The organism is Acinetobacter sp. UBA1297 (genome assembly GCF_002307755.1).
In the GTDB taxonomy this organism is placed as follows: domain Bacteria; phylum Pseudomonadota; class Gammaproteobacteria; order Pseudomonadales; family Moraxellaceae; genus Acinetobacter; species Acinetobacter radioresistens.
The window spans coordinates 400-58,070 of sequence record NZ_DBUF01000021.1 but is presented as its reverse complement, the minus strand read 5'-3'; the positions used below and the strand labels follow the sequence as shown (position 1 = coordinate 58,070).

54 protein-coding genes, 6 tRNA genes, 1 other RNA gene, 1 pseudogene and 1 riboswitch (1 of these 63 running past the window's edge) are annotated in these 57,671 nt (G+C 42.2%); of the genes and pseudogenes, 27 read left to right on the top strand and 35 right to left on the bottom strand.

Annotation, left to right across the window (positions count from 1 at the left end; all coding sequences use genetic code 11):
• The 5 genes and pseudogenes from B3R63_RS09795 to B3R63_RS09775 form a co-directional block, all read right to left on the bottom strand.
• A protein-coding gene (locus tag B3R63_RS09795) for a helix-turn-helix domain-containing protein (protein WP_286730819.1) crosses the window boundary here: on the bottom strand, positions 1-39 show its 5' portion. 933 nt of this gene lie to the left of the window's left edge; only the first 39 of its 972 coding nucleotides appear in the window; it begins with the start codon at positions 37-39; the stop codon falls past the left edge of the window.
• A gap of 157 nt (positions 40-196) precedes the next feature.
• Positions 197-1,057, bottom strand: coding sequence for a hypothetical protein (locus tag B3R63_RS09790; RefSeq protein WP_286730816.1), 861 nt, complete (start codon positions 1,055-1,057; stop codon positions 197-199).
• Positions 1,058-1,111: 54 nt separating this feature from the next.
• Positions 1,112-2,197, bottom strand: coding sequence for an LLM class flavin-dependent oxidoreductase (locus B3R63_RS09785; RefSeq protein ID WP_286730813.1), 1,086 nt, complete (start codon positions 2,195-2,197; stop codon positions 1,112-1,114).
• A 30-nt stretch (positions 2,198-2,227) separates the two neighbouring features.
• Positions 2,228-2,736, bottom strand: a pseudogene (locus tag B3R63_RS09780) (flavin reductase family protein).
• Between the two features lie 57 nt (positions 2,737-2,793).
• Positions 2,794-4,044, bottom strand: a complete 1,251-nt coding sequence (locus B3R63_RS09775; RefSeq protein ID WP_286730810.1) for a dienelactone hydrolase family protein — start codon at positions 4,042-4,044, stop codon at positions 2,794-2,796.
• 199 nt (positions 4,045-4,243) lie between these two features.
• Here B3R63_RS09775 and cysG point away from each other — a divergent pair, with 199 nt between their 5' ends.
• Together cysG and B3R63_RS09765 are read left to right on the top strand one after the other, a co-directional pair.
• Positions 4,244-5,617: a siroheme synthase CysG gene (cysG, locus tag B3R63_RS09770; RefSeq protein WP_286730807.1), complete on the top strand. Its 1,374-nt coding sequence runs from the start codon at positions 4,244-4,246 to the stop codon at positions 5,615-5,617.
• A 34-nt stretch (positions 5,618-5,651) separates the two neighbouring features.
• On the top strand, positions 5,652-6,128 hold the full coding sequence (locus B3R63_RS09765; RefSeq protein WP_005015835.1) for a tRNA (cytidine(34)-2'-O)-methyltransferase: 477 nt from the start codon (positions 5,652-5,654) through the stop codon (positions 6,126-6,128).
• A gap of 59 nt (positions 6,129-6,187) precedes the next feature.
• On the opposite strand, the gene B3R63_RS09760 is transcribed toward B3R63_RS09765, so the two are convergent.
• From B3R63_RS09760 to rpoD, 6 genes are all read right to left on the bottom strand, one after another.
• Complete coding sequence (locus B3R63_RS09760; RefSeq protein WP_286730804.1) at positions 6,188-7,579, bottom strand: APC family permease; 1,392 nt, start codon at positions 7,577-7,579, stop codon at positions 6,188-6,190.
• 257 nt (positions 7,580-7,836) lie between these two features.
• Positions 7,837-9,021 (bottom strand): iron-containing alcohol dehydrogenase, encoded by a 1,185-nt coding sequence (locus B3R63_RS09755; RefSeq protein ID WP_151838841.1) that lies wholly within the window; start codon positions 9,019-9,021, stop codon positions 7,837-7,839.
• Between the two features lies 1 nt (position 9,022).
• Positions 9,023-9,556 carry a hypothetical protein gene (locus B3R63_RS09750; protein WP_005015830.1) on the bottom strand — a complete coding sequence of 178 codons (534 nt, stop codon included), beginning with the start codon at positions 9,554-9,556 and terminating at the stop codon, positions 9,023-9,025.
• Positions 9,557-9,633: 77 nt separating this feature from the next.
• A complete protein-coding gene (lipB, locus tag B3R63_RS09745; protein ID WP_151838840.1) occupies positions 9,634-10,299 on the bottom strand; it encodes a lipoyl(octanoyl) transferase LipB in 666 nt (221 codons plus the stop codon).
• Between the two features lie 58 nt (positions 10,300-10,357).
• Positions 10,358-10,645, bottom strand: a complete 288-nt coding sequence (locus B3R63_RS09740) for a YbeD family protein (RefSeq protein WP_005015824.1) — start codon at positions 10,643-10,645, stop codon at positions 10,358-10,360.
• A gap of 104 nt (positions 10,646-10,749) precedes the next feature.
• Positions 10,750-12,639 carry an RNA polymerase sigma factor RpoD gene (gene rpoD, locus B3R63_RS09735; RefSeq protein WP_151838839.1) on the bottom strand — a complete coding sequence of 630 codons (1,890 nt, stop codon included), beginning with the start codon at positions 12,637-12,639 and terminating at the stop codon, positions 10,750-10,752.
• 351 nt (positions 12,640-12,990) lie between these two features.
• Between rpoD and B3R63_RS09730 the strand changes: the two genes are divergently transcribed.
• Together B3R63_RS09730 and B3R63_RS09725 are read left to right on the top strand one after the other, a co-directional pair.
• On the top strand, positions 12,991-13,194 hold the full coding sequence (locus B3R63_RS09730; RefSeq protein WP_005015822.1) for a PA3496 family putative envelope integrity protein: 204 nt from the start codon (positions 12,991-12,993) through the stop codon (positions 13,192-13,194).
• A gap of 63 nt (positions 13,195-13,257) precedes the next feature.
• Entirely contained in the window at positions 13,258-13,782 is a 525-nt protein-coding gene (locus tag B3R63_RS09725; protein WP_005015821.1) for a YecA family protein, read from the top strand.
• A 162-nt stretch (positions 13,783-13,944) separates the two neighbouring features.
• Here the strand turns inward: B3R63_RS09725 and B3R63_RS09720 are convergent, their stop codons facing one another.
• The 3 genes from B3R63_RS09720 to B3R63_RS09710 all read right to left on the bottom strand — a co-directional run bounded on the left by B3R63_RS09720 (position 13,945) and on the right by B3R63_RS09710 (position 16,124).
• A complete protein-coding gene (locus B3R63_RS09720) occupies positions 13,945-14,562 on the bottom strand; it encodes a DedA family protein (protein WP_026444505.1) in 618 nt (205 codons plus the stop codon).
• A gap of 94 nt (positions 14,563-14,656) precedes the next feature.
• On the bottom strand, positions 14,657-14,923 hold the full coding sequence (locus B3R63_RS09715; protein WP_005015809.1) for a hypothetical protein: 267 nt from the start codon (positions 14,921-14,923) through the stop codon (positions 14,657-14,659).
• A 268-nt stretch (positions 14,924-15,191) separates the two neighbouring features.
• On the bottom strand, positions 15,192-16,124 hold the full coding sequence (locus B3R63_RS09710) for a rhodanese-related sulfurtransferase (RefSeq protein ID WP_005406902.1): 933 nt from the start codon (positions 16,122-16,124) through the stop codon (positions 15,192-15,194).
• 114 nt (positions 16,125-16,238) lie between these two features.
• Here B3R63_RS09710 and B3R63_RS09705 point away from each other — a divergent pair, with 114 nt between their 5' ends.
• Positions 16,239-16,724, top strand: coding sequence for a DUF1289 domain-containing protein (locus tag B3R63_RS09705; RefSeq protein WP_034670914.1), 486 nt, complete (start codon positions 16,239-16,241; stop codon positions 16,722-16,724).
• A gap of 36 nt (positions 16,725-16,760) precedes the next feature.
• Here B3R63_RS09705 and ribB read toward each other — a convergent pair whose 3' ends face one another.
• From ribB to B3R63_RS09645, 12 genes are all read right to left on the bottom strand, one after another.
• Complete coding sequence (ribB, locus tag B3R63_RS09700; protein ID WP_005024979.1) at positions 16,761-17,420, bottom strand: 3,4-dihydroxy-2-butanone-4-phosphate synthase; 660 nt, start codon at positions 17,418-17,420, stop codon at positions 16,761-16,763.
• A gap of 92 nt (positions 17,421-17,512) precedes the next feature.
• A riboswitch (FMN riboswitch) is annotated at positions 17,513-17,666 on the bottom strand.
• A gap of 198 nt (positions 17,667-17,864) precedes the next feature.
• Positions 17,865-18,245: an aspartate 1-decarboxylase gene (gene panD / locus B3R63_RS09695; RefSeq protein WP_005015800.1), complete on the bottom strand. Its 381-nt coding sequence runs from the start codon at positions 18,243-18,245 to the stop codon at positions 17,865-17,867.
• A gap of 143 nt (positions 18,246-18,388) precedes the next feature.
• The gene (gene pth / locus B3R63_RS09690; RefSeq protein WP_034670916.1) at positions 18,389-18,970 is read right to left on the bottom strand and encodes an aminoacyl-tRNA hydrolase; all 582 of its coding nucleotides are present in this window, start codon (positions 18,968-18,970) and stop codon (positions 18,389-18,391) included.
• A 19-nt stretch (positions 18,971-18,989) separates the two neighbouring features.
• Positions 18,990-19,286 carry a 50S ribosomal protein L25 gene (gene rplY / locus B3R63_RS09685; protein WP_005406951.1) on the bottom strand — a complete coding sequence of 99 codons (297 nt, stop codon included), beginning with the start codon at positions 19,284-19,286 and terminating at the stop codon, positions 18,990-18,992.
• A gap of 99 nt (positions 19,287-19,385) precedes the next feature.
• Positions 19,386-20,339 carry a ribose-phosphate pyrophosphokinase gene (locus B3R63_RS09680; RefSeq protein ID WP_005015785.1) on the bottom strand — a complete coding sequence of 318 codons (954 nt, stop codon included), beginning with the start codon at positions 20,337-20,339 and terminating at the stop codon, positions 19,386-19,388.
• 36 nt (positions 20,340-20,375) lie between these two features.
• Positions 20,376-20,450 (bottom strand) — tRNA-Gln (locus tag B3R63_RS09675).
• A gap of 91 nt (positions 20,451-20,541) precedes the next feature.
• Positions 20,542-20,616: transfer RNA gene (locus tag B3R63_RS09670), tRNA-Gln, on the bottom strand.
• Between the two features lie 20 nt (positions 20,617-20,636).
• A tRNA-Gln gene (locus B3R63_RS09665) sits at positions 20,637-20,711 on the bottom strand.
• Positions 20,712-20,738: 27 nt separating this feature from the next.
• A tRNA-Gln gene (locus tag B3R63_RS09660) sits at positions 20,739-20,813 on the bottom strand.
• 1 nt (position 20,814) lies between these two features.
• Entirely contained in the window at positions 20,815-21,645 is an 831-nt protein-coding gene (gene ispE / locus B3R63_RS09655; protein WP_151838837.1) for a 4-(cytidine 5'-diphospho)-2-C-methyl-D-erythritol kinase, read from the bottom strand.
• Between the two features lie 25 nt (positions 21,646-21,670).
• Positions 21,671-22,246 (bottom strand): lipoprotein insertase outer membrane protein LolB, encoded by a 576-nt coding sequence (gene lolB / locus B3R63_RS09650; protein ID WP_034671183.1) that lies wholly within the window; start codon positions 22,244-22,246, stop codon positions 21,671-21,673.
• Positions 22,247-22,252: 6 nt separating this feature from the next.
• Entirely contained in the window at positions 22,253-23,935 is a 1,683-nt protein-coding gene (locus B3R63_RS09645; protein WP_414630840.1) for a tetratricopeptide repeat protein, read from the bottom strand.
• Between the two features lie 108 nt (positions 23,936-24,043).
• Here B3R63_RS09645 and hemA point away from each other — a divergent pair, with 108 nt between their 5' ends.
• On the top strand, positions 24,044-25,327 hold the full coding sequence (gene hemA / locus B3R63_RS09640) for a glutamyl-tRNA reductase (RefSeq protein WP_286730765.1): 1,284 nt from the start codon (positions 24,044-24,046) through the stop codon (positions 25,325-25,327).
• A 19-nt stretch (positions 25,328-25,346) separates the two neighbouring features.
• On the opposite strand, the gene B3R63_RS09635 is transcribed toward hemA, so the two are convergent.
• Together B3R63_RS09635 and B3R63_RS09630 are read right to left on the bottom strand one after the other, a co-directional pair.
• Positions 25,347-27,230 carry a DNA primase gene (locus tag B3R63_RS09635; protein ID WP_286730762.1) on the bottom strand — a complete coding sequence of 628 codons (1,884 nt, stop codon included), beginning with the start codon at positions 27,228-27,230 and terminating at the stop codon, positions 25,347-25,349.
• Positions 27,231-27,419: 189 nt separating this feature from the next.
• Positions 27,420-28,451: an outer membrane protein assembly factor BamD gene (locus B3R63_RS09630; protein ID WP_286730759.1), complete on the bottom strand. Its 1,032-nt coding sequence runs from the start codon at positions 28,449-28,451 to the stop codon at positions 27,420-27,422.
• Between the two features lie 70 nt (positions 28,452-28,521).
• Here B3R63_RS09630 and rluD point away from each other — a divergent pair, with 70 nt between their 5' ends.
• Positions 28,522-29,574 (top strand): 23S rRNA pseudouridine(1911/1915/1917) synthase RluD, encoded by a 1,053-nt coding sequence (gene rluD, locus B3R63_RS09625; RefSeq protein ID WP_286730758.1) that lies wholly within the window; start codon positions 28,522-28,524, stop codon positions 29,572-29,574.
• Between the two features lie 23 nt (positions 29,575-29,597).
• Positions 29,598-30,344 carry a peptidoglycan editing factor PgeF gene (gene pgeF / locus B3R63_RS09620; protein ID WP_286730756.1) on the top strand — a complete coding sequence of 249 codons (747 nt, stop codon included), beginning with the start codon at positions 29,598-29,600 and terminating at the stop codon, positions 30,342-30,344.
• Between the two features lie 99 nt (positions 30,345-30,443).
• Here pgeF and smpB read toward each other — a convergent pair whose 3' ends face one another.
• Entirely contained in the window at positions 30,444-30,920 is a 477-nt protein-coding gene (gene smpB, locus B3R63_RS09615; RefSeq protein ID WP_005404295.1) for an SsrA-binding protein SmpB, read from the bottom strand.
• A gap of 142 nt (positions 30,921-31,062) precedes the next feature.
• On the opposite strand from smpB, the gene coaD reads away from it, so the two are divergent.
• The 4 genes from coaD (at position 31,063) to B3R63_RS09595 (ending at position 32,341) form a co-directional block, all read left to right on the top strand.
• Positions 31,063-31,554, top strand: coding sequence for a pantetheine-phosphate adenylyltransferase (gene coaD / locus B3R63_RS09610; RefSeq protein WP_005025000.1), 492 nt, complete (start codon positions 31,063-31,065; stop codon positions 31,552-31,554).
• Position 31,555: 1 nt separating this feature from the next.
• Complete coding sequence (locus B3R63_RS09605; RefSeq protein ID WP_005015756.1) at positions 31,556-31,819, top strand: YfhL family 4Fe-4S dicluster ferredoxin; 264 nt, start codon at positions 31,556-31,558, stop codon at positions 31,817-31,819.
• 26 nt (positions 31,820-31,845) lie between these two features.
• Positions 31,846-32,201: RNase P RNA component class A (gene rnpB / locus B3R63_RS09600), an RNA gene on the top strand.
• Positions 32,202-32,264: 63 nt separating this feature from the next.
• A tRNA-Met gene (locus B3R63_RS09595) sits at positions 32,265-32,341 on the top strand.
• A gap of 80 nt (positions 32,342-32,421) precedes the next feature.
• Here the strand turns inward: B3R63_RS09595 and B3R63_RS09590 are convergent.
• Positions 32,422-32,826, bottom strand: a complete 405-nt coding sequence (locus tag B3R63_RS09590) for a hypothetical protein (RefSeq protein ID WP_286730747.1) — start codon at positions 32,824-32,826, stop codon at positions 32,422-32,424.
• A 159-nt stretch (positions 32,827-32,985) separates the two neighbouring features.
• Here B3R63_RS09590 and B3R63_RS09585 point away from each other — a divergent pair.
• A tRNA-Met gene (locus B3R63_RS09585) sits at positions 32,986-33,062 on the top strand.
• Positions 33,063-33,174: 112 nt separating this feature from the next.
• Here B3R63_RS09585 and B3R63_RS09580 read toward each other — a convergent pair.
• Both B3R63_RS09580 and B3R63_RS09575 read right to left on the bottom strand, forming a co-directional pair.
• Positions 33,175-34,212: a hypothetical protein gene (locus B3R63_RS09580; protein WP_286730740.1), complete on the bottom strand. Its 1,038-nt coding sequence runs from the start codon at positions 34,210-34,212 to the stop codon at positions 33,175-33,177.
• On the bottom strand, positions 34,205-35,830 hold the full coding sequence (locus B3R63_RS09575; protein ID WP_005015749.1) for an NAD+ synthase: 1,626 nt from the start codon (positions 35,828-35,830) through the stop codon (positions 34,205-34,207). Before B3R63_RS09575 ends, B3R63_RS09580 begins: the two co-directional genes overlap by 8 nt.
• Before the next feature lie 247 nt (positions 35,831-36,077).
• Here B3R63_RS09575 and B3R63_RS09570 point away from each other — a divergent pair, with 247 nt between their 5' ends.
• Positions 36,078-36,566, top strand: coding sequence for a hypothetical protein (locus B3R63_RS09570; protein ID WP_005015747.1), 489 nt, complete (start codon positions 36,078-36,080; stop codon positions 36,564-36,566).
• 51 nt (positions 36,567-36,617) lie between these two features.
• On the opposite strand, the gene gltA is transcribed toward B3R63_RS09570, so the two are convergent.
• Entirely contained in the window at positions 36,618-37,895 is a 1,278-nt protein-coding gene (gene gltA / locus B3R63_RS09565; RefSeq protein ID WP_005015746.1) for a citrate synthase, read from the bottom strand.
• 1,011 nt (positions 37,896-38,906) lie between these two features.
• On the opposite strand from gltA, the gene sdhC reads away from it, so the two are divergent.
• The 9 genes from sdhC to sucD all read left to right on the top strand — a co-directional run bounded on the left by sdhC (position 38,907) and on the right by sucD (position 50,604).
• Positions 38,907-39,305 carry a succinate dehydrogenase, cytochrome b556 subunit gene (sdhC, locus tag B3R63_RS09560; RefSeq protein ID WP_005404293.1) on the top strand — a complete coding sequence of 133 codons (399 nt, stop codon included), beginning with the start codon at positions 38,907-38,909 and terminating at the stop codon, positions 39,303-39,305.
• On the top strand, positions 39,305-39,670 hold the full coding sequence (gene sdhD / locus B3R63_RS09555) for a succinate dehydrogenase, hydrophobic membrane anchor protein (RefSeq protein WP_005015742.1): 366 nt from the start codon (positions 39,305-39,307) through the stop codon (positions 39,668-39,670). The genes sdhC and sdhD overlap by 1 nt, the downstream gene beginning before the upstream one ends.
• Before the next feature lie 12 nt (positions 39,671-39,682).
• Positions 39,683-41,518 carry a succinate dehydrogenase flavoprotein subunit gene (gene sdhA, locus B3R63_RS09550; protein WP_005015740.1) on the top strand — a complete coding sequence of 612 codons (1,836 nt, stop codon included), beginning with the start codon at positions 39,683-39,685 and terminating at the stop codon, positions 41,516-41,518.
• 14 nt (positions 41,519-41,532) lie between these two features.
• The gene (locus B3R63_RS09545; protein WP_005015737.1) at positions 41,533-42,243 is read left to right on the top strand and encodes a succinate dehydrogenase iron-sulfur subunit; all 711 of its coding nucleotides are present in this window, start codon (positions 41,533-41,535) and stop codon (positions 42,241-42,243) included.
• A gap of 563 nt (positions 42,244-42,806) precedes the next feature.
• A complete protein-coding gene (locus B3R63_RS09540) occupies positions 42,807-45,647 on the top strand; it encodes a 2-oxoglutarate dehydrogenase E1 component (RefSeq protein WP_286730722.1) in 2,841 nt (946 codons plus the stop codon).
• Positions 45,647-46,870, top strand: coding sequence for a 2-oxoglutarate dehydrogenase complex dihydrolipoyllysine-residue succinyltransferase (odhB, locus tag B3R63_RS09535; protein ID WP_286730716.1), 1,224 nt, complete (start codon positions 45,647-45,649; stop codon positions 46,868-46,870). Before B3R63_RS09540 ends, odhB begins: the two co-directional genes overlap by 1 nt.
• Before the next feature lie 61 nt (positions 46,871-46,931).
• The gene (gene lpdA / locus B3R63_RS09530) at positions 46,932-48,365 is read left to right on the top strand and encodes a dihydrolipoyl dehydrogenase (protein ID WP_265761641.1); all 1,434 of its coding nucleotides are present in this window, start codon (positions 46,932-46,934) and stop codon (positions 48,363-48,365) included.
• 169 nt (positions 48,366-48,534) lie between these two features.
• Entirely contained in the window at positions 48,535-49,701 is a 1,167-nt protein-coding gene (gene sucC, locus B3R63_RS09525) for an ADP-forming succinate--CoA ligase subunit beta (protein ID WP_005015729.1), read from the top strand.
• A gap of 12 nt (positions 49,702-49,713) precedes the next feature.
• Positions 49,714-50,604, top strand: coding sequence for a succinate--CoA ligase subunit alpha (gene sucD, locus B3R63_RS09520; RefSeq protein ID WP_286730711.1), 891 nt, complete (start codon positions 49,714-49,716; stop codon positions 50,602-50,604).
• Between the two features lie 512 nt (positions 50,605-51,116).
• Here sucD and trpS read toward each other — a convergent pair.
• Positions 51,117-52,130, bottom strand: coding sequence for a tryptophan--tRNA ligase (trpS, locus tag B3R63_RS09515; protein ID WP_005015726.1), 1,014 nt, complete (start codon positions 52,128-52,130; stop codon positions 51,117-51,119).
• 207 nt (positions 52,131-52,337) lie between these two features.
• On the opposite strand from trpS, the gene B3R63_RS09510 reads away from it, so the two are divergent.
• Positions 52,338-53,270 carry a DUF808 domain-containing protein gene (locus B3R63_RS09510; RefSeq protein WP_286730707.1) on the top strand — a complete coding sequence of 311 codons (933 nt, stop codon included), beginning with the start codon at positions 52,338-52,340 and terminating at the stop codon, positions 53,268-53,270.
• Between the two features lie 45 nt (positions 53,271-53,315).
• Positions 53,316-54,215 carry a KPN_02809 family neutral zinc metallopeptidase gene (locus tag B3R63_RS09505; protein WP_286730705.1) on the top strand — a complete coding sequence of 300 codons (900 nt, stop codon included), beginning with the start codon at positions 53,316-53,318 and terminating at the stop codon, positions 54,213-54,215.
• A gap of 53 nt (positions 54,216-54,268) precedes the next feature.
• Here the strand turns inward: B3R63_RS09505 and B3R63_RS09500 are convergent, their stop codons facing one another.
• The gene (locus B3R63_RS09500) at positions 54,269-54,826 is read right to left on the bottom strand and encodes a hypothetical protein (protein WP_286730701.1); all 558 of its coding nucleotides are present in this window, start codon (positions 54,824-54,826) and stop codon (positions 54,269-54,271) included.
• A gap of 244 nt (positions 54,827-55,070) precedes the next feature.
• On the opposite strand from B3R63_RS09500, the gene B3R63_RS09495 reads away from it, so the two are divergent.
• Both B3R63_RS09495 and B3R63_RS09490 read left to right on the top strand, forming a co-directional pair.
• On the top strand, positions 55,071-56,570 hold the full coding sequence (locus B3R63_RS09495; protein ID WP_286730700.1) for a cation:proton antiporter: 1,500 nt from the start codon (positions 55,071-55,073) through the stop codon (positions 56,568-56,570).
• Between the two features lie 400 nt (positions 56,571-56,970).
• Positions 56,971-57,671, top strand: a 701-nt coding sequence (locus B3R63_RS09490) for a BapA/Bap/LapF family prefix-like domain-containing protein (RefSeq protein WP_286730697.1), incomplete at its 3' end; no start/stop codon positions are given.

Sequence of the window (57,671 nt, the reverse complement as noted above, 5' to 3'; positions counted from 1 at the left end):
CTGAATTCTAGAAATAGACCTATGTTGCTGACTATACATAATTACCTCTATCCTTAGCTTGCTGATATTTTCTATGCAAAAATCAATCCATAATCTTTGCTTTTGTGTTTTATCTCATCTTAAATAAACTTATTTAAATCAAAATAATATAAAAATACTGATCTGGTAATTCATTAGAGTGCAGGTAAGTTATTATTTAAAAGTGATAGGCAAGCCTAAGCATGGGGCTACTTGCTGTCGCTCCCCGTCCTGCTTCCCCTGATTCATTATTACCATACTTGTTTTTCCAGTATTGATAGGCAACTCCAGCTTTCAATTTTGGCTGGTGAACAGATATGTCTTTCAATAAAGAATACATGAGTGACATATCGACAAAAATTTCACTTGCCGTCTTGCCACCGGTTTCATTTTTGCCTTTAGGACTCATCCAAACACCAATTCCCTGATAATTCCAATTACTTTGCATTACTGGAAAATCCCAAAGTACTTGTAAGGCAAGATATGGATCATACGTGTATTTACTGGTTAAAACATTGGCATCATTGCTTTCATAATAGCCCAGTAAACTTAGATTTAAATAACCAGGTACATTTAGGGTGATACTTGGACCGGCAACATACATTTGACGATTAGAACCATAGTCATCATTTTTGGTATTCCAGTCAAAACCAACAGTGAAGCCATAGCTTTTTAACCAGACAGAATCTTCGATTTTGTGTTGTGTAATACTTGGAATATCCAAGGTGTGCCGATAAATAACATAAGCTTCTTGAGCTCCATGACCAGATGCTTTATTGGTATTCGGCTCATTGGATGATTGGTGCATATTTAATTGGAAAAAATTGGTCCCATAGGTATAGCCACTTAAGTGAACCAAACTAAATATGTACTTTTCAATATCAATCGCATTACCTTGTGCATCATTTTTAAAAGGTTCAGAAAAGTCTCTTCCATAACTGGCTGCTAAAGAGGTATTGCTCCAATTAGCCGCCAATGTAGTTGTCGTAAGAAAGCAGCATAAGACACCTGCACTTAACTCATGTAATAAAAATTTCACAATAAAATCCTCCTTAAAAAAATAAACCGACAGTAAATGTGTCGGTTTAGGGGGTTAACGAATATTATATTTTTCCAGTATGGGTAAAACATGGTCACGGAAGTATGGAAACTCGCGGCTATAATCAAGGAAAGAAAGCGTTGTACCCCCGAAGCCTGCTTTATGTAAGTCAATAATGCCTTGAGCAACGTGTTCTGGGGTCCCTACCAGAGGAAAACCGCCATGGCCAACACTCATGGCCTCACGAATCGATTGTTGAACTTCTTTTGGAAAACTTTGAGCATGCGCGAACATTAGACTCATCAAGTTATCGACAGCTACCACGTCGGCATTGTTGAGTTGACGATCCCATTCAGCCTGGGCTTCTTCTTGCGTTGGACGGCAAATCACGCGTGAAAAGGTCATCACATTAACTTTGCGATTCACTTTAAGACCTGCTTGTTTTAATTCTTCAATTTCAGTTTTACTCCGACCCAAATCAGAGGCTGGCGTAAACAGGAAGTCTGCATTGTTTACTGCAAACTCACGACCATTTTTAGAGCCTGCTGCATTAAAAATTGGAGGGTGGACTAGGGGTTTCGGTTTTCCATAAGTTCCTTTAGTTTTGAAAAACTTGCTTTCGAAATCAAATTTTTCTTCACTGGTCCATACTTTTTTAATTAAATCGTACCAGTCTTGTGCATACCCATAGCGTGTTTCATGGTCGTCGGGTAAATATAATCCTAAAGCTTCATATTCAGGTTTGTTCCATCCGGCGACAATATTTAAACCAATACGACCTTGGCTGATTTCAGATAATGTTGCAATCTGTTTGGCAACAACTACAGGATGGTTAGGTACTGTCTGAATTGTTGCAAAGACAGTAATATCTTTTGTCAAGGCTAGTAAAGCAGCTGCCCACGTCATGGTTTCCAAAATAGTACCCTGGAAATCTGTCTGCCCTCCATAGCCAGTAAAGCGTGCAATCGGTAGCATGAAGTCGATCCCCGCCTCATCCAGCATTTTACCAAGTTCTAAATTCTTCTCCCAACTTGCATTCCAACGATCTTCAAGTGTTGAAACGGTCATGCCACCTGAACAGTTTGAAGCAAATGAACCTAATAAAAACCGGTTATTATTAAAAAAGTGATGTTGTTTCATTTTGAAAATCCTTTAAACAAATGAGTCGGGTTACACACCAGCAAAAGTTTGGTGTACATTGGCCTGTTTATACTGTCCGTTATGGAATACCAGTGGATTACCCATTTGATTACGGCACGCTTCAATTTGGCCAACGATGATGTAATGATCACCCGCTTCATGCAGTTCATACTGACGACACACAAAAGTCGTGAGGGACTTGTTTAAAATTAGTATGCCCATGTACTCTTCTACATCATCGAGTCCCTCGAATTTGTCATCCGCAGATTTAGAAAAATGTTTTGATTCTAAATACTGATCTTCATTAAGAATATTGATTGCAAAGTATTCTGCCTGTTTGAAATCTTCAAAATGGGTTGCTGACTTTGCGATATTCCAGAGAATAAGCGGGGGGCCAGTGAAACTGATGTGAAGGAGTTGGCTGTCATTCCTATTTTTTTTTGATTCACATCTAGGGCAGTCACTACCGTAATACCTGTGGCGTATTGACCAAGTAGTTGACGAAGTGACCGTGGTTCAAGTTGTATTACTGGGGTCATTACATTCAGCATAATCATATTCCTTCATAGAGGCTCGAAGAGTCAGAACCTTATTCCTTATTCGCCAACAGGTTTATTTTCACTTGACGGCCAAGTGGGCATCAATTCATTTGAGGGGAGCGTTTCATCCACAAGTTTCTTCGCAGTTTCAATACCTGCAACTGGTAGGCCGGTTGGGTCTAGTACCCCGATCTGTACAAGCAGGCTTGCCTGATCCCAGTAGATATGCTCATGGCAAAGTTTTGGTCCACGGAATTTGATAATTCCGAGCATTGGAATTTCGACATATTTGCCTGTTGGCTTAATTCCTGGAATTAACCAATCGATTTCTTCATCATGGGTAAAGCTCATGATGAATTCATCCACCACTTGCGTAGAGCCGACAGTGCGTGAAATTGGAGTTAATTTCATGTCTTTCGGATTGTTATGTATAAAGTGATACTGATAAAAACGTGCAAGTTGTTTATAACCCACACCACCTGTTAAGGTTGGGATATGATTTACATAAGGTTCAGCAACCATGGTTGCCATCGTATCTGGCACATTTCGCGTATCAAATTCGAAACGGACGTGTTCTTCCCATAGGGCAGCGAGGTCATAGTGTGGACCAATTGCTTTGCGGAGTGCCGTAATACTGCGCTCATGTGCCATTAATGCACTTGGTTTGTCATAGTGCATACTGTTCGGACGAGCAAATGCATGATCTACGCCTAGGTAGACATAGGTTTCGATCTTTGTATTATCTTTTAATGCAGAAAGAATTTTTTCCCGTGTGTTGGTATCACAGAATTGGTCAAGTTCTGCAAAATGCAAAACCAGCTTAGACTTGATATTCTTCGCTTCATCAAGATTCTGTTCAATACCTACGCCGTAGTACGACACTGCACAACCTAATTCCGGAATACGGCAAGCAGCCAGATAAGCGAGTTTTCCGCCTAAGCAATAACCGACTAAACCTATACTTGTTTCCTGATTTACAGTTTCTAAGTGTTTAAGGGTATTGATAGTAGACTGAATATCTTCAATACCTGTGTCTTGATCAAATTTGGTATATAAGTCGAATGCTCTCTGGCAATCGTCATCGGTATAACCGAGTTCAACATTAGGCTGAATGCGCCAGAATAAGTCTGGCACGATTACGGTGTAACCTTCTTCCGCCAGAAAGTCTGCTTTTTGGCGCATCACTTCATTTACACCAAAGATTTCCTGGCACAAAATCAGGCCTGGGCCTTGGCCTGCTTCTGGAACGGAAAGATATGCTTTAAACGGACCTGTTGCTGTTTGGACGTCAATATAAGATCCAGCCATGATAGTAATCTCCTGAATAATTAGATCTATCATCGACATCATCAGGAAATTTGACTATCCAAATTAAGTTCAAGCTTTATCCATTTTTGCACCAGCTGATAAACCAAAGATGGCAAGTTTTTTGCTATTTATTTACTTTTTAACATCCCGGTTCAAAGGGATGATGATAAAATATTGCAGTGATATGAGGGTAAAATTTGTGGATATTTTTCCAATCTCTTTAAAGTTGCAGCAGCAACCTTGTCTGATTGTAGGAGGAGGAAAGATTGCTTACCGCAAAGCGGTCTTGCTCTCTCAGGCAGGTGCCATCATTGATGTACTGGCACCCGATATTGACCCGGCACTGGCAGAGATTGTCATGCAAACAGCCGGACAGCATATTGCACTAAGTTATCCGGCTGATATTAAATTAAAACAGTATCGTCTGGTTATTGCCGCAACCAATGTTGCAGAGGTAAACCGGCAGGTTTTTCTGGACTGTGAGACAGATCATGTTTTAGTGAACAGTGTCGATGACCCTCCACATTGCCGTTTTATGGTGCCAGCAATTATTGACCGTTCACCCTTGGTAATATCGATTGCCAGTAACGGAACATCACCAGTATTATCGCGCCAGATTCGAACCCAGCTCGAAGCGACTATTCCCTATGGAATGGGTAAACTGGCTGAATTCTCTGGAAAATGGCGTAGTCGCGTTAAGGAAGTAATAGTCAATCCTGATGAGCGCCGGATATTTTGGGAAGAGCTGTATGCCAGTCCGCTTAAAGAACAGGTGTTTAATGACAGGTTGACCGATGCAGAGCAGCTAATCGAGCAGGCCCTCTCAACCTGGAAAACGCCAAAAGGTGAGGTCTACCTGGTCGGGGCAGGTCCGGGTGATCCAGAACTACTTACTTTAAAGGCCCTGCGTTTGATGCAACAGGCCGATGTAGTCATTTATGACCGTCTGGTCTCTGGACCTATTCTGGAACTTTGCCGACGTGATGCAGAAAAGGTGTATGTTGGTAAAGCGCGTTCCCACCATGCCGTACCGCAAGAAGGAATTAATGCCTTATTGGTAAAGTATGCACAACAAGGAAAGCGGGTTTGCCGTCTTAAGGGAGGTGACCCGTTTATTTTTGGACGTGGAGGTGAGGAAATTGAAGAGCTGTTTGCAGCAGGTATCGCATTTCAGGTCGTGCCGGGTATTACTGCGGCATCTGGTTGCTCTGCTTACGCCGGTATTCCATTAACTCATCGCGATTATGCTCAAAGTGTACGTTTTTTGACGGGGCATTTAAAGGAAGGTTCACCGGAACTGCCATGGTCAGAGCTGGTGTATGAGAATCAGACACTAGTACTATATATGGGTCTGGTAGGACTTGAGAAAATCTGTGAAAGACTGATAGAACATGGCCAGCGCCTGGATATGCCGGTTGCACTGGTTTCTAAAGGTACTACACCAGAGCAGAAAGTAGTAATCGGCACACTGGCAGATATTGTCTCTAAAGTTTCAGAACATCAGATTCAGGCTCCGACCTTAACGATCATTGGTGAAGTTGTTCGTTTACGTGAACAGTTGCAGTGGCAGTAATACTTAACTGTACCATTTTAAAGAGTAGATATTTGTGATTCATGTTGTGTTATTTGAGCCCGAAATTCCTGCAAATACAGGAAATATTATCCGTTTGTGTGCCAATACTGGCGCTCAACTGCATTTGGTGAAACCGTTAGGTTTTGAACTTGATGATAAAAAGCTTAAACGTGCAGGGCTGGATTATCATGAATGGGCTCGTATGCAGATCTGGGAAAATATTGAAGAATGCCTTGCACACTTGCAGACCAAAGGAATTGGTATAGATGCGGTTTATCCATTAACCACTAAAGGCTTTGAAACGCCGCATACTGCTGATCTTAACCGTCCGGTAGCTTTGCTGATGGGGCCGGAAACTCGTGGTTTGCCTGAGCAGGTACGCCTGATGTTTCCAGAACAGCATTGGATTCGTTTACCAATGGCACCCGAATCACGCAGTTTAAATTTATCAAATGCGACTGCTGTTATTGTATATGAGGCATGGCGTCAGCAGGGGTTTCAACCGCTTTAACCTAAATTAACCTATAAAAAAGAGGCGCTCAATGCGCCTCCTTTTCTTATATTTGTTGATCAGCGATCATCATATTCATTATGCTGTGGAGCAGGGTATTTAAAGCCTTTGGTTTTATAACCTAAGTATAAAATACCAAACATGGCCCACCATAAACCATATTTCAATGCTGTTTCTTCAATCTCTAGCCACATTGCAAAAATGCTGATAAAACCGAGCATTGGAATAACTACAAAGTTAAAAATATCTTTGAGGTTCTTGCTGCGGCCATCACGTAGTGCGTAACGCGAAATTACGGACAGATTGACAAATGTAAATGCTGTCAGCGCACCAAAGCTGATCATTGAGATCACAATATCCAGGTCCATGAACCCAGCAGTTAAGGCAACTGCACCTACAATCATAATATTGTAAGACGGAGTGAAGCTTTTAGGACTAATATGACCAAAGATCTTTTTATTAATTACTCCATCACGTCCCATGACATACATCAGGCGGGATACGCCAGCATGTGCTGAAATTCCTGAAGCCATGACTGTTACAATTGCAAAATAAAGGACAACAGTCTTGAAAGCCACGCCGCCTACAGCTTGCAGAATATCTGGCTGGGTTGCCGCTACATCTTCAAAGTAAGTCTTCGGATCATTCGGGAAATAGATTTGCATGAAGTAGGTGCTGATAATAAAGATCACACCTGCAATTAAAGCTGTCAGGAAAATTGCTTTAGGCAAAGTGCGTTCAGTATCTTTTGTTTCTTCAGCCAGTGAGCTTAAGGAGTCAAAACCGGTAAATGAGAAGCAGAGTAAAGTTGCACCGGTAATTAAAGCACCCAGGCTAGTCATCTCGTTCCAGAACGGTTCCAGACTCCATAACTGGTATTTTGCATTGACCAGATTACCATCAGCATTTACTCCACCGATCAGGAGGTTGTAGACCATCCAGGTGAAATAGGCAATTACGCCCAACTGTATAAACACGATTATACTATTGAAATTCGCTACAAATCTGGCACCACGCAGATTTACACCGGTCATAAAGGCAGTTAAGCCTATTACCCATACCCAGTGATTCACATCCGGAAATAAAGCTTCCAGATAAATGACCGCCAGAATAATATTTACCATCGGTGACAATAAATAGTCTAACCAGGATGACCAGCCCACCATAAAGCCGACATTCGGATGAATGGATTTCTGGGCATAAGTATATGCAGACCCGGAAGACGGATAGCGACGGATCATATGACCATAACTGATCGAGGTAAACAGAATTGCGATCAGGGCAATAATGTAGGAAGTAGGTACATGATAATGACTTTCTTCAGATACCAGACCGAATGTATCAAACAAGGTCATAGGCTGAATATAGGCCAAACCAATAATAATAATGTGCCAGAGGCCTAGCGTTTTTTGCAGTTTGGCTGCCGATTGCGTCCCAGTGAAATTAGTCAACGGCGTTATCCTCATAATCGTTGATCAAGGATCAGCTATATTTAAGGATCGTTTGAGACGAACGATCCCCCCTACGAAATAAAGCAAAGTGCGCGCCAATCTATCTTAAATGATTTATATTGTCAGTAGCTTTGCAGGATTTTTTAGCATTTTTTTGGCTAGTTAAAATATTACCCAGATAGGTCGTCTTCTGTTTTAAAAGAAAAACGTCCAAAATTGGTCTAAATTTTGGACGCAAAGGTTATATAAACCAGCCTTTACCAAGCCTTTTGTAAAATCGCACGCAGGTCATCTAGAGTGGCTTCTTTCGGATTAAAGATAATCGAGCCATCATTTAAGGCTTTTTCTGCCACCTCATCGAGCTGTTCTTCAGTGACTTTACCAGTTTCACGTAGGGTTCTCGGGAGTTTAGTCAGGCTATATAGATGGTCACGCATGGTCAGGATAGTTGCAATAGCTTTGTCTGCACGCAGCTCTGCTGGTGTCTGGGCATAGGTATCTGCACCTGCAAGCGGTAACAGCAGCTCACCGATTTTATTGCCATTAATGCTTTTGTTATATTCCAGTACATAAGGCAGAAACAGATTCATACATAAACCATGTGGTAAATGAGCTACCGCGCCCAGTGCATGCCCAAGCGAGTGAACCAGACCGACCATAGAGTTAGAAAATGCAATACCAGCCATGGTAGAGGCTTGTGCCAATTCCAGACGGCCTTGTGCATTATTGGGCTGATCCAGAACTTTAAACAGGTTTTCACTGATTTTTTTGATACCGGCGACAGCATAAGCATCACTTAGAGGATTGGAGGCGAGACAGGTGTATGCCTCGACACAGTGTGTAAGTGCGTCCATACCGGTCATGGCCGTCAGATGGGGTGGCAAGCTGGAAGTCATGCGCGGGTCAAGAATAGCTGCATGTGGCATCAGATAATAGGAAGCAAAAGCCAGTTTTACATTCTTTTCTGTGTCAGATACAACGGCTACCATGGTTACTTCAGAACCTGTACCTGAAGTAGTAGGAATTACAAAAAATGGTTTTAAAGCTTTCGGCAGATTATGTGCACCGGAATATTTCAGCAGGTCATCGCCACCTTCAGAGACTAAAATATTGGTAGCTTTGGAGGTGTCGATCACTGAACCGCCACCAACAGCAATGATGGCATCGCAGTTATTGTCACGGTATGCCTGTGCCGCATTACGCACAGTCTGCAGACTTGAATCCGGTGGCACATCATCAAAAATATATCCAATCACAGCGTCAGTTGACTCAAAAGCTGCTTCAACCGGCTGTAATAAATTATTAGCCCGTACGCCTTTATCAGTGATGATCATCGGCCGCTTGGCGCCTAAAGTAGCCAGTTCAAAAGGAATATGTTCTAACGCGGCATTTCCTGCAATTACTTTAACTGGACAGAAAAATTCATAATAAGGTTTAGCCATGTTAAGTACTCCGTTTGAAATAGGACTGGGCAACTTTTAAATAAATATTGGTAGCGCCACTAAGTTTTTCTTTTAAGCCAAGTTTGGCCGGATATTGTTTTACTGCAAACTCTGCAACCAGTTTTGGCAAGATCAGAGATTCCATTTTGTTGAGGCAACGTACCAGACGAATTGCATAACTTACATCGCCATCGGCAACCATACGGTCATTTGCAAACGATTGTGCAGTACTTTCCTGAAAGGAAAAAACTAAGAATGCATGACTCAGGTGTTTAAACATGATGGTCAGGTCGGGTTTGCCATTAAAATCATTTAACAGTTTAAGTTGCCGTTCTGCTGTCACTTGTGCCACAAAGGCCGGACCATGCGGATATACTGTCATCGACAACACAAATCCTTCTGGAAATTTTGCAACTTCCTGCTGAATTTCATGGTCAACCTGACTGGCCATGACCAGTCCGCGTCCAATGATATCCATCATCAGCCTGACATAAGCCTGCTGCAAAGCGGGTTTTACAGAGTTTATAGAAATCACTCGCTTATCCCTTTATTCAAAAATATTATTATTTAGAGTAAATACTCTAATGTATTTTATAACATTCGCAAAGTCATTTATTCATTATTGACTTGCAGTTCACTAAAGTAGTGGGTGTTGTCTAGATATTCAATGAAGTCCTGGCACAGTTTTTCAAAGCTAGGGTAGTCATCCAGCAGATCATTTAACCGTACCATTTCCAGACCGGCATAACCACAAGGGTTAATACAATGAAAGCCGTCCAGTTGACAGTCAATATTTAATGCCAGTCCATGATAGCTACGGCCACGACGAATCTTGAATCCTAAAGAACCGATTTTACGGTCAGCAACGTAAACACCCGGCGCATCTGGCTTGGCATATGCTTCAATTCCATACTTTTTAAGCAGATCGACCATGAACTGTTCGGCAAAACTGACCAGCGTACGCACGTTCCATTTCAATCGATTCAAATCAAACATGAAATAAGCTACCAGCTGACCTGGGCCATGCCAAGTTACCTGACCGCCACGATCACTCTGCACTACTGGCATATCTGGACGCTGGAGGATATGTTCAGGTTTCCCAGCCTGTCCCTGAGTAAGAACATTATTATGCTGCAATAACCATAATTCATCGGGCATATCTTTATCCCGCTGCTCGGTGAAGCGCTTCATGGCTTCAAAAGTTGGGGTATAGTCCTGTAATCCTTTAAAACAGCGTACAGTTAATGCGGGCTTAGATTCAGTTACTTGTTCCGCCATAGTAAAATGACCCTATCAGAAAGTAAAAAACCAGATATTGTTCATATCTGGTTTTGAATTAAAGCGCGGTTTTAATATAAGGGCAAGCGGCCAGGTCTGCATAAAGTGCATGAACCTGCTCCAGTTCATCAAAACGTAACTGGGCAGTAAGAGAGTGGTATTTTCCTGTACGTGATGGCTGTATCTTTAAGGTTGCTTCATCAAAATCAGGGAAATGTTTAAGCAGAATTTCAATTACTGCTATGCGCAGTTCATCGCCAGCATTGCCGATGAGCTTGATAGGATAATCCATCGGGAAAACCCAAAGTTCTTCACGCAGCTCACGCGATGGGGTACGGTCAAGCATAAGACACCTCAAAATGATAGAAAACGCCTGCTGAAGCAGGCGTCTTGAGCAGTTAGTTAAAATATGAGGGCAGCGGGTTATATTTCAAACCGGTCCCAGCCCGGTTAGTCATTTTCCAAGAATGAACGTAAGTGCTCAGAGCGGGATGGATGACGCAATTTACGTAAAGCTTTGGCTTCAATCTGACGGATACGTTCGCGGGTAACGTCGAACTGTTTACCCACTTCTTCTAATGTATGGTCAGTTGGCATGTCGATACCAAAGCGCATTTTCAGAACTTTAGCTTCACGTTCAGTTAAGTTTTCTAAAACTTCACGTGTTGCTTCTTTTAACCCTTCTGAAGTTGCAGCATCTACCGGAGAGGTAATGTTCTGGTCTTCAATGAAATCTCCCAGATGCGAGTCTTCATCATCACCAATTGGTGTTTCCATTGAAATAGGTTCTTTGGCAATTTTAAGTACCTTACGTACCTTCACCTCATCCATTTCCAGACGTTCACCCAGCTCTTCCGGTGTTGGCTCGCGGCCCATTTCCTGAAGCAACTGACGTGATACACGGTTGATCTTGTTAATTGTTTCAATCATGTGCACTGGAATGCGGATGGTACGTGCCTGGTCGGCAATTGAGCGGGTGATTGCCTGACGAATCCACCAGGTAGCATAAGTTGAGAACTTATAGCCACGACGGTATTCGAACTTGTCTACGGCTTTCATCAGGCCAATATTACCTTCCTGAATCAAATCCAGGAATTGCAGTCCACGGTTGGTATATTTTTTGGCAATCGAGATTACCAGACGCAAGTTGGCCTCAACCATCTCTTTTTTAGCACGACGAGCTTTAGCTTCACCAATTGCCATACGTTTAGAGATATCTTTAATATCAATAACGTTCAGACCAAGTTCTTTCTCAATATCAGCAATCTTCTGCTGGAATGCCAAAACATCAGGACGAACTTTTTCTAGATGACCTTTAATATCTGGAGATGCTTTTGCCATTTGTTCATCAAGCCAGCCTGGGTTTGACTCCTGTCCTGGAAAGGAGGTGCGGAACTGGGTACGGTCCATACGGCCACGACGAACTGCGTAGCGCATAATTTCACGTTCGGAAGTACGGATTTGCTCATGCGTACCACGAATCATTTCAGAAATAATATCAAAGAGGCGCGGAGTAAACTTAAACATCATAAATACAGATGCCAGAGCCTCAAGTGCAGCCTTTGCTTCTGCACTATCACGACCATGCTTTTCAATTACTGACTTAGTTTGTTGCCAGACTGTCTCAAGCTCGGTGAAACGAACTTTGGCAATTTCAGGATCTGGGCCCGAATCTGCTTCTGAATCATCATCTGATTCAGATTCTTCCTCTTCTTCTTCATCGTCATCAAGTTTAACTTCCTTGGTCGATTTCGAAGCAGTTTCATCTTCATCTTCTTCCAGTACAGCATCTTCTATCACTTCAGGAATTTCTTCATCAGATTCCGGATCAAGATAGCCTGAAAGAATATCGGCCAGACGACGTTCGCCTTCTTGATAATCTTTATATTCTTTTAATACAACTTCAACTGCATTTGGCCAGTAAGCAATAGAGTGAAGAACGTCGCGAATACCTTCTTCAATACGTTTAGCAATACTGATCTCGCCTTCACGGGTTAAAAGCTCGACAGTACCCATTTCGCGCATATACATACGTACAGGGTCTGTAGTACGGCCTGGCTCATTTTCAACTGAAGCAAGAACAGCTGCAGCTTCTTCTTCGGCTACCTCATCGGCAGCTTCGGCGTTATCCTCAAACATCGCATCATCAGATTCAGGAGCACGTTCGTGTACAGGAATACCCACATCCTGAAGCATCTGGATAATGTCTTCAATCTGTTCACTTTCAGTGATTGAGTCTGGGAGATGATCGTTAACCTCAGCGTAAGTTAGGTAACCTTGTTCTTTGCCTCGGCTAATCAGAGCCGCTACTTGAGAAGTAGGGGAATGCATATCGCTCATCTTTGCTTACTCTTCGTTGAATCTGTGGCAGTGAAAAACCGTGCATGATAGCACAAATCGCATCAAAATTTTCTGATTTGATCAGTCAAGCATGATTTTATAAATAGATTTCATTTCACAATTATTGTTGAATGTTGGGCTAAAATTATTTTTTTCAAGTGAATGGCCTAAATTTTGTCAGGTTAAACCCATCACTCAGTTAGTCCTCCATAAATACACAATTTTGCCGTTAAAAAAAAGAGTTATTTAACTGGAATTCTCAAAAAAAACAAATAAATCTTGACAATTAAAATGAAGAAAGATAAATAGCGCCTAGGCCCATTCACATTTTTCTACTACGAGGTAGTTTTAGTGTCTTCTACAGATTTTGAATTAGATGATAACTACGGTGATGATGATGTCAGCTTTGATGAGGCGTCGAGTAAAATCAGCGCAAAAGAATCATTGGAAAAACGTCGTCTGATCGATGACCTGCTAGCTCAACGTCGCCTGGAACGAGAACTGAAAGATTTTGATTACGACTTTGATGACGATGATCTCGACGATGACGAATAAACCCGATTGGGCATCCCGTCGAGAAATGCTATTCTAGGCTTAATTTATTAATTTGGATTCAAGATGAGTGCTTTAGATTTAGACCTGTTGAGCGAGTATCTAGATGGTGACCAAAATGAGTATGGTCTAGATTTTGCAGCAACTCACGGTTTTTTATGTGCTATTGCGGTTGGCCCGAAGTTTGATCGCTGGCTTGAAGAGCTATTTGATAATAATCACAAGAAAGTGCCAGCAGAAATTATTACCCAAATCAAGCTCTGGTTGACTTCACTTCAGCAAAATCTTGCCAATGAAGAGGGTATCGAGTTTCCCTTTGAAATTGAGGAAGCTGATGTAGAATCCAGCTTGGGCGACTGGTCAGTTGGTTTTGTCGATGCCATGTTCTTAAATGAGGAAGCTTGGTTTACGCCAGAGTTTGAAGATCAGTTGGTAGACTTAACCTTGCCGATTATGGTGTTCAGTGGCGTTGATGAAGAAGATCCGCAGATGGAATCTTTCCGTCGTAATGGCCAGTTGATGGATGAATTGGCAGAGGAAATTCCAGAGAATCTAAATGAACTCTATCTGATGTACCATACGCCAGAATAGTTTCTCTCAAAGAAAAACACCCTCATGCAGGGTGTTTTTTTATAGTTTTTTGCCAGAATCAGATAATTATCATGAGTATAGTTATAATTCACAGGGAATTTCGTCAAAATTTAGCAGACTAAAATTACAGCTGTGAAAGTTCGGCTATGATAAAAAATGCTGCTAAGAGAAATGTTTTTTCTTCCAGTAGCACTTAAATACAAAACAGAGTGCAATAATCACAACAATAGCCAAGACCATATTGCCGACATTACTCATCAGCGCATGCATCTTGTCCTGATTTTCACCCAGATAGAAACCCACACATGCAAGAAATGTCGTCCAGATCACTGTGCCCAGCCCGCTATAAAGCATGAACTTCCAGAATGGCATTCGGCTCATACCTGCGGGAATGCTGATCAGTGAGCGTACGGCAGGTACCATGCGACCCAAGAATACAATCCGATGCCCATAATGTTCAAACCATTTCAAGGCTTTAATAACATCAGCTCTCTTGATGAAAAGATATTTACCGTACCGGTCTACCAGATCAAGCAGTCTGTCCTGAGGAATTTTTCTGCCAATCCAGTAGAGTAGGGCCGCTGCCAGTAATGAACCACAGCTACCAGCAATAATGATACCCACTAAAAGCAATTCACCTTTTGACGCCACATAACCGGCAGACGGCATAATAACTTCAGAAGGGATAGGAGGAAAAATGTTGTCCAGAAACATCAGTAAGGCTATTCCCAGATAGCCTAACTGTTCCATGATTGAAATAACCCACTCATCAAGATTCATAGATCAGCTCACGTCATTCAGTTTAGGTATTTATACTTTGCAGTGAAAACCAATCTTTTATTTTATTCTGTCTAAATCATGTAAGTAGATGAGTTTATTCCTGATAATTGACTAAAGTATGAATATAGACTTTTCGCAAGAAGTAGGCAAAACACAAAGGCAGCGTACCAATACAGAGTAAGGAAAGAAACATTCCTTCCAAATGATAGGCGATAAACAGCGCAAAGATGATACCGATCATTGCACCTAATAAGACTATAAAAATATGGGGTTGTTTTTCTAGCTCAGCCTGAATCTGATTAGACTGTAAAGAATGGATGCTTGAAGAAGCTGGATATTCAGTATGCTCACTAATTTCCATAAATCTGGCCTTCCTGCAAATGAATCTGAATGGTTTTATTCACATATTTGCCTATAAGAGTAATATCTATAGACTTATAAATTTTTTATGGTGAATAGAAGGTAACAAAACCTAACAGTGTGTAGATTAGCAAGATCGATAGGCAATACAATAAGCTTCAGATAGTGAAAATGTAGAAAACTATAGCGGGTTTGCGAGTGAATGTGATAAAACGTAAAAACCGCATCAAAACTAATGCGGTTTTTAACATATAGATTACATTAAAGAATTATAGACGTTTACGTTTTGCTGCAGCAATTTGAGACTGACGCATACGGAAACCTGCTTTCTGTTTCTCTGTCGTTTTATCTATACAGTACTTGCAAGATACGCCATGTTCATAGCTGTGCAGTTCAATTTCCTCAGGCGTTAATGGCCATCCACATGCATGGCATTTACTGTGCTGTCCTTCTTCTACGCCATGAGTAACTGCAGTGCGCCCATCAAAGACAAAACATTCACCTTCCCAGAGGCTTTCTTCCGGTGGTGTTTCTTCTAGATATTTTAAAATACCGCCTTTGAGATGGTAAACCTCATTGAAACCCTCTTGTAAAAGTAATGAAGTTGATTTTTCACATCGAATGCCCCCTGTACAGAACATCGCAATTTTTTTGTCTTTATGCTGTTCAAGGTTCTTTTTTACGTACTCGGGAAATTCACGGAAAGTTTCGGTTTTAGGGTCAATTGCGCCCTTAAATGTACCCGCCTTATACTCATAGTCGTTTCGTGTATCAATCAGAATTACATCATCGCGTGCAATGAGCTCATTCCATTCCTTCGGGTCAAGATAATGGCCGACCAGGTCACGTGGTTTTACCGGTACACCGAGCGTTACGATTTCTTTTTTTAGCTTGATTTTCATTTTACGAAATGGTTTGTCCGTACTATGGGACTCTTTATATTCCATTTCGTTAAACCCTTCGCCTAGCAAAAACTGATGAAGGGTATCAATAGCATTGCGGTCGCCTGCTACAGTCCCGTTAATACCTTCTCCTGCTACAATAAGAGTCCCACATAAGTTCATAGCTTGCACCAGATCAAGAAGACGCTGCTGAAGATCGGCTGGATCTTGAACTTCTTTAAATTGATATAGTGCGGCAACAACCCAGTCAGTGGTCGCTTGCTGTTCTACAGGTGCAAGCTGTTCTACAGTAGCGTTCATGGAAGACTCCAAATGTATTAAGATAGGAAATTAAGGCGCGTATTTTAGCGCGAATTTTATGAAGAAGCGAGAAAACCATATGGCTGTTATGGTTTTTATTGAAAGGAGCATGTCTTGAATACTGAACGCCGTATCCCATCCCTGACACCATGTGCTGGACGTTGTTCAACTGTATTTGGTGATCAGGTCTGTCGGGGATGCCGGCGTTTTAATCATGAAGTGATCCAGTGGAATACGTATACAGTTGAAGAGCGTATGGCAGTGTGGCAACGACTTGATGCCCAGCTGGACCAGATTTTAGTACCTATGCTCCCGATGGCCCAGCTGGCACAAGTCGAGGAGTTTGTTTTATCAAAACGGGTACGTCTGCTGGAAAATGCAAGTCAGGGACGCAAGTTATACCATGCACTTAAAATCTGTGAAAAAAATAAGAATCTGGCTGAAGAGAGTGGTTTGGGTATCAGTGCTGACCAAATTAAACCATTATGGCAACTATTTGAGCAAAAAGTATTGGCTTTGGCTAAAGCCAGTTATGAACTGGCTTGGTTACGGGCAGGGGATATACGACAAAATCTGCTGTATATGGAAGATGATGAGTAAGCCTCCTGAGAGGCTATTCTAAAAGTCTGTTAAGTTTTAGATTTGATGTTGCATGCGGTATTGAACCAGCTCTTCTATGGTAATTACGGTAAGGTGATGAGTCTGGGCATATGCCAGTACCTGAATACCTGTAGCCATAGTTCCGTCAGGATTGGTCAGCTCACATAACACCCCTGCCGGTTTAAGGCCAGCCATACGTGCCAGATCTATACTACCTTCGGTATGTCCGCGACGAACCAGCACACCGCCGTCTCGTGCGCGCAAGGGAAAAACATGGCCAGGACGATTTAAATCACTTGCCACAGCGCCGTCTTTAATTGCAGCATGAATAGTAGTTACCCGGTCTTTTGCTGAAACGCCAGTCGTCACCCCCTGAGCTGCTTCAATAGTTACTGTAAAAGCAGTATGAAAATGGCTGGAATTGTGCTTCACCATTGGCGAAAGTTCTAAGTGATCTGCAGCTTGTTCGGTAAGACATAAACAGACGATGCCAGAACCATCGCGAATCATGCGAGCCATGGTTTCAACATTGAGGGTTTCAGCAGCTACAATCAGATCAGCTTCATTTTCCCGGTCAAAATCATCCATGACCAGTACAGGCTTACCCTGGCGAATATCTTCTAGAGCTTGCTGAATACGTTGCTCAGCAGGAGATAAAGCGGAAAAAAACAGTTCGGGTTGAATTAAACTAGACATATGAAACGCTCACGTAAATGAAAATACAGTGGAACATTTCAGGACAGATATGAAATATATAACGACCCCTATATAAATATACATAAGGGTAATCTCGTCTTCTTTCATCCGGACTATACCGTCGGCTTTGGAATTGCACCAAATCTGCGTAGTACTTTAAATAGGTAATACGCTCGTGGGCTTGCTGATTTTATATTGAAACAACTTTACCACCGGTGGGGAATTTCACCCCGCCCTGAAGCGATGTAGCTCAATTATAATGCAATTTTAAGTGAATAATCATGTTTTTCTATAGAACGATCGGTTCTATATTTAGAATAAATTAGTCTAAATGCCTTTTGGGTATGTTATTACTGTATGAAATTTAAGATACTTTTTCTGTAAAGTGCAGCTATAAATATAAAAAAGCCCATACATGGGCTTTTTAAGATTATCTTTTTTACTTTAAGCGACCTGAACCGGTATACAGTTAGCAGTGTGATTTACCGTATTGTCAGGATTGGCATAGACGAGACGCGGTTTATGCGCATTGGCTTCAACTTCGGTAAAATCACCAAAGGTGGCAATGATAACTAAATCTCCAACATCTGCCTGATGGGCTGCACCGCCATTTACAGAGATAATCCCTGAGTTTTCTTCACCACGAATTGCATAAGTGGCAAAGCGTTTGCCATTAGTTACGTTCCATACATGGATTTCTTCATATTCGCGGATGCCAGCTAGATCCATCAGAACGCCATCAATTGCACAAGAACCTTCATAATGAAGTTCAGCATGAGTTACTACCGCACGATGAATTTTGCATTTTAATAAACGAGATAGCATGGCTAGCGTCTCCTTGGTCGACCAAGATAGGTCTTAGGGTTAAATCAATCACTTGATACAGAGTGCAATAAAGCAACTGCTGCGCATTTTGCTCTTAAATAAGCGTCAAGGCAAGATGGATTATTCAGTAATGCAGGTTTTTATCAGCCCGGTTTGTAAGCATTAATCTGGTTCATGGCCTGCTGTATTTCACCATTGACCAGTAACTTGATTTTACTTAATGCATGGCTAATCGCATCATCCATAAGCTCTTGCTCACTGCGCGGGGCTTTGCTGAGGACATGTCCTGAAACACGCTCTTTAGAACCTGGATGCCCAATACCAATACGCAAACGATGAAAATCAGGACCGGTATGCGGAGTAATGTCCCGAAGCCCGTTATGTCCGCCGTGGCCGCCACCTGTTTTCAGCCGGATAATACCAGGATTCATATCGAGTTCGTCATGTGCTACTAGCATTGACTGGGGAGTAATTTGATAGAATTTTGCGAAGGGTACCACACTCTGCCCCGAACGGTTCATAAATGTAGTGGGTAACAAGAGTCGGATATCTTGTCCTTCGATTTGACCACGACCGCTAATTCCATGGAATTTAGGATCATTTTTAAGAGTAATGCCATATTGTTCTGCCAGACGTTCGACAAACCAGAATCCGGCATTATGGCGGGTTTGGGCATACTCAGTACCTGGGTTGCCCAAACCAATAATCAGTGAAATGTTAGACACTAATTTTGCCTTTTAGCACTTATGCGCGTTTAAAATCAGCGTGCATAGGTGTATTTTTAGCTGGGTGACGCTGAAGCGCTTGAATTTTTACGCTTTCAGTTTTGTCGCCTATAACAATTTCAATAACTTCTTCAAAAAAAGCATTGTTTTCTAAAGCTTTTACAAGCTGACGAAGTTCTAGGGTAATTGCTACAGGTTCAGCATCACCACCATAGATGATTGCTGGAAGTTGAGCAGCGTGACGAAGGCGGCGGCTCGCACCTTTCCCTTGTACGTCTGCAGCACGCGCTTGAGCGTTTAATGTAAAATTAGCCATGAGATATTCCTCATTGAGTTTAAGTTAAACCAGACTTGCGACCAGTCTGGTGAATAGAAAACCCCAGCTTATGCCAGGGTTTATAAAAAATCTGCGCTATTATAAGTAACTATCGAACATTGCGCTAATAGATTCTTCGTTATTGATACGACGAATTGTTTCAGCAACCATGCTAGCTACCGATACCTGACGAATTTTGCCAAGCTCAAGTGCTTCTTGTGAAAGAGGAATTGTGTCACATACGACCAGCTCATCAATCACAGAGTTCTTCAGGTTTTCAAGTGCCTTACCAGATAATACCGGGTGAGTTGCATAAGCAACCACTTTACGGGCACCGAAAGTTTTCAATGCATCAGCTGCTTTACAAAGCGTACCAGCAGTATCAACCATGTCATCAACAATGACACAATCACGGTCTTTTACATCACCAATCAGATGCATTACCTGTGATTCATTGGCTTTTTGACGACGCTTGTCAATAATGGCTAGATCGATATCACCCATCTGTTTTGCAACTGCGCGTGCACGTACAACACCACCTACGTCAGGTGAAACCACCATCAGGTTATGATGTGACTGTTGACGAAGATCAGCAAGCAGTGCAGGGGTACCATAGATATTATCTACAGGAATATCGAAGAAACCCTGGATCTGGTCGGCATGCAGGTCAATCATCACTACACGGTCTATACCGACAGTGGTGAGCATGTCAGCAACGACTTTAGCAGTAATAGGCACACGAGCAGAACGTGGACGACGGTCTTGACGAGCATAACCGAAGTAAGGAATGACAGCAGTAATACGACCAGCACTTGCACGGCGCAATGAATCAGCCATAACCAGAATTTCCATCAGGTTATCGTTGGTCGGTGCACAGGTAGGCTGAACAATAAAGACGTCTTTACCACGTACATTTTCAGTAATTTCTACTGCAATTTCACCATCAGAGAAACGGCCTACAGAAGCAGCTCCCAGCGGAATGTGTAAATGGCTTACGACTTTTTGAGCGAATTGTGGATGAGCGTTTCCACTAAAAACGACAAGATTGGGCATGAAGCACCCTTGGCGGTTGGCATGTATGGAATGAGATGGCAGGGGTAGCTGGATTCGAACCAACGAATGGCGGGATCAAAACCCGCTGCCTTACCACTTGGCGATACCCCTAATGCGGCAGAACTTTAATATTTTTGCATGGTTATGTCAAGGTAAATTAACACGAACTTGCAAATGAACGTTCTATCTTTTTACAGGAAAATGGCAGGGGCGGCTGGATTCGAACCAACGGATGGCGAGATCAAAACCCGCTGCCTTACCACTTGGCGACGCCCCTAAAATGGATGATTGTATTGATGGCAGGGGCGGCTGGATTCGAACCAACGGATGGCGAGATCAAAACCCGCTGCCTTACCACTTGGCGACGCCCCTAATACAAACATCTACAGGTAAAATTGATGGCAGGGGCGGCTGGATTCGAACCAACGGATGGCGAGATCAAAACCCGCTGCCTTACCACTTGGCGACGCCCCTATCAATTTACTTTCAACTGACATAATGGAGACTCATCTAAACTATGAACCAGGTAAGCTTTACATGGTGCATTCTTTAAAATATCGTCTGGCTTTATGTCGGAAGTCAGTTCAGTGAAAACACAAGCACCTGTACCTGTAAGCCGTGCAGTACCGAATTGATCGAGATAACGCATGGCTTCATCAACCTCTGGATATAAACTTCTGGCCAGTGGCTCAAAGTTATTTCCGAAAGCAGATGGCTTTAACTGATAGGCGCAAAATGTAGTGGGCTTCGTATTTCTTGTCAATGTTTTTTGTGAAAAAAGCAGTTGAGTGCTGATAAAACAGTCAGGTTTGAGCACTATGTATTGTTTCGGTTCTAAGTTAATGAAACTTAACTGTTCTCCGATTCCTTCTGCCCAAGCGTTGTGACCATATACAAAAACAGGTACATCCGCACCAAGATGTGCACCATATTCAGCCAACTGTTCAATTGTTAAACCGCAATCCCAGAGCTGATTTAATATAATCAGTGTAGTGGCAGCATTGGATGATCCTCCACCTAATCCTGCACCCATTGGAATATTTTTCTCAATTTTGATCTGTACACCAGAAGAATTTTTAGTGTGTGATTTAAGTAATAATGCAGCTTTGTAGATTAAATTCTGTTCAAGCTGTACGTTACTTAGACCTTCAATGTGAATTTTTCCAGTCATGTTGACTTCAAATTCCAGCCAGTCATATAGGTCAATTAGTTGAAAAATACTCTGTAACTCATGGTAGCCATTTTCACGACGACCTGTAATATGTAAAAACAGATTAAGTTTAGCGGGTGAAGGAACTCGGATCATACTAAATACCACAGCTGAAAACAGATTAGCGATTCTGGATCAGCATTGTAATACGGTTTTCCTGGCCATCAGCAAGTGACTGTTTTAAAATCAGTTTACTAGGTTGTTGGGCATTGCCATTATAGCTTAATTCGACATTCCAGTCCTGTTCCTGAATGGTGCTGATCCGTTGCTGTTCATCTTTTTTAATTTTAGCATTCAAGCTTGCCGGTCTGCCTTGGACCCAGTGTACGAGGTGAGTAATCGGTGCCTGCCATCCAGTAGCACGTTCCAGTAGCTCTTCAGGTGTTGTTGCGCGAATCAGACCTGTCTTTGCACTATTCAGCGTGACTTCTCCCGGACGGCCTTGAATTTGTGTTTTGCCTACGCCTAAGATGCCCGTCAGTTCAATATCAAAATTATCCTGCTGCTGTTCCCAGTTAAAAAATGCACTCCCTGACTGCTTGGGAGTTTTTACCCCAATTTTTCCCTGCAGATTAAATTGATTGTTTTCTGGCTGGGTATTAACCGGATTTTGAGGTTGGGTATATTGCTGACAGCCGGTAAAAGCCAGAGTTGCCGTAGCGCACAAGGCGAGTCCCAGTTTAGAAAAAGAACGCATGAAAGTTTAACTCTGTTTAAATTGTTGAGGTAACAATAACGCATCTAACTGATCCAATTGCGGATCATTATGATATTTTTGTTTAAGCTGTTTTAACACTTCACTAAATTTTGTGAGTGAACCCTGCATATAAAGTGCTTTAGCGTAGCGTACGCCAATTTTCAGGTTCTGACTTAAGCTGTAGGCCTTGGCCAGTACCCGGACGGCAGTATCATAATCATTTTGCAATATACAGACGTACCCGAGTGTATCGAGTATTGAGGCTTGTTCCGGCGCATACTCAAGTGCATGCTCTGCATACTGGCGCGCTTCATTTAGACGCCGGTTTTGCAGAGCGAGAGTGTAAGCATATGCATTCAGGTAAGTTGGACTGTTTGGTTCTATTTCCAGCAAATGTTTGAGTGTCTGGTCCAGTTTTTCCCGGTCTTGAAAAGGATCAAGCAATAAGACTTGGGCATAGATCAGCTCCGGGTCATCTGGCAGGTTTTTAACTGCTTCATCAAGTAAGGCTAGCGCTGCTTTTTTATTTCCTGTCTTTTTCAAGATTTCTGCCTGAGCCTGGTATAAAAAACTGGCGTGCTGTGGATAATTGACACGTTCCTGAGTAAGAAAACGCAAGGCATCATTCAGCTGGTTTTGCTTTTCAAAAATAGTGACCAGATTCCGCCGCGATACAGTGTATAGACTACCGTCCACCAGACGATAATAAGCTTTCGCTGTTTCGTAATGCTGTTTCCGCTCGGCATTTACTGCCAAATAGTAATAGGCCTCATTCTGATACTGATCAGAATAACGTAGCTCTACCAGATATTTTTCTGCCTGCTCATATTGTTTGAGGTCAATACTGGTTAATCCGGCAATAAATAATGCCTCTTCAGCATCTGGCCACTGTTTTAAAATACCTTGAAGCTTTTTTGAGGCTGATTCGGCCTGATTGGATTTGACCAGAAAGCGGACCTCTGCCAGCCGGATATCCAAATTATATTTCTGTTTACGGCTTGATTTTTCCAGCCATTGCTGGGCTGCTAGCTGGTCATTCTGAGCCATTAACAGGTTGGCCTTCATCAGAATAAAACCAGTAACTTTGGGCCGCTTGCGCAGTGCCTGATTGATAGTCACTAAAGCCTGCTCTAGCTGACCATTTTGTGCTTCCAGGCCAGCGATTAAAACCAGAATAGAAGGATTATTTTTTTCCTTACTGCTACGTAAGGCATTTAAAAGTATCTCGCGATCTTCTGGAAGCTCTGGGGCAATCCCTGCCAGAATCTGTTCCAGATCAGCATTTGGATCAATATTAAGAATTTTATTCAGGGTATCGGCGGCAAGCTCATATTCATGCGCTTTCAGAGAAATATGGGCCAGATAAAATAAAGCCGGGACATCTTGAGGTTCCTGAACCACCCAGTGTGTCGCGATGTCTAAGGCTGCTTTCAGATCATTCTGTTCGAGGGCAACATTCAGGGCACGCTGTTTGATAGTGGTTGAATTACTTTTAATGGCCAGTACAGTATAGTTATGCAACGCAGTAGGAATATCGCCATAAGCGAGTGCAAATTCGGCAATCATGCTTTGTTTTAAGGCATTATAGTTAGAATTTTCATGATAAATATCGCCCGATGCCCTAAGATGAGCGGTCGAGGCTATGCTACCTACCAGTAAGACTGTGGTAGAATATCGCCGTATAGTCATGCCGGATAGTCGGCTATTGATTTGACGCAATTTTTATTGATCCAGCTAATGCTTTTTATGACACCGATGTTGCACAATAACATAAATTTAGTGAAATGATGATCTGATATGTCTTTCTTTGCATTAGGGGTCAACCATCAAACTGCTTCTGTAGAGTTGCGAGAACAGATCGCTTTTAACCCTGAGCGGTTAAACGCTTTATTTGCCGAGCAAAGTCAGCATCCTGTCTTGAATGATATGGTGGTGGTCTCGACCTGTAACCGAACAGAAGTCTATGCCATGGCAGAGCATGCTGATATGGTATTGGACTGGCTCGCCCATGCAAATGGTTTAGATGTCAATCAGCTCATCAAACATACTTACCGTTATGAAGACGCTCAGGCGATTACTCACTTGATGCGTGTTGCCAGCGGTTTAGACTCTTTAATGCTGGGTGAACCGCAAATTCTGGGTCAAGTAAAACAGGCACTATCGATTGCAAAAGAAGCCCATATGGTTTCACCGGCACTAAACCGCATTTTTGAATATGCCTTCTATGCAGCTAAACGTGTACGCTCAGAAACTGCTGTAGGTAGTCATGCAGTCTCTATGGGTTATGCAGTTGCTCAGCTTGCCCTGCAGGTCTTTAGCCAGCCACAAGAGTTGACTGTAATGGTAGTGGCTGCTGGAGAGATGAACAGTTTAGTAGCTAAACACCTGGCTGAAATGGGTGTAGGTAAAATCCTGATCTGTAACCGTAGTCGCGAGCGGGCAGAGAACCTGGCGCAGGAGATTGCTCATCAGGTAGAGGTCGAGATTCTGGAATTTTCGGAACTGGCCAGTAACTTGTACCGTGCTGATGTAATCTCAAGCTGTACAGGCAGCCTGTATCAGGTAATTTCTTATCGTGATGTGAAAACAGCATTAAAAAAACGGCGCTACCAGCAGATGTTAATGGTAGATCTGGCTGTTCCGCGTGATATTGAGCCAAAAGTCGCGTCACTAGATGGTGTATATCTGTATGGCGTTGATGACCTGCAAAGTGTTATTGATGAGAACTTGGCCCAGCGACGTCAGGCTGCGGTTGAAGCTGAAATTATGGTTAACCAGCTGGCGACCCAGCTTATTACCCATCAAAAGGTCCAGCAGGCTGGCAGTACTATCGCTGCTTATCGTGAACAGGGCCAACACTTGACTGAATATGAGTTGCGGTTGGCGCTGGAGCATTTGCAGGCCGGAAAAGATGCAGCTGAAGTCCTGCAAAACTTTTCCCATCGTCTCACTCAGAAATTATTACATCCGACTTCAATTCTGCTAAAGCAGGCAGCTCAGGAAGAAAATCCCTCATATTTTGAGTGGTTACAGGACGGTTTGCAGGGGATATTTGACCGTCAGCGTAAACTTAAAAAATAATTTGAAAACAGCTTAAACCTTATGAATGCAATAATCTTAAGCTGATTTTCTTGGTCAGTTCATTGAGTTGCTGCCGCAGATTGCGTGATTCAATAAGTGAAATGGGTGATTTTAGTTTCTGTTTTAAGTATTTTTCCTGCAGGCCCAAGGCATATTCTTTAGCAAGCTTGTCTGCCATTTCTGGTGCCGGAATCAGGCTTTCAATATTGGTACGCTGTAAAATATCCGCAACCGCATGACAATACATACTGCACGCGCCAAGCACATAATAGACAGCCAGTTCCTGATCATCCGGTAGTTCATCAAAGATTTTATCTAATATTGCCAGTATTTGTGCCAGCAATTCATCCGGATGAATGAAAGCACGTAGGGTTTCAAAGTGAATATACAGATAAGGATGTCGTATCAGCATAGCGATGGCAAAATCCTCATCCTTGGTACGGATATTAAAAGAGAGTGATGCATCATTGCTAAGTTTCGGAGTAAAACGCTTGCCTAGGCCGAGCTTTTCTTTAAATGACTGAGTGAGCAGATAGCGAAATGATCCCTGTTTAGGTAACAGGTCGGTAAGCTCCCTGAGCTCGCCCATTACCTGACTTTTACCTTCAGGTGAAGAGACATCTCGCTGTTGCGTGAGATGTGCAAATACAAAATCGGATAACAGGGGGGCCTGTTCAAGTAAACGCTGAAAATTTTCCAGTCCTTCACGACGGATCAGAGAATCGGGATCATGCTGGTCAGGTAGAACAAAAAATTTCAGTTCACGGCCATCATTTAATAAAGGCAGGGCAATTTCCAGTGTTCGCCGGGCTGCCTTTTGTCCTGCAGCATCCCCATCAAAGGCAATCGTAATCCGGTTATTCTGTCTGAATAAAATATTAAGATGTTCAGTATTGCTGGCTGTTCCAAGAGTTGCTACTGCACCGCTAATCCCGTATTGCTGCAATGCGATAACATCCATATAGCCTTCGACCATTAACCAGTCTTGAGCTTTCTGCTTGCGACCTTCATAAAGGCCGTACAATAACTGATTCTTATGGAAGACTTCGGAATCTGGCGAGTTAATATATTTGGGTTTGATCTCATCATTTAATGCACGCCCCCCAAAACCGACTACACGGCCCTTACTGTCCCGGATTGGGAAAATGACCCGGTCACGAAGTAAGTCAAAGTCACGACCGCTCTCACTAGAGCGAATCAGCCCTAGCTGTTTCAGACCTTCAATATCATAGGGGAATGCCTTTTCCAGATGCTGCCAGTCCTCTGGTGCATAGCCCAAGCGCCAGAACTGGACTGTATCTTGGCTTAAGCCGCGCTGTTTAAAGTAAAATTGTGCACTTTGACTTTTAGGTAACTGCTGTTCATAAAACTGAGCAATATTCTCTAGCAGATCATACAGGTTACCTTCCTGTACTGGCACATCCGTCACATTTTCAAATTGTTCAAACGGATCAAAACTCTGAAATTCAGCGAAAGGATCAATCGGAGTATAAGGTGTATTTGTGATAGGAGACTGGATCTGCTCTTTAGCCTGCGCGGCAGGAGCCTGAACCGGCTTGCTAACTTTTTTGATTTCACGTTTATAGGTCAGGCGCTTATTGTCCTGATTGTCTTTTGGCAGTTCAATACCAGTCTGGCTTGCCAGGTCTTTCATAACATCAACAAAATTGCGGCTGTCGATATCCATTAAAAAACGTATAGCATTGCCGTTGGCCTGACAGCCAAAGCAGTGGTAATACTGCTTGTCACGGTAGACATGGAAAGAAGGTGACTTTTCCTGATGAAAAGGACAACAGCCAGAATAAGTCCGTCCGGTTTTTTTAAGTTTTACGCGTTGGCCAATCAGATCAACAATATCAGTACGATCCAGGATCTGATCAATCGTATGCTGTGGAATTGCCATAAGAAAAAGCCATTATTTTATATACTTTAACCATAAAAACGCTGACCTGAAGTCTTGCTTTAAGGACTATTCAGTTGCTATCACTTGAACTAAACAGTCCTGTACAGAATCTAGCCGTCTTTACTGAAAAAGAGAAGGGGGAAAGTATTTTAACTTTCCCCCCCGAAAAAAGCGACCATCTGGTCGAGATTATTCGTTTGGAGTTTCTGTAGCTATATCAGCCGGTGATTTGGCGAGCATTGGTGTATGTTGTTGTCCATTTTCAGATTTACCGAGCATACCTAAGCTCAGACGGTTGAGCCAGCTACGTTCTTCTGAAGAATGACTAGAGGTTTCCTGAGATACTTCACTTGCAGTACTGTTTTTGGCTTCACGGCCAAAAATTCCCAGTGTGGCGCGGTTAAGCAGGCTGGCATCTCTGCGGGCGGCACGCAGGTTTACACTGCCATTACTACGCACCAGTTCCGGATAGTTTAGTTTTAAGACGTCTACATACTGCTGTGATGAAGCCTGATCGCCCAGCTTGTCATAAGCATAAGCCATGGTAGCTAGAGCTTCTGGAATTTGAGGAGTCTGCGGGTAGTGTTCAACTACCCACTGCGCCCGCTCCAGAGCAGCAACCCAAGCTTTACGCTTTAGATTATAGCGTGCTACGTTCATTTCATTTTCAGCCAGTTCCTGACCAATAAACTTCATGCGCTGTGCAGCATCTACTGCATACTGACTGCTTGGATAGCGACGAATAAAATCAACAAAGTTCTGGTAAGCTACCTTCAAATAGCTAACATCACGGTGTGATTGCTGCAAAGAAGTATAACGCAGCAAGCCATCATAATTCTGTTCCATGTTAGCTACACCACGTACGTAATAAGCGTAGTCAACATTAGGGTGCTGCGGATTTAAACGGATAAAACGTTCAGCCAGAGCAATCGCCCCTTCATAATCTTTTTGCTGGAATTTAACGTAAAGCAGCTCAAGTTGTGCCTGCTGCGCATATTGTCCGGTCGGGAAGTAGGTGTCCAGTGCCTCTAGCTGTTTTGCAGCATCAGAATATTGACCACGTTCAAGCGCACGTTCGGCTTTATTGAAATAAACCTGTTCGCTTGACTGTGGGCCAGTATCGACAACTTCTTTTTTTGGATTGCTGCTACAGCCCACTAATGCAGATGCTATGCCTAAAGATAAAGCAAGCATCGTAACTTTATAACGTGGTAGCGACATAAAAACTCCTCTGTTAATCGGGCAATGAGCTACAATTGCGCTATTAAACCACTTTTGTCTCGATGATCAAATGACTTCAGCACAATCTTCTAATTCTACTTTCCCTGAAACTGATTTCAATTTACTTGAAGATTCTGAGGATGCAGATAACCATACTTCAGAGCCGACTGCAACACGTTTATCGTTGCAGTTTCAATTGGATGAAAGCTGTCTCGGGCAGCGTATTGACCAAGCAGCAGCACTAGTCTGGAATGAATTTTCCAGAGAGAAACTTAAACAATGGATTAAAGACGGCCATTTGTTAGTAAATGGTAACAATGTCAAACCTAAATACAAGTGTGAGGGCAATGAGCTGCTTACGCTTGAGGCAGAGCTAGAAATTCAGACTGCCAGCCAGCCGGAAAATATTCCGCTTGATATTATTTATGAAGATGATGACATTATTGTCATTAATAAAACCGTAGGAATGGTCGTACATCCAGGTGCAGGAAATGGGTCGGGCACTCTGGTCAATGCGCTGCTTTACCATTATCCGAAATCTAATGAACTGGCCCGTGCCGGACTGGTCCACCGGATTGATAAAGATACTAGCGGTCTGCTAGTGGTTGCAAAAAACCTTGAGGCCCAGTTCTCTTTAAGCAAACAATTGGCAAAAAAGACTGTCTACCGGATTTATGATTTAGTTGTTTATGGAAATATTGTAGCCGGTGGAACCATCGATGAGCCAATCAAACGCCATCCTGTCGATCGCGTTAAAATGGCCATATTACCGGGTGGTAAAGAAGCGGTTACTCACTATAACGTGAAAGAGCGATTTAAAGACTTTACCCGTGTTCAGGCACAGCTTGAAACCGGTCGTACTCACCAGATCCGGGTCCATTTTAGTTATATCGGTTATGGCCTGGTTGGTGACCCGGTCTATATGAGCCGGGTACGTGTACCTGCCGGAGCTTCTGAAGAGCTGGCTGATACTTTGCGCAGTTTTAAACGGCAGGCATTACATGCTGCCAAGCTTGGTCTGGTTCATCCGCGTACAGGCGAGAATATGATGTTTGAGGCGCCGTGGCCTGAAGACTTTAAGCGTTTAATTGAAGTACTTCGTCAAGAGAATGCTGCTTATTAATTCATTAACACGGGAAATTAGACATGCAGTTTGTTTCAGGGCTTCCATCAGGTGTATATGCAGGACAGACACGTATCTGGCATCCAGGTACATTAACTTCAGCAAAACCGGAACTTGCGGGCTTTAATCTGGCTTTGCACGTGCAGGATGATACGCAGCGAGTACAAGCTCACCGGATGATCTTGCTGGAAGAACTGGCAGGCTACGGTGTAGATAAAATCACATGGATGACTCAAACTCATAGCACGATCTGTCATACGGTTAATGAAGCACTTCCATTCGAAGCTCTTATTGGTGATGGTTTAATTACCCAGAAGAGAGCACATGCCTTGATGATGATGACAGCAGACTGCTTGCCTGTAGTGATGGGAAATGCACAAGGCACTGAAGTTGCCAATCTGCATGCGGGTTGGCGGGGACTTGCAGGTGGTATTATTGAAAATACCATTACCGCCATGCAAGACAGGCCTAGTTGGGCCTGGTTAGGCGCGGCGATCAGTCAGTCCTGTTTTGAGATTGGTGCAGAGGTCAAAGCAGCATTCTGTCATAAATATCCGGAAGTTGAATCGGCCTTTATATCAGGACGCTCAGGGAAGTATTATGCCGATCTTTATGCAATTGCCCGTTATATTCTGCAACAGCAAGGTGTAAAGATGGTACTGGGAGGCGACCACTGCTCATATCAGCAAGCTGATCAGTATTTTTCATATCGGCGAAACGCCCAGACCGGACGTATGGCAACATTTGTTTTTATGCAATCATCAGGATAAACCAGTCAGGTCCTTTGTGCTCGCTACTTCAAACTCATTTGTAAATTTTTCCAGTTGAAAAAACCTCCAGTTGTGGAGGTTTTTTTCATTGCAGGGTACTTATTTGTGGAAGATACGTGCCTTGTCGCGCTGCCAGTCACGGTCTTTTTCGGTTGCACGTTTATCATGAAGCTGTTTACCTTTAACCAGCGCGATTTCAAGTTTGACTAAAGGTCCTTTCCAGTAACAGGCCAAGGGCACACAGGTATAACCTTTCTGGTTAACTGCACCCATTAATTTCTCAATTTCACGCTTAGATAAAAGCAGCTTGCGGGTACGGGTTGCTTCAGCAACAATATGGGTAGAAGCAGAAAGTAAAGGCTGAATCTGGGCACCAAACAGATAAGCTTCGCCATTTTTCAAAAGGATATAGCTTTCTGTCAGGCTCATACGTCCAGCACGTAATGATTTAACTTCCCAACCCTGTAACGACATGCCGGCTTCAAACTTTTCTTCAATAAAATAATCGTGGCGTGCGCGTTTATTCTGCGCAATTGTTCCACCATTATTTTTTTTCACAACTTTTACGTTCGCCATAATCATTAAATTCCAAAGTTGTACTTATTGTGCCGTAAAGTGCCAGCAAGAGAAAGTTTTTTCAAAAAGATGGGGATACTTCGCTAAAAAATCAAGTTTTTGTTAAACTAGGGCCCTGCACAATAAATTAGAGTATCAAGCGATGTCTAAAGCTCGCGTTATTTACCCGGGAACCTTTGATCCAATTACTAATGGCCATATTGATCTGGTAACCCGTGCAGCCAAGATGTTTGATGAAGTGGTGGTTGCCATTGCGATAGGACATCATAAAAATCCGGTATTTAGTCTGGAAGAGCGTGTAGCACTGGCGAAAGCTTCCTTAAGTCATTTAAGTAATGTCGAGTTTGTGGGTTTTGATGGGCTGCTGGTCAATTTCTTTCATGAGCAGAAGGCAACTGCAGTACTACGTGGACTGCGTGCGATTTCCGATTTTGAGTATGAATTTCAGCTGGCTAATATGAACCGGCAGTTAGACCCTCAGTTTGAAGCGGTTTTCTTAACACCTTCTGAACAATATTCCTTTATTTCATCGACACTGGTTCGTGAAATTGCCCGTTTAAAAGGTGATGTAAACAAGTTTGTACCCCCGGCAGTTGTTGAAGCCTTTGAACGTAAACATCAGCAAGGTTGGTAGCGTGTCTTTATATATTACTGATGAATGCATTAATTGTGACGTATGCGAGCCCGTATGTCCCAATGAAGCTATCTTTATGGGGGAGATGATTTATGAAATTCATCCTGACCTCTGTACTGAGTGTGTCGGACATCATGAGCAGCCTCAGTGCCAGCTGTTCTGTCCGGTCGACTGTATTCCCCATGATCCAAACCATGTGGAAACAGAAGATGAGCTAATGCAGAAATATAAAATGTTGACTGCTCAAAAAAGTGCGAGCAATTAACAGATAAATTTGATACTATGCGCGACGAAGTGAGCCGGACGGTCGCTGCTGTGGAGGTCTTCGTGACTAAAGCAGGGGAGGAAAGTCCGGGCTTCATAGGGCAGGGTGCCAGGTAACGCCTGGGCGGCGTAAGCCGACGGAAAGTGCAGCAGAGAGTAGACCGCCTCATTCGTGAGGTAAGGGTGAAAGGGTGCGGTAAGAGCGCACCGCGTATCTGGTAACAGTATACGGCATGGCAAACCCCACCAGAAGCAAGACCAAATAGGAATCCTGAGGTACGGCCCGTACTGGATTCGGGTAGGTCGCTTGAGCGTATGAGTGATTGTACGCCTAGAGGAATGACCGTCCTCGACAGAACCCGGCTTACAGGCTCACTTCAAAAATTTTCCTGTAAATAAAGCTTGACCTGCTAAAGATAAATGCAGATAATGCGCGCACAGTTTTTGGCTATGTAGCTCAGTTGGTTAGAGCACCGCACTCATAATGCGGGGGTCACAAGTTCAAGTCTCGTCATAGCCACCATTTTTATAGACCACGTTCTCTAAAACGTGGTCTTTTTTTGTCTGTGTTTTTATCGTTTGAGTAGCGAGTAGAGAACTTTACTAGTCACAGGTTATCGAGCTGGTATCCAGTTTGATTTGTGGAAACTTTTCTGTATATGTATTTAAGATCCGTTGGCGTTGATCTTTGCCAAAGACCTGTTCCTGTAGCTGTGTAATTTTCTTTTCACTTAAATATTGTCTAGCGCAGTGCAGTGCTATCTGATTCTCCTTGGCAATACTGAGTTTTTGACTCTCTGTGATTTCATCAATTCGATAAAGCTTCTGCTGTGCCCGACTGAGCTGTGCCAAGCTGCGCTTTTGCTGCATGCTAAGTAATTGCTGGTGATTAATCCATCTGGCTACATCCATACGTACGCCGTTATAATCTACAAAGATCGGACTAATCGCACTGCAGGCTGTAAATGCGGACAAGACAGTACTGGCGATCATCATTTTAATTTTCATGTTGTGTCCTGATAAAGTTCTCAGATTATTTTCTACGTAAAATCAAATATGTGTATTATTTTTCAGCAAAACGCATCTTTTTGCTTAAAGACTGAGCATTCATTAAAGATAGTTCTTGACGCTGGGCAATGAAGTTTAGATAATGCGCACACAGTTTACGGCTATGTAGCTCAGTTGGTTAGAGCACAGCACTCATAATGCTGGGGTCACAGGTTCGAGTCCCGTCATAGCCACCATTTTAAAAGACCAGATTCTCAGTCTGGTCTCTTTTTTTGTGCCTAAAAATTATTGCCGAATATTCTTGATTAATCATCAGCCCAATCTTATAAAAATTAAGCTTCAATATATTTATTGGTTTACCTGATACTGCCGGATGAGCTCTATTGTGTGCGGTGCTGCATAAAATGGTGATAACAGCTGATGCAATAACGGGTCGAGTATGTCATTTTGATCGAGCGCTTGCAGTACAGATGGAATAAAGCGTAAACCTTCATTCATTAAGTCATCCTGGGTCAATCCTACGGCATTCAGCAGTTCTTTTAACGAATGTTCCTGAAAATATTGATAAAAAATATTCACACCTTCAAGGATCAGTTGCTGTAAATAACTGCTTTCACGTAATTCCCGCCAAGATTCATAAAGTAATACAAAGAACTCTTCTATATCAATTGCAGTGAATTGCGACATACTGTCTTGCAGACTCTTGTATTTGAATTCCTGCCATACATGCATTGCAATATCATACAGATCTTCTGAAGGAAGCAGCAGAAGTTCACTGAGCTGTTCTTTAATTATATTTGCGAGCCTGAATTCGAGCTTGGCTTCAATAGTCTGCTGCTGTTCCTGCATAAACTGTAAAACTCGTTGCTGAATGCCTGATACTTTATATTTGCTATAACGTAACTGGTTTAACCACGGGGTCTTACTTTCAATAATATGAGTCGCCATTTGCAGACAGACTTCATCTACCTGCTGACTCTGTAGTAATAAATCGCGTAAATATAAGCGGACATTTGTCAGCTCGACGAGCTTTGTAAGCCAGAATTGATATTGCTGATCTGAAATAAGATCTTGAAGTTCAGTATCCGACTGTAGGGCGTACTGATGCAGCTTTTGCGACATTATTCCGATCAGTTCCAGTATTTCTGCGCCTAGATTCATTTCAAAGGCGTAACGTTGTACCACAGCATGGAGCTGTGACACATTGATTACCTGTTTAAGCTGCGCTTTTTCCGAATAATGATAAAGCTGCTGGATCAAAATTTTTAAAGCTGGATGATCTTTAGAATAAATATAATGTTGTTTTAAAAACTTCACCTGCTCAAGCAAAAGTGCTTGAGCAAGTTCATTTGGAGTGATTTTATAAGTCTTTTGATTATTAGACACCAGGTTTCCAGCCATTTACTATCGGATAACGCCGATCCCGTCCGAAAGCTCGTGAGCTGATCCGCGGACCAATCGCACCTTGTCGGCGTTTGTACTCGTTACGGTCGACCAGTTTAATTACCTTCTCGACGGTTGCCCGTTCAAATCCTTTGGCAATAATATCTTCCTGACTCATATCTTCTTCGATATAAGCATAAAGAATTGCATCCAGAATATCATAAGGCGGCAAAGAGTCTTGATCTTTCTGATCTGGACTTAATTCTGCTGAAGGTGGACGGGTAATTACACGTTCAGGTATAACTGGTACTTCACTTAAACTGTTTCGATATTTGGCCAGTTCGAAAACGATAGTTTTATAAACATCTTTTAATACCGAAAAACCACCTACCATGTCACCATACAATGTACAGTAACCTACAGCTACTTCAGACTTGTTACCGGTAGATAGAACCAGATTACCAAACTTGTTAGATAGTGCCATGAGCAAAGTGCCACGGGCACGTGCCTGCAGGTTTTCTTCTGTCGTATCTGCCGGACTGTTTCCAAAGAATGGATATAGAGTCTGCAAGAAGCCATTCACAATCGGATTGATTTCAGCAATGCCAAAAGTTACACCCATAGTCTTGGCCTGTGCTGCAGCATCTTCAACAGAAATTTGTGCGGTATAAGTATAAGGCATCATTACTGCCTGGACCTTGTCGGCTCCAATCGCATCAACAGCAATAGCCAAGGTCAGGGCAGAGTCGATTCCACCAGATAACCCGAGAATAACGCCGGGGAAGCCAGAGCGCTGGATATAGTCACGGGTTGCCATTACCAATGCCTGATAGATCTCGGCCATAGTGTCAAGCTCAGGTGCGATTTCCTGAACTATAAAGGCGTCTTTATCTGCACTATATTCGGCGTAGTGCAGGCATTCTTGAAAGCTAGGTGCACGTGTAACCAGTTCGCCTTGCGGGTTTAATACAAAACTTGACCCATCAAAAATAATATCGTCTTGGCCGCATACCTGGTTCACATACACCAGATTAAAATTGAGCTGTTTGACCAGCTGCTGCATGGTCTGAATACGATGCTGTGGCTTGCCTACTTCATATGGCGAAGAGTTAAGTACCAATACGGTCTGCGCCTTAAGCTGGGTTAGCTGCTGTACTGTATTAATTGACCAGATATCTTCACAGATCAATACAGCAAACTTGTGTTCCATATATTCAAATACAAGTTGCTGGTTACCAGAAGCAAAATATCGTTTTTCATCAAATACGCTATAATTCGGCAGGTTTTGTTTATTATAAACCCCCAGTACTTGACCATCTTTAACCACAGCAGCCGAGTTATATCGCTGCCCGGTTTCAGCCTGATTAACAAAGCCAAATACCATGACGATATCTTTAACTTGTCCCAGAATTTCAAAGACCTTTTGTGTACGTTTGCTCAGACTTGGACGCAACAATAAATCTTCAGCTGAGTAACCTACTGTGCACAGTTCTGGAAAAACAATAATATCAGCACGCTGTTTTTTCGCTTCATTTGCCTGCTCAACCATTTTCTGAGCATTAAGTTCAAAGTTACCAGTATGTGGAGAGAACTGAGCCAGGGCGATCTTAAAACTTTTCATTCACACCTAATCCTATTTCTATAGGGTATAAAATACACAACATGTTGATTTAGAAGTTATAATTTTCCAACTTCGTGTACACATATTAAAAACAATTAAATAAATAAAATTTAATAGGTTGATATAACACACTTGTCTGCTATACAACGAAAAAAGAACAAGATTTTGCCGTATTGTAGTCGAAAAAAATACATATTCTAGTATTTAAATATGTACTTATAAAATATCTTATTTCAGGCAAAGGTTTATGGCACTTTTTTTACAGCATGTAGCTAAACGTTTAACGAATATATTTATTATTAAAAGACGCTTGCTTACTCCGGGAGAGCGTGAATTAGCCTATTCTGTATTTCACTCCAGTTTGAAACTTGATCATATTGAAATCATTGCTCATCACGCGATTTTAAAAAACTATGCAATGAGCCCAAATGGTCATATCTATTTTAACATTCAGGACTGGCGCGAAGATTTTTCTATGGCTCCATTGTCCATACAGTCCTGGCTGATCCATGAACTTACTCACGTTTGGCAATACCAGCAGGGAATGAACGTGATCCGTAATGCCGTATTTAACCGTCGTTATCAATACATACTGCAACAAGGAAAGCAGTTTTTTGAATATGGTATAGAGCAGCAGGCACAGATGGTACAGGATTATTTTTTAAGGCGAGTCAAAGGGCAGGAGTGTTCGGCTTATGAAGCCTGTATCCCTTTTTTAAATAAACAGATAGCATAAAAAAAGCCACCCTAAGGTGGCTTCCTGAAGTCTAATTCATGTTGAGATGAATTAACGACCTTCGATGTCGCGTTGAGTTTCGCCAGTATAAAGCTGACGAGGGCGACCGATTTTGTATGGACCAGAATGCATTTCTAACCAGTGGCTGATCCAGCCTACGGTACGTGCAAGTGCAAAGATCACAGTAAACATTTCAGTCGGGATGCCAATCGCTTTAAGGATGATACCTGAGTAGAAATCTACGTTAGGGTATAGGTTACGTTTAATGAAGTATTCATCAGACAGGGCAATACGTTCAAGTTCCATAGCCAAAGCGAGCTGTGGATCATTGATGCCAAGTGCACCCAGTACTTCGTCACAAGTTTCTTTCATGACTTTAGCACGTGGATCGAAGTTTTTATAAACTCGATGACCGAAGCCCATGAGTTTAACTTCTTTAGTTTTCACTTTTTCCATGAAGTCAGCAACGTTTTCTACCGAGCCGATTTCATCAAGCATCTTAAGAACAGCTTCGTTCGCGCCACCATGAGCTGGTCCCCAGAGCGCAGAGATACCAGCAGCGATACATGCATACGGGTTCGCGCCAGTAGAACCTGCCAGACGTACTGTAGACGTTGAAGCATTTTGTTCATGATCTGCGTGCAGCGTGAAGATACGGTCCATTGCTTTTGCAAGGATCGGATCAACTTTATAATCACGGTCAGCTGGAGTCGCAAACATCATGTGAAGGAAGTTTTCAGCATAGCTCAGATCGTTACGTGGGTAAACGAAAGGCTGTCCGATGGTGTACTTGTAGCTCCACGCAGCAAGTGTGGGAATCTTGGAGATCAAGCGGATCGCAGTGATTTCACGGTGATCAACATTTTCAATATCCAGATTGTTGTGATAGAACGCAGACAGCGCACCAACCACACCTACCATAATGGCCATCGGGTGTGCATCACGGCGGAAACCATTATAAAAACGGCTTACCTGATCATGAACCATAGTGTGGTTGCGAACTTTTGCATCGAACTCTGCTTTTTGTTCAGGAGTTGGCAGTTCACCATTTAGAAGCAGGTAGCAAGTTTCAAGATAGTCAGCTTTAGTTGCCAGCTGATCAATCGGGTAGCCGCGGTGCAAAAGAATGCCTTTATTACCATCGATGAACGTGATCTTAGATTCACAAGAAGCTGTCGCCATGAAACCAGGATCAAAAGTAAAGTGACCTGAGGCCAACACATCTTTAACGTCGATTACATCTGGGCCCAATGTGCCGCTGTAAATTGGTAATTCAATTTCTTTGCCATCAAGCTTAAGAACGGCTTTTTTGCCAGTTGCTTCAGACATTCAATAGATCTCCTGTCCTGGTGGATATTTTATCTGATTCGTTACTAATCTTTTAATGCGAACCAGACGGATCAAAAATTGCTACTAAGATTAGTGAGTACTGAAATTTTGTCAATTATACTTATGGATAAAAAATGACGTGGCCACATGGGTTTAGTCATTATAATCAAGTAAGGAAAGTATGAATAAAATCACAGCACCAGCTGGCTATAATAAGTCAAATTACAGGGCAGGTGCAGAAAAAAATAGGATGGTTGCCGTAAATATAAGCAAATTTTTATCCTTAAAATGTATTTTATTTCCTTCTTAAGAGAAACATGATTGTGAAAAAAGATGATGAAACCTTTAACTTATTTAGTTTAGTGAGATTTAAAAGACTTCTATGGGTCATAGAAAAAACAAATAAATACTTTCGAAAAAAACGTTTGATTGTATAAAAAATGACTCATAAATTAATCTAAAATTGTTTATAAAATAGTCATTTCAGATTTTATAATCGATTGAGCTTATCCATTTCTAAACAAAGAAAGGCATTTAAAAAGTTTAAATTATGACTGTTTAAGCCATAAATAATGGAGTCAGTAAACGTGTAGTTTGCTTTTATCAATTGTTCTAAGAGCATTTCAGCCTATAATTACTTTAAAAGCACATAAGGTTTAATAAAAATATTAATTAATATAAGTATTTGCTTTTATTCATCTTTAGTCTAAAACATTTGTTTTATCTTTTTATATTTTCCGATCAGGTTAAATTGTATATTAATTTAAATGAATGAGTGACTTAGCTTGAATTTTTCTGCTCTGTGGTGAGCTATAATTACTTATTTTATTGTTAATGATTCTTATTTAATGAGATTTTTATAGAAAAGCGCCAGTTGATTGTTTGTATTTTGACAGACCACGTTTTATAATTCGATGTCGTTTATAAGTCTTAGGCATTTGCTTGCCTGACAATGCCAGCTTTCCTTCGAATTAATTCCAACAAACTCCAGCTGGAGTTTTTACCTACAGGATGCCCGCTGTGAAAAGCAACAGACCTGTCAATTTGTCCATGGGTCAGGTGTTAGCAGTAAACTTACGCTCACCCGTGGCTATTGCATCAATTTTGCACCGTATTTCCGGTGTGATCGTATTCTTACTCGTTCCAGTTCTTTTATGGCTCTTAGATAAGTCATTATCTTCACCGGAAGGTTTTGCTCAAGTTCAGGAAATCTTTAGCGGTTTCTTCGTACGTTTTATCGTATGGGTATTTGTAGCTGGTTTGATTTATCACTTCTTCACTGGTCTTAAGCACTTGCTTGCTGATATCGGTGTGGGTGAAGGCCTGCAAAGTGGTCGTACTGCAGCTACAATTTCATTGGCTCTGTCTGTGATTGGTATCATCGCAGCCTTTGTATGGATTATGTTCTGATGAAAAGTGCTACAGGATTAACAGGTTCGGGTTCTCGCGACTGGTACATTCAGCGTATTAGTGCTGTGGTACTGGCAGCTTATACTGTTGTGGTTTTAGGATGGATCCTACTAAATGGCGGATTCACTTACGAGCAATGGTCTGGCTTTATGATGACAGTGCCAATGAAAATATTTTCATTGTTGGCGATCTTATCACTTATCGGACACGCATGGATTGGCATGTGGCAGGTGTTTACAGATTATGTAACTACCCGTCAGATGGGACCTTCAGCTAATGGTTTACGCCTTGTGCTTACGTCTGCAGTCATTATTGCTGTGTTTGTGTACGCAATCTGGGGTATCCAGATTTTCTGGGCGAATTGATAGGAAGATATCATGGGCGCGATAACCCCTAAAGAAGATTATTCAAATATTCAAAACCTCACTTTCGATGCAGTCATTGTAGGTGGTGGTGGTTCAGGTATGCGTGCTTCTTACCAGCTTGCTCAAGCAGGTTTGCGAGTTGCAGTACTGACCAAAGTATTCCCGACCCGTTCCCATACAGTTGCAGCGCAGGGTGGTATCGGCGCATCACTGGGTAACATGCAGGACGATAACTGGCATTACCATTTTTATGACACTGTAAAAGGTTCAGACTGGTTGGGTGACCAGGATGCAATCGAGTTCATGTGCCGTGAAGCACCGAAAGTTGTTTATGAACTTGAACACTTAGGTATGCCTTTTGACCGTAACGCAGATGGTACAATTTATCAGCGTCCATTTGGTGGTCACTCTGCAAACTATGGTGAAAAGCCAGTTCCACGTGCCTGTGCAGCAGCTGACCGTACTGGTCACGCACTTTTGCATACGCTATATCAAAGCAACGTGAAAATGGGAACTCAGTTCTTCGTTGAATGGATCGCTCTTGACTTGATCCGTAATGAAGAAGGCGAGGTACTAGGCGTAACAGCAATTGACCAGGAAACAGGTAATATTGCTGTGTTCCAGGCAAAAGCAACACTGTTTGCTACAGGTGGTGCTGGTCGTGTTTACCGTGCATCTACTAATGCCTATATTAATACAGGCGATGGTCTGGGTATGGCTGCTCGTGCTGGTATTCCATTACAGGATATGGAATTCTGGCAATTCCACCCGACAGGTGTTGCGGGCGCAGGTGTATTGCTGACTGAAGGTTGTCGTGGTGAGGGTGCAATCCTTCGTAATAAAGACGGCGAACCGTTCATGGAACGTTATGCACCGACTTTAAAAGACTTGGCACCACGTGACTTTGTATCACGCTCTATGGACCAGGAAATTAAAGAAGGCCGTGGCTGTGGTCCAAAGGGTGATTATATCTTGCTTGATATGACTCACTTGGGTGCGGATACAATCATGAAGCGTTTGCCGTCTGTATTCGAGATTGGTAAAAAATTCGCAAACGTTGATATTACTAAAGAGCCGATTCCGGTGGTGCCCACTATCCATTACCAGATGGGCGGTATCCCAACCAATATGCATGGCCAAGTTGTACTGCCTGAACCCGGTACAGACAACTACACCAAGCCGGTAAAAGGTTTCTATGCTATTGGGGAATGTTCTTGCGTATCTGTACATGGTGCAAACCGTCTAGGTACAAACTCATTGCTTGACCTGGTGGTATTTGGTAAGGCTGCGGGCGAACATATTATTGATTACGTGACTAAACATCACGGTGATGAATATGCTCCGCTGCCAACTAATGTTTTACAGCAGACCGTAGCCCGTATACGCAAGCTGGACGAATCTACTGCTGGTGAAAATGCCCAAGAAGTAGCTGATGCGATTCGTGATATTGTTCAGGATCATGCAGGTGTATTCCGTACTCAAGCCTTGCTTGATGAGGGTGTTAAGCAGATTCTTGCGATTGAACCACGCGTTCGTAATATTCACTTGAAAGACAAATCTAAAGTATTTAACACTGCGCGTATTGAAGCTCTGGAAGTTGAAAACTTGTATGAGGTAGCAAAAGCCACCTTAATTTCAGCAGCTGCGCGTAAAGAATGTCGTGGTGCTCATACTGTGGTTGATTACGAGTTACCAGCAGATCACCCGACCTATTCATATGGTCGTCGTGATGATGAGTGGATGAAACACACTCTGTGGTACTCGGTAGATAACCGTTTGGAATATAAGCCAGTGCGTTTCAACCCGCTGACTGTTGATCCAATTCCACCAGCACCGCGTACATTCTGATCAGGAGTATAAAGATGAGTAGAGGTACTCGTACATTTCACATCTACCGCTATGATCCTGATAAGGATAAAGCGCCGTACATGCAAACTTTCAAGCTTGAGCTGACTGATAAGCACCGTATGTTGCTTGATGCTCTGCTGGCGTTAAAAGTACAGGACGAAAGTCTGACTTTCCGCCGCTCTTGCCGTGAAGGTATTTGTGGTTCGGATGGTGTAAATATCAATGGTAAAAATGGTTTGGCTTGTCTTGAAAACTTGAATGACCTGCCAAATGAAATTACTATTCGTCCATTACCGGGTCTGCCAGTAATCAAAGATCTGGTTGTTGATATGAACCAGTTCTACGAGCAGTATAACAAGATCCAGCCATTCCTGATTAATAATCAGCCTGCACCGCCAAAAGAGCGTTTGCAGACTCCGGAAGAGCGTGATCATCTGAACGGTCTGTATGAGTGTATTTTATGTGCATGTTGTTCTACTGCATGCCCGTCATTCTGGTGGAATCCTGATAAATTCCTGGGACCGTCAGCATTGCTAAATGCTTATCGTTTTATTATTGATTCGCGTGACACAGCGACTCAGGACCGTCTGGCACGTATGGATGATCCGTTCAGTCTTTTCCGCTGTAAAGGTATTATGAACTGCGTATCTGTTTGCCCTAAAGGTTTGAATCCGACTAAGGCAATTGGTCATATCCGTAATATGCTACTTGATCAAGCCGGTTAATTAATCCCTAAAAAAGAGCGTACATCACAGGTGTGCGCTCTTTTTGTTCATTTGTGTAAAAGATAGGGGACTTTATTTGTAATTCACTCTATTTTTTATATAAAGCACCGTATGTTAAAGCATAAAATTTTTAATGTATTTAGCCAATTTATAGGAGGTATGTGTCAAAAAAATCAATCCAATCTGGAGTTCATGTTACGATATAACACACAGTTATATTTGAAAAAAATGATCATTTTATTGTTTATTTATTAAGCAGATTGAGAGTGGTTGATTAAAATTTTACTAAAAGTTGCTTTAGAAAAGCTAATTTGCCGATTTATCTTTTCTAAGACGATTTTGCAAAAAAATTGCTCGGTATTGCCGAGTATATAAATGAATGATGATGCAGGTAAGAGCGTTATGATTCATAACACACACCGGTCAATTCTGGTGTGATTATAGCGCCCGTGGTCTGAGTACCGAGTGGGTATTAATGTCATTTTACCAATTTGGCATTATCAAGCATGGGTATGCTTAACAAGCAACCTGTAATGTTTTTGCAATAGGAAATGGGTCCACAAATGCAAGAAGTTGCTGACGCATTGCGTCTTGACACTGAACTTTCCGCTGATAGTGCAGCGTATATTGAAGAGCTTTACGAGCAGTACCTGACTTCTCCGACCTCAGTAGGTGAGGATTGGCGCCAGTATTTTGATAAATTCCCTAAAGGTGATCAGCCTCACAGCAATGTACGTGAGCAATTCCTGTTATTAGGACGTAATGGTAGCCGTGGACAACCAGTTGCGCAAAGTGCAGTAAGCTCTGAACATGAACGTCGTCAGATTGGGGTGTTGCAATTAATTGCAGCTTACCGTAACCGTGGGCACCAGAAAGCCAAATTGGATCCGTTGGGCTTGGCAAAACGTGAAGATGTTCCTGATCTTGACCTGTCTGCACATGGCTTGACCAAATCTGATCTGGATACTGTATTCAATACAGGTAATCTGGCAATTGGCAAGACTGAAGCTACCCTTGGTGAAATGATTGAAGCAATGGAGGCGACTTATTGCGGCTCAATCGGTGCCGAGTATATGCACATTGTTGATACCAAGGAAAAGCGCTGGATTCAGCAACGTCTTGAAGGTGTACGCGGTAAATATGATTTTACTGCTGACCAGAAAAAATTATTTCTTGAGCGTTTAACTGCAGCTGAAGGCCTAGAAAAATTTCTGGGTAATAAATATGTAGGCGCTAAACGCTTTGGTGTGGAAGGTGGTGAATCTTTCATTCCTATGGTCAATGAACTGATCCAGCGTGCCGGCTCAGTGGGCTGTAAAGAAGTTGTGATTGGCATGCCACACCGTGGCCGTTTAAACCTCCTGGTCAATATTATGGGTAAAAACCCGGCTGACCTGTTTGGTGAGTTTGAAGGCAAAATGCTGAACAAGAAAGGTTCTGGTGACGTTAAATATCACCAAGGCTTTTCTTCAAACGTAATGACTCCAGGCGGTGAAGTACACCTTGCCTTGGCATTTAACCCATCCCATCTTGAAATTGTTGGACCTGTAGTTGAAGGTTCAGTGCGTGCACGTCAAGTACGTCGTAAAGATATTGGTGGTGACGATGTATTGCCATTAATTGTACATGGTGATGCTGCATTTGCAGGTCAGGGCGTGAATATGGAAACTTTCCAGATGTCACAGACCCGTGGTTATACTGTAGGTGGTACGGTTCATATCATTGTGAACAACCAGGTTGGTTTTACAACTTCTGACCCGCGTGATGCGCGTTCAACTGAATACAGTACTGACGTTGCCAAAATGATTCAGGCACCTATCTTCCATGTGAATGGTGATGACCCTGAGGCAGTAATTTTTGCTACTCAATTGGCGCATGATTTCCGCCATACTTTCCGTAAAGATGTAGTAATTGACCTGTTCTGTTATCGTCGTCGTGGCCATAATGAGGCGGACGAGCCAGCAGCAACTCAGCCAATCATGTATCAGGTTATCAGCAAGAAACCGACAACCCGTACTTTGTACGCAGACAAACTTGTTCAGGAAAATATTCTGGACCGTGCTGCTGCTGACAAGATGGTTGAAGACTATCGTGCTGATCTTGAAGCGGGTAATCATGTTGCCAGTGCACTGGTTCTTGAACCAAATACCAAAATGTTTGTGGACTGGGCTCCATATCTCGGCCATGACTATACCGATGACTGGGATACTTCATTTGACTTGACTCGCCTGAAACAGCTGGGCGAAGGCATGCGTAAACTTCCTGAAGGTTTCGTAATGCAGCGTCAGGTTCAAAAAGTAATTGATGACCGCCTGAAAATGCAAACTGGTGAAATGCCATTAAACTGGGGTGCTGCTGAAACTCTGGCTTATGCAACATTGCTAGACGAAGGCTATCTGGTACGTATTACCGGTGAAGATGTAGGTCGTGGTACCTTCTCACATCGTCATGCCAAACTTCATAACCAGACAGATGGTTCCACTTACATTCCGCTTTGCCATGTAAAAGAAAACCAGCCACGTTTTGCATTATATGATTCGTTGTTGTCTGAAGAGGCTGTACTTGCTTTTGAATATGGTTATGCAACTACTATTCCGCACGGCCTAATTATTTGGGAAGCACAGTTTGGTGACTTCGCAAACTGCGCCCAAGTCGTGATTGACCAGTTTATTGCTTCTGGTGAAACTAAATGGGAACGTGTATGTGGCCTGACCATGTTACTTCCACATGGTTACGAAGGACAGGGCCCTGAGCACTCATCTGCTCGTCTTGAGCGCTTCTTGCAGCTATGTGCAGAAGACAACATGCAGGTGATTACTCCAACAACGCCTGCACAGATTTTCCATGCGCTGCGTCGTCAGGCAGTACGCCCGATCCGTAAACCAATGATCGTTATGTCTCCTAAGTCGCTGCTTCGTCATAAACTGGCAACTTCGACTCTGGAAGAGCTGGCAACGACTTCATTCCAGACAGTGATTGATGAGATCGATACACTTAACAAGGCCGACGTTATCCGTCTGGTGCTCTGTGGTGGCAAAGTCTATTATGATCTGCTTGAAAAACGTCGCGAGCAGGAACTGAACAATACTGCAATCGTTCGTATTGAACAGTTGTATCCATACCCAGAAAAACGCCTTGCTGAAGTTCTTGCCTCTTATCCAAACGTGAAAGAACTCGTGTGGTGTCAGGAAGAGCCGAAAAACCAAGGGGCCTGGTTATTTATTGCGCCGCGTTTATATGACGACGTAATGAAAACAGGTAAGCAAGTCCGTATTAGTTACGCAGGACGTGAAGCATCTGCAGCACCTGCATGTGGCTCACCTTATTTGCACGCAAAACAACAAGCTCAGCTTATCAATAATGCTCTAGCAATCGAAGCTGAACAATCAGGAGATTCTAAATAATGGCAACCGAAATTAAAGCCCCGGTATTCCCAGAGTCAGTTGCTGACGGCACGATCGCAACTTGGCACAAGAAAGTCGGTGAAGCTGTTTCACGTGATGAAGTTATCTGTGACATCGAAACTGACAAAGTTGTTCTAGAAGTGGTTGCCCCTGCAGACGGTGCTCTGGTTGCTATTGTTAAAGATGAAGGCGACACAGTTCTTTCTGATGAAGTAATTGCACAGTTTGAAGCAGGTGCCGGAGCTACAGCAGAGCCAGCTCAAACAGCAGTAACTTCTGATGGAAATGTAGAAAATGCATCTGCCAATACAGAAGCTGGTCCAGCTCCTGTAGTTGAGCGCAGCCAGCCTGTACAGGATCAGGCACCTGCTGTACGTAAAGCTTTGACTGAAACAGGTATTAACGCTTCTGATGTTGCTGGTACAGGCCGTGGTGGTCGTATTACTAAAGAAGACGTAGCAAACCATCAGTCTAAACCAGCTGCTGCAGCTAAGCCTCAAGCGCTTAGCGTAGCTGTAGGTGAGCGTATTGAAAAACGTGTTCCGATGACACGTCTGCGTAAACGTGTTGCTGAGCGCCTGCTTGCAGCAACACAAGAAACAGCAATGTTGACTACGTTTAATGAAGTTAACATGAAGCCAATCATGGATATGCGTAACCAGTATAAAGATGCGTTTGAAAAACGTCATGGTGCGCGTCTGGGCTTTATGTCTTTCTTTGTGAAAGCAGCAACTGAAGCGTTAAAACGCTATCCGGCAGTCAATGCTTCAATTGATGGCGACGATATCGTATATCACGGTTTTTATGATATTGGCGTAGCAGTTTCTTCTGATCGCGGTCTTGTAGTACCTGTCCTGCGTGACACTGATCGTATGAACTATGCTGAAGTTGAAAACGGTATTCGTGCATATGCTGGCAAAGCGCGTGAAGGCAAACTTGCAATTGAAGATATGACTGGTGGTACTTTCACAATTACCAACGGTGGTACTTTTGGTTCGCTACTTTCTACTCCGATTTTGAATACGCCACAAACTGCGATTCTGGGTATGCATAAAATCCAAGAGCGTCCTATGGCTGTAAACGGACAGGTGGAAATTCTGCCAATGATGTATTTGGCATTATCTTATGATCACCGTTTAATCGATGGTAAAGAAGCAGTAGGCTTCCTTGTAACAATCAAAGAATTGTTAGAAGAGCCAGCTAAACTTATCCTTGATCTTTAATACTTACCAGCAAAATAAACCAGGATAAAGTCTCCCTTTATCCTGGCACTTGGAGATAAATATGTCTCAACAGTTTGATCTTGTTGTGATCGGTGGTGGCCCAGGCGGTTATGAAGCAGCAATTCGTGCTGCACAGCTGGGCTTCAAAGTTGCTTGTATTGAAAAACGTATTCATAAAGGTAAACCATCTCTGGGTGGGACCTGTCTAAACGTTGGCTGTATCCCATCTAAAGCATTGCTTGACTCTTCTCATCGTTATGAAGATACCGTTCATCATTTGGGTGATCATGGTATCACAACAGCTGAAGTGAAATTTGACCTTGAAAAGATGCTTGCTCGTAAAGACAAAGTGGTAGAGCAACTGACCGGTGGTGTAGCTCAGCTACTTAAAGGTAATGGGATTGAGTGGCTGCAAGGTACAGGTAAACTGCTGGCAGGTAAAAAAGTTGAGTTTGTACCATTTGAAGGTGAGACTCAGGTTCTAGAACCTAAATATGTAATTCTGGCATCTGGTTCTGTACCAGTAAATATTCCTGTTGCTCCTGTAGATCAAGATCTGATTGTAGATTCTACCGGTGCACTTGAATTCCCTGAAGTTCCTCAGCGTTTAGGGGTAATCGGTGCAGGTGTAATTGGTCTTGAGCTAGGTTCAGTATGGCGTCGTCTGGGTTCAGAAGTTGTTGTATTTGAAGCTATGGATGCATTCTTACCAATGGCTGATAAAGCACTGGCTAAAGAATTCCAGAAAATCCTGACTAAGCAGGGTTTGGACATCCGTATTGGTGCGAAAGTTTCTGGTACTGAGATCAATGGTCGCGAAGTAACTGTTAAATACAGCCAAGGCGGTGAAGACAAAGAACAGACTTTTGATAAGCTGATTGTGTGTGTAGGCCGTAAAGCTTATGCAGAAGGTCTGTTAGCTGAAGACTCAGGTATAAAACTGACAGAACGTGGTCTGGTAGAAGTAAATGATCATTGCGCAACTTCTGTTGAAGGTGTTTATGCGATTGGTGATTTGGTTCGTGGTCCAATGCTTGCACATAAGGCAATGGAAGAAGGCGTAATGGCTGTTGAGCGTATCCATGGCCACGCTGCACAAGTAAATTATGACACTATCATCAGTGTAATCTATACCCATCCGGAAGCAGCTTGGGTCGGTTTAACTGAAGAGCAGGCAAAAGAAAAAGGCCACGACGTTAAAACTGGCCAATTCCCGTTTGCTGTGAATGGTCGTGCACTTGCTGCAGGTGAAGGCGCAGGTTTTGTAAAATTTGTTGCTGATGCTAAAACTGACCGTCTACTGGGTATGCACGTAGTAGGTCCGGCTGCCTCTGACATCGTTCATCAGGGTATGATTGCCCTTGAATTTGTATCAAGTGTTGAAGACTTGCAGTTAATGACTTTTGGTCATCCAACTTTCTCTGAAGTTGTGCATGAAGCAGCTCTTGCAGTCGATGGACGTGCAATTCACGCAATTCAGCGTAAACGTAAATAAGATTAAAGAAAGAGCGGTTCAAGAGCCGCTCTTTTTTGCTTCATGGGTTGCAATGATTGGAACAACCCTCTAAATATAAAGACAAGATTAAATAATTGCTAATGTGTACCGTGATGGAAGGGTACATAGAAGTATGGATAAGAAAGTAGAACTAGTAAAAGGTAAGTAAATGAATTTACATGAGTATCAAGCCAAAGCGCTATTAAAAAAATATGGTATGCCTGTTCAGGAAGGTATTTTAGCAACCAATGCTGATGAAGCTGTTGCTGCCTTTGAACAGCTTGGTGGAAAGTTTGCAGTCATTAAGGCCCAGGTGCATGCAGGTGGCCGTGGTAAGGCCGGTGGTGTACAGGTTGTTAAGTCAAAAGAAGAAGCCGCAGATTATACCAGTCGTATTATTGGTACACGCCTAGTCACCTACCAGACAGATGCCAATGGCCAGCCAGTCAATAGCGTACTGGTCTGTGAAGACGTTTATCCTGTGGAGCGTGAATTATACTTGGGTGCTGTGGTTGACCGCTCTACTCGTCGCATTACCTTTATGGCATCCACCGAAGGTGGTGTTGAAATTGAAAAAGTTGCAGAAGAAACACCTGAAAAAATTATTAAAGTTACAGTAGACCCTTTGGTTGGCCTGCAACCATTTCAGGCACGGGAAGTAGCCTTTGCACTGGGTTTGAAAGATGGCCAGATTAATCAGTTTGTTAAGCTGATGACAGGGGCTTACCATGCTTTTGTAGAAAATGATTTTGCCCTGTTTGAAATTAACCCGCTGTCTGTACGTGAAAATGGTGACATTCTTTGTGTAGATGCCAAAGTGGGCATTGATTCCAATGCACTGTATCGCTTACCAGAGGTCTCTGCGCTACGTGATAAGTCTCAGGAAAATGAACGCGAGCTTAAAGCTTCTGAATTTGACCTGAACTATGTAGCCTTAGAAGGCAATATCGGCTGTATGGTAAATGGTGCCGGTCTTGCTATGGCAACCATGGACATCATCAAATTATATGGTGGACAACCAGCCAACTTTCTAGATGTAGGTGGTGGTGCAACGAAAGAGCGGGTGATTGAAGCATTTAAAATTATCCTTGCTGACAGCTCTGTTCAGGCAGTATTAATCAATATTTTTGGTGGTATTGTACGCTGTGACATGATTGCAGAAGCAATTATTGCTGCGGTTCAGGAAGTGAACGTAACTATTCCTGTAGTCGTACGACTTGAAGGTAACAATGCCGAGCTTGGCGCCAAGTTACTGGATGAATCCGGCCTAACACTTATTTCTGCTCAGGGCCTAGCTGATGCCGCAGAAAAAGTTGTTGCAGCAGTCAAAGCATAAGGAGTATCAATCATGAGCGTATTAGTAAATAAAGACACCAAAGTATTGGTACAGGGTTTTACAGGTAAAAACGGAACTTTTCATTCAGAACAGGCCATTGCATACGGTACAAAAGTAGTCGGTGGTGTAACGCCAGGTAAAGGCGGCCAGAGTCATTTAAATCTTCCTGTATTTAATACCATGCGCGAGGCGGTACAGAAAACTCAGGCGGATGCGTCTGTGATTTATGTGCCTGCACCATTTGTACTGGATTCTATTGTAGAAGCAGTAGATGCAGGGATTGGACTTATTGTAGTCATTACCGAGGGTGTACCTACTCTTGATATGCTTAAAGCCAAGCGTTATTTGGAAACTAATGGTAACGGTACGCGTCTGATTGGACCAAACTGTCCAGGCATCATTACACCGGGTGAATGTAAAATTGGAATTATGCCGGGGCATATTCATCAGCCAGGCCGTATTGGAATTATTTCCCGTTCTGGTACGTTAACTTATGAAGCGGTATCACAAACTACCCGTCTGGGATTAGGCCAATCTACCTGTATTGGTATTGGTGGAGATCCGATTCCAGGAATGAACCAGATTGATGCGCTTAAATTGTTTCAGGATGATCCCGAGACTGATGCGATCATTATGATTGGTGAAATTGGTGGGACAGCCGAAGAAGAAGCTGCTGAATATATTCAATCAAATGTGACCAAGCCAGTTGTAGGTTATATTGCCGGTGTAACAGCTCCAAAGGGCAAACGTATGGGCCATGCGGGTGCAATCATTTCTGGTGGTAAAGGAACAGCAGAAGAAAAATTTGCTGCTTTTGAAAAAGCGGGTATGGCATATACACGGAGTCCGGCAGAACTAGGTTCTACTATGTTACAGGTGTTGAAAGATAAAGGCCTGGCTTAAGTAGACAGTAAAAAAGCTCCGAAAGGGGCTTTTTTATTATGAGAATGATGGAGAGAATAAATTCTTCTTCAACGCTATTAGGATTGTAAGTTTAACTTAAGCTTAGTTTACCCTATAGTTGTCCACCTTAAAGCAAACTATTTAAGTAGATTAGATAAGTAATTTGCTTTAATTTAAGTCTATAACTTGTAGATTTTGATATATCATATTTTTTATAGACAAAAAAATACGCAATGATTGGGGTGATCATTGCGCAGAACAACGAATCTGCATACACAGTTTCGGTTAAGGAGAAATGTCATGAATTTAGAAGCTTTCTAAATCATGAAAGTATAATATTTGAATACCTGAGTAACTTCCTTGGTATTCACGTTAACAAGTGTTAAATCACGTTAAACTATAGGTTATATTGTAATTTTTTAAATTATGAAATTTTATGCGGTTGAATTTTAAGAAATTAATATTCCAATAAAAAAGGCCCTTAAAGCAGGGCCTGTATTAATACTATAATTTTAAAAGTGGAACATTCCTAAACCGCTTTTAATTTCATCTAGAGTTTGCTGGGTAATAACCTGACATTTTTGAGTGCCTTGACGTAAAACATCCATAATATAGTCCGGATCTTTTTGCAATTCTGCACGACGTTCACGAATTGGACCGATCAGCTCTTTTAAAATACCTTCTAGACGCTTCTTCACAGTGCCATCACCTAGACCACCACGACGATAATGGGCTTTTAATTCTTCTAATTCTTCTTTATTGGTATCGAAAGCATCAAGATAGGTAAAAACCACATTACCTTCTACCTGACCCGGATCTTCAATACGCAAATGATTAGGATCAGTATACATGGCATTAACTGCCTTTTTAATATCCTTATCTGAAGCATCCAGAACAATGGTATTACCCAGAGATTTAGACATTTTCGCCTTGCCATCAAATCCCGGTAAACGGCTCATGTTAGAAAGTAAGGCTTTACATTCAGGCAAAAGCTCGCGGCCGATCTGACGGTTAAGGCGACGAACAATTTCATTCGTCTGTTCAATCATTGGAATCTGGTCTTCTCCTACCGGCACAACAGTAGCTTTGAATGCCGTAATATCGGCAGCCTGTGCGACCGGATAACATAGAAAACCTGCCGGGATATCGCGCTCAAAACCTCGCATCTGAATTTCAGACTTGATCGTTGGGTTACGTTCCAAACGCGACACCGTCACAAAGTTCAGATAGAGCATGGTCAGCTCATTGAGTGCCGGTAATTGAGACTGCACACAGATGGTGGTTTTTTCCGGATCAATACCCACTGCTAAATAATCTGTAGCGACTTCCAGAATATTCCGACGTACTTTTTCAAAATTATCGGCATTGTCAGTTAAAGCTTGAGCATCGGCGAGTAACAGGTGCTGGTGATGGGAGTCTTGCAAGCCTACACGAGAACGTAGTGAACCTACAAAATGTCCTAAATGGAGCTGTCCGGTCGGGCGGTCACCAGTCAAAATAACTGGACGGGTATCTTGATCACTCATGATGCATTCCAAAGCGGTTGTAAATTAAGCAAAATATATTAATTGATGAAGTCTATTGTAAGGCATAAATACTGGTAGTGCCTCTTTACAATAAACTCCAGCTGGTAAAAAGTGAGAAATTTAATAGATAAACATATAAAGCTTATACACTTTCTCTGATTAAAGCGATTTAAACTAGCTATATAACGATAAGATTGGGAACATAAAATGGCGAGCAGCTTGCTTTTATTATTAGATGATATTGCCACAATTCTGGATGATGTCGCAGTCATGAGTAAAATGGCTGCAAAAAAAACCGCAGGGGTGCTAGGTGATGACTTGGCTTTAAATGCCCAGCAAGTCAGTGGTGTCCGTTCAGATCGGGAATTGCCAGTGGTCTGGAGCGTAGCAAAAGGCTCATTTGTGAATAAAGTTATTCTGGTACCTTTAGCGTTGCTTATCAGTGTAGTTGCTCCATGGTTAATTAGCCCATTGTTAATGATTGGTGGCTTATTCTTGTGCTATGAAGGTATAGAAAAAGTTTTGCATTCACTACAGCGTAAAAAGCCACATAGTCCTGAAGAAGCAATTGCCAAGCTCGAACAGGATGAGATTGATTTGCTTGCCTATGAAAAAGATAAAGTCAAAGGTGCAATTCGAACAGATTTTATTCTTTCTGCTGAAATTGTAGTAATTAGCTTGGGTACAGTTGCAGCAGCCAGTTTTATGACTAAAGTTACAGTACTAAGTATTATCGCTATTGTAATGACTATAGGCGTGTATGGACTGGTAGCCATGATCGTAAAAATTGATGACTTGGGCCTGCATTTGACTGAACAGGTTTCAAATTTTAAACAGCGTATTGGTCAGGCTCTTTTGAGCTTTGCCCCGATTTTGATGAAGACTTTATCAATCGTCGGTACCATTGCTATGTTTCTGGTCGGGGGAGGTATTATTAATCATGCTGTTCCTTTAATACATCATTTTACTGAAGATACTGTTGATCATGTTGAACTGATTCCTACTTTGGGGCATATCGTAGGAGCAATTACACCAACTTTAATAAATTTGGGAATCGGCATAGTAGCGGGTTTTATTGTTCTGCTTTTAGTCAGTGGAGTTAAAAAAATCTGGCCAAAATCTAAACAGAAATCTGCTTAAGCTATCAGCTTTTGCGACATCGTAATAATAGGGAAGGGGTAAACTATGCGTTGGAAAGGTCGCCGTGTCAGTACTAATCTGGAAGATCGCCGAGGTGGAGGGGGAGCAAAAGCAGGGGGTATCAGTATATTAGGTCTGATTGTTGCCTTTGTCGCCTGGAAGTTTTTTGGTGTAGATCCGCAGCAGGCTTATCAGGCAACAAAACAGGTAACCGCCGGACAGCAGGTAGAAAGCGTCGGCCTGGAAAATCCAACGCCCCAGCAGCAAGAAGCCGCAGATTTTGTCGGGACTGTTCTTGCTGATACCGAAGACACCTGGCAGGCAATTTTTCAGGAGCAGGGGCAAAATTATACCCCTCCTAAACTGGTCTTGTTCAGTGGCATGGTTAATTCACGTTGTGGTACTGCACAGGCGGCAATGGGGCCATTTTATTGTCCAGCTGACCAAAAAGTTTACATAGATACCAGTTTCTTTAAAGATATGCGCCAGCAGATGGGAATTTCTGGTGAGCAGAACCAGACAGAACTCTCTCGACAAGACCAAGCCGGAGACTTTGCTCAGGCTTATGTAATTGCACACGAAGTAGGTCACCATGTACAGAACCTGTTAGGTATCTCTTCTCAAGTGCAACAGGCTCGCAGCCGTGCCAGTCAAGTACAGGGAAATCAGCTTTCAGTCCGGCAAGAGCTTCAAGCAGACTGTTTGGCCGGAGTGTGGGCACATCATAACCAGCAGCGTACCCAGTTTCTAGAGCAGGGTGATGTTCAGGAAGCAATGGATGCTGCCCATAAAATTGGTGATGACTATTTGCAAAAAAGTGCAACTGGACAAGTTGTACCTGATAGCTTTACGCATGGAACCAGTGCACAACGTATGCAGTGGTTCCAGACCGGCTTGAAGAGTGGTGATCTTAACCGGTGCGATACTTTTAACCAGCCAGTTTAAGGCAGTTAAAAGAATTATTGAGTACAGAAAAGATTATTACTGTACTCAATAATCTATTTTGTTAAAAAACTGCGAAAATTTTTCAAGATACGAATACTTGAAATTAATGCAATGATCGTAAACAGAAAAACTCCTAACAAGTAATATTTAAGGGCAGACATATCCTGTTGATAGAAATTAATCACTTGTTGTTGTGTTAAGGTTAAGTTGCCTGGCATGTTAGTCTGAGTATCTACATAGTTTATAGACTGAATATATTGATAAGGGCCAATAATTTGTAGAACTGCTTTTCGAACTTCTCTATATGGACTTTTATCATAGCCAGAAAGACAGAGCGTAGTCTGATAATGCTCACAACTGATTTTACTGATATATCCTTTGCCTTTTAAAACAATAAAAATTGCTCGATCTGGCTTTTGGCTGTTAGACAGGAGCAGATAAGACTGTTGATTGCTTGAAACCAGCTCAATCTGTTGGCGGTGCTCTAGCCATGTATTCGCCTGTGCCAGTGTGTTGAATTTGCTGTAACAGGTCAGTAATAGTGCCAGAGTTACAGTAAAAATGATTAAAGCCGGGATAAGACGAAAAATGAATTTTAAAGATTGATGCATGAAAAGAAATATACAGCCAGTATTTATGAGAAATATTATTATAGTTTGAAATGATCTGGAAACGGCAAAAGCCGAATTGTTTATGCGAGAACCAGGTCTATTTAAAATGAAATAAAATTATCCATGACCTACCCCTAGAAATGGGAGTAAAATTCCCAGTTAAGAGTTTTATAACTGATATTCATCTAGAAGTGACTGATTGGATGCGTTTTAAGAAAGCCAGCAGTTATATTCAAGGATTCGCATGGGCAATTTTTTTCTTCTTCAAGCTTTAACGGTTATTTTTGCACTTTCAATCGCAACTACAATTTTTAATAAACGTATTTTAGACTTTCCTCAGGCGATTGGTGTTCCAATTGTCTCTGCAGTTTTTGTATTTATTTTGCAGTGGGGTGCGAGCTTACTTAATGGTAACCAGTTTATAGTCATTAATATTCATAATATTGAAGAAGCTGTACGCGGGATTGATTTCTATGACTTTCTTATTAATGGCGTAATCTGTTTTATCCTGACCTCGTCTGCGCTTAAATTTAAAATTTCTGACTTAAAAAGTCACTGGAAACCCATTGGAATTCTAGCCACGATTGCACTGGTAATCTGTGCTGTATTTTTCGGTGGTATCCTTTATGGTTTTCAGGCATTAATTGGAAATCCAGTCCCTATTTTAGTCTTGCTGTTATTGGGATCTGCTTTAGGTGCAACAGATCCAATCGGAGTTAAAGGGGTGTTAAGTTCGGTTAGAGCACCTCATCATTTGATTGTGAAACTCGAAGGTGAGTCACTGTTTAATGATGCAATGTGTATTGCCGTCTTCATGACTTTACTGAATGTATTACAAGGCGAACATTTTACCTTGTTGGGCACATTAGAAAATTTTCTCTATGAAATTGTGGTGGCTGTAATTATCGGTTGGGGGTTCGGTTTAGGAATTTTACGCTTATTGCGCGGCAAGCATGAAATGGAGTCCCTGATCCTGACAACTGCGCTGCTGGCCTGCGGTTCCTACCTGGTTGCCCTGTTTGCTCATGCTTCTGCACCAATTGCTTGTGTTATTGGTGGTCTCATTGTTGGGAATAAATGGAAAGAAATCCTGCATGATCGTGAAATTCGTGAAGTAAATCATTTTTGGCATACTGTAGAAGGCATTATTAATTCATTTCTGTTTACATTAATCGGATTAGAGCTGTTCATTCTGGACTTGAGTAGTAGCATGATCCTTGGAGGGATATTTGCATTTTTTGCCCTGCATATTTCACGGTTTGCCGCAAATTTCTTATCTTTCGCCTTTTTCCCATCTTTCCGCAAAAAGAGTTATAACGGTAGCTTAACCATTTTATCGTGGGGAGGAGTGCGGGGTGGTATTTCACTGGCTCTCATATTAGCTGTGGCTAATATTCCACAACTACGTGAATATAGCAGTATTTTGATTGGCTATACTTTCATTAGTGTATTGCTTTCAGGTGTGGTTTGCGGTTTAGGACTACCAGCCGTTATGAATGCTTTTTATTACAATCCAAATGAAGAGACTCAAGGCTTTAAAGGATGGTATCAACGTTTATGCCACAAAATGAATCGTAAAGGTTTTAAATATATTGTAGGAGAAGATGCGAATGGTAATGAAAACATTACTGTGTATCAGCCCGAGGAAATAATGGACCAGAAAACTGATGATGGTATTACAGCTGTTCATCATCCGATAAAAGCACAAGAAGTCAAACGTCTGGAAAGTCCTGACAATTTTTAAAGGCAATTTGATATACAGATTATTCTGGGAATAAATAAACAGAAATGAAAGTAATAGGTCGGCTATCCTTAATAAATTTTTCCTAAGTGTTACTATGTATTTCACTGTTGATTTTATGTGAAAGATGAAAATATTTCTTATTCACCTACCTTTTTTTTATCTTTTTAAAACAATAACTTAATAAAATAAAAAATATATGTATTTGATTTATATATTTTAACTTTAAAGCTGACTTGTTTACTCAACTTAATAAAAAACTTACTTGTTTCATGCTATCTATTTATAAAGCTTATTAAATTTTCTAGGAAGAAAATAGTTACAAAGCAAAATCTAATAAAGCTAATTTTTAATAAAAAGTTCAGGAAATTAGCTCCTCTAATAATATGTAAGGAAAAATATAATGGCGGATATTTTTATAATTTCAAAAGAAACAGCTCAGCAAGTAGAGCATATAGGCAATAGTTTCAAATTAGGGGAGCCCGCAGTTGTCGTTATTGACGTTGCTCCAGAAGAAGTAGCATCAGTTGATCGTATCGGAAATAATCTCACTATCACCCTGAAAAATGGTGAGCGAATTTATATAGAAAATTATTTTGCCGCTGATAATAGTCTGGTCTTTAAAAATGATCAGAATCAGCTTTTACTGGCTCAAGTTACTGATGCCAGTGGTGCAATATTAGATCCAATTTCTTATTTAAACTTAGAAGAAGTCACACCACTTTTATATGGTACAGAGAGTGAAGCCTTTGTTCCCTGGTTAGTTGGCGCAGTAGGAATAGGGGGGTTAGCTGCAGCAGCCAGTTCTGGTGGAAGTTCTTCTTCAGATGATCAGAATAATGATACTACACCACCACAAAAACCAGTCATCACTCAAAATAATGGTAACGGTATGAGTGGTACAGGCGAGGCTGGTAGTACGGTGATTGTTAAAGATAGCCAAGGCAATCAGACTGAAACTAAGGTAGGAGAAGACGGCAAGTGGAGCATTGAGCCGAATCCGTTAAATGAAGGAGAACAGGGGACAATTGAAGCAGTAGATCCTGCTGGTAACAGTTCAGGGCAATCTCCGGTTACAGGAGGCGACCAAACTGTCCCACAAGC

Coding starts and splice junctions, on each gene's coding strand:
- B3R63_RS09785 (WP_286730813.1), bottom strand. CDS start 2,197: ATGAAACAACATCACTTTTTTAATAATAACCGGTTTTTATTAGGTTCA.
- B3R63_RS09775 (WP_286730810.1), bottom strand. CDS start 4,044: ATGGCTGGATCTTATATTGACGTCCAAACAGCAACAGGTCCGTTTAAA.
- B3R63_RS09755 (WP_151838841.1), bottom strand. CDS start 9,021: ATGGCTAAACCTTATTATGAATTTTTCTGTCCAGTTAAAGTAATTGCA.
- lipB (WP_151838840.1), bottom strand. CDS start 10,299: ATGGCGGAACAAGTAACTGAATCTAAGCCCGCATTAACTGTACGCTGT.
- B3R63_RS09740 (WP_005015824.1), bottom strand. CDS start 10,645: ATGCTTGACCGTACCCCATCGCGTGAGCTGCGTGAAGAACTTTGGGTT.
- rpoD (WP_151838839.1), bottom strand. CDS start 12,639: ATGAGCGATATGCATTCCCCTACTTCTCAAGTAGCGGCTCTGATTAGC.
- B3R63_RS09725 (WP_005015821.1), top strand. CDS start 13,258: ATGAGTGCTTTAGATTTAGACCTGTTGAGCGAGTATCTAGATGGTGAC.
- B3R63_RS09720 (WP_026444505.1), bottom strand. CDS start 14,562: ATGAATCTTGATGAGTGGGTTATTTCAATCATGGAACAGTTAGGCTAT.
- B3R63_RS09715 (WP_005015809.1), bottom strand. CDS start 14,923: ATGGAAATTAGTGAGCATACTGAATATCCAGCTTCTTCAAGCATCCAT.
- B3R63_RS09710 (WP_005406902.1), bottom strand. CDS start 16,124: ATGAACGCTACTGTAGAACAGCTTGCACCTGTAGAACAGCAAGCGACC.
- ribB (WP_005024979.1), bottom strand. CDS start 17,420: ATGTCTAGTTTAATTCAACCCGAACTGTTTTTTTCCGCTTTATCTCCT.
- panD (WP_005015800.1), bottom strand. CDS start 18,245: ATGCTATCTCGTTTATTAAAATGCAAAATTCATCGTGCGGTAGTAACT.
- rplY (WP_005406951.1), bottom strand. CDS start 19,286: ATGGCTAATTTTACATTAAACGCTCAAGCGCGTGCTGCAGACGTACAA.
- B3R63_RS09680 (WP_005015785.1), bottom strand. CDS start 20,339: ATGCCCAATCTTGTCGTTTTTAGTGGAAACGCTCATCCACAATTCGCT.
- ispE (WP_151838837.1), bottom strand. CDS start 21,645: ATGATCCGAGTTCCTTCACCCGCTAAACTTAATCTGTTTTTACATATT.
- lolB (WP_034671183.1), bottom strand. CDS start 22,246: ATGCGTTCTTTTTCTAAACTGGGACTCGCCTTGTGCGCTACGGCAACT.
- B3R63_RS09645 (WP_414630840.1), bottom strand. CDS start 23,935: ATGACTATACGGCGATATTCTACCACAGTCTTACTGGTAGGTAGCATA.
- hemA (WP_286730765.1), top strand. CDS start 24,044: ATGTCTTTCTTTGCATTAGGGGTCAACCATCAAACTGCTTCTGTAGAG.
- B3R63_RS09635 (WP_286730762.1), bottom strand. CDS start 27,230: ATGGCAATTCCACAGCATACGATTGATCAGATCCTGGATCGTACTGAT.
- B3R63_RS09630 (WP_286730759.1), bottom strand. CDS start 28,451: ATGTCGCTACCACGTTATAAAGTTACGATGCTTGCTTTATCTTTAGGC.
- rluD (WP_286730758.1), top strand. CDS start 28,522: ATGACTTCAGCACAATCTTCTAATTCTACTTTCCCTGAAACTGATTTC.
- pgeF (WP_286730756.1), top strand. CDS start 29,598: ATGCAGTTTGTTTCAGGGCTTCCATCAGGTGTATATGCAGGACAGACA.
- smpB (WP_005404295.1), bottom strand. CDS start 30,920: ATGGCGAACGTAAAAGTTGTGAAAAAAAATAATGGTGGAACAATTGCG.
- coaD (WP_005025000.1), top strand. CDS start 31,063: ATGTCTAAAGCTCGCGTTATTTACCCGGGAACCTTTGATCCAATTACT.
- B3R63_RS09590 (WP_286730747.1), bottom strand. CDS start 32,826: ATGAAAATTAAAATGATGATCGCCAGTACTGTCTTGTCCGCATTTACA.
- B3R63_RS09575 (WP_005015749.1), bottom strand. CDS start 35,830: ATGAAAAGTTTTAAGATCGCCCTGGCTCAGTTCTCTCCACATACTGGT.
- B3R63_RS09570 (WP_005015747.1), top strand. CDS start 36,078: ATGGCACTTTTTTTACAGCATGTAGCTAAACGTTTAACGAATATATTT.
- gltA (WP_005015746.1), bottom strand. CDS start 37,895: ATGTCTGAAGCAACTGGCAAAAAAGCCGTTCTTAAGCTTGATGGCAAA.
- sdhC (WP_005404293.1), top strand. CDS start 38,907: ATGCCCGCTGTGAAAAGCAACAGACCTGTCAATTTGTCCATGGGTCAG.
- sdhD (WP_005015742.1), top strand. CDS start 39,305: ATGAAAAGTGCTACAGGATTAACAGGTTCGGGTTCTCGCGACTGGTAC.
- sdhA (WP_005015740.1), top strand. CDS start 39,683: ATGGGCGCGATAACCCCTAAAGAAGATTATTCAAATATTCAAAACCTC.
- B3R63_RS09545 (WP_005015737.1), top strand. CDS start 41,533: ATGAGTAGAGGTACTCGTACATTTCACATCTACCGCTATGATCCTGAT.
- B3R63_RS09540 (WP_286730722.1), top strand. CDS start 42,807: ATGCAAGAAGTTGCTGACGCATTGCGTCTTGACACTGAACTTTCCGCT.
- odhB (WP_286730716.1), top strand. CDS start 45,647: ATGGCAACCGAAATTAAAGCCCCGGTATTCCCAGAGTCAGTTGCTGAC.
- lpdA (WP_265761641.1), top strand. CDS start 46,932: ATGTCTCAACAGTTTGATCTTGTTGTGATCGGTGGTGGCCCAGGCGGT.
- sucC (WP_005015729.1), top strand. CDS start 48,535: ATGAATTTACATGAGTATCAAGCCAAAGCGCTATTAAAAAAATATGGT.
- sucD (WP_286730711.1), top strand. CDS start 49,714: ATGAGCGTATTAGTAAATAAAGACACCAAAGTATTGGTACAGGGTTTT.
- trpS (WP_005015726.1), bottom strand. CDS start 52,130: ATGAGTGATCAAGATACCCGTCCAGTTATTTTGACTGGTGACCGCCCG.
- B3R63_RS09510 (WP_286730707.1), top strand. CDS start 52,338: ATGGCGAGCAGCTTGCTTTTATTATTAGATGATATTGCCACAATTCTG.
- B3R63_RS09505 (WP_286730705.1), top strand. CDS start 53,316: ATGCGTTGGAAAGGTCGCCGTGTCAGTACTAATCTGGAAGATCGCCGA.
- B3R63_RS09500 (WP_286730701.1), bottom strand. CDS start 54,826: ATGCATCAATCTTTAAAATTCATTTTTCGTCTTATCCCGGCTTTAATC.
- B3R63_RS09495 (WP_286730700.1), top strand. CDS start 55,071: ATGGGCAATTTTTTTCTTCTTCAAGCTTTAACGGTTATTTTTGCACTT.